Source organism: Actinosynnema sp. NPDC053489 (assembly GCF_044544865.1).
Taxonomy (GTDB): Bacteria; Actinomycetota; Actinomycetes; order Mycobacteriales; family Pseudonocardiaceae; genus Actinosynnema.
Map to the genome: position 1 here is coordinate 170,251 of NZ_JBITXT010000013.1, position 57,671 is coordinate 227,921.

At 67.1% G+C, this 57,671-nt stretch carries 51 protein-coding genes and 5 pseudogenes (2 of these 56 only partly in view); 37 read left to right on the forward strand and 19 right to left on the reverse strand.

What is annotated here, in order from left to right:
• Both ACIGNX_RS27400 and ACIGNX_RS27405 read right to left on the reverse strand, forming a co-directional pair.
• Nucleotides 1-1,561: the start of a CHAT domain-containing protein gene (locus ACIGNX_RS27400; protein ID WP_396543580.1), read on the reverse strand. The gene continues 3,206 nt to the left of window position 1, outside the view; 1,561 of the gene's 4,767 nt are visible here — the first part of the coding sequence; its start codon is at nt 1,559-1,561; its stop codon lies off the left edge, out of view.
• A complete protein-coding gene (locus ACIGNX_RS27405; protein WP_396543581.1) occupies nt 1,558-2,052 on the reverse strand; it encodes a hypothetical protein in 495 nt (164 codons plus the stop codon). The genes ACIGNX_RS27400 and ACIGNX_RS27405 overlap by 4 nt, the downstream gene beginning before the upstream one ends.
• Nucleotides 2,053-2,518: 466 nt before the next feature.
• On the opposite strand from ACIGNX_RS27405, the gene ACIGNX_RS27410 reads away from it, so the two are divergent.
• The 3 genes from ACIGNX_RS27410 to ACIGNX_RS27420 all read left to right on the forward strand — a co-directional run bounded on the left by ACIGNX_RS27410 (nt 2,519) and on the right by ACIGNX_RS27420 (nt 5,048).
• Nucleotides 2,519-2,794, forward strand: coding sequence for a hypothetical protein (locus ACIGNX_RS27410; RefSeq protein WP_396543582.1), 276 nt, complete (start codon nt 2,519-2,521; stop codon nt 2,792-2,794).
• A 164-nt stretch (nt 2,795-2,958) separates the two neighbouring features.
• Nucleotides 2,959-4,029 carry an integrase core domain-containing protein gene (locus ACIGNX_RS27415; RefSeq protein WP_396543583.1) on the forward strand — a complete coding sequence of 357 codons (1,071 nt, stop codon included), beginning with the start codon at nt 2,959-2,961 and terminating at the stop codon, nt 4,027-4,029.
• 44 nt (nt 4,030-4,073) lie between these two features.
• Complete coding sequence (locus ACIGNX_RS27420; RefSeq protein ID WP_396543584.1) at nt 4,074-5,048, forward strand: IS630 family transposase; 975 nt, start codon at nt 4,074-4,076, stop codon at nt 5,046-5,048.
• Nucleotides 5,049-5,974: 926 nt separating this feature from the next.
• Here the strand turns inward: ACIGNX_RS27420 and ACIGNX_RS27425 are convergent.
• A complete protein-coding gene (locus ACIGNX_RS27425; protein ID WP_396543585.1) occupies nt 5,975-8,257 on the reverse strand; it encodes a hypothetical protein in 2,283 nt (760 codons plus the stop codon).
• Between the two features lie 799 nt (nt 8,258-9,056).
• Here ACIGNX_RS27425 and ACIGNX_RS27430 point away from each other — a divergent pair.
• Complete coding sequence (locus ACIGNX_RS27430) at nt 9,057-9,710, forward strand: integrase core domain-containing protein (protein WP_396543586.1); 654 nt, start codon at nt 9,057-9,059, stop codon at nt 9,708-9,710.
• Nucleotides 9,711-9,724: 14 nt separating this feature from the next.
• A complete protein-coding gene (locus ACIGNX_RS27435; protein WP_396543660.1) occupies nt 9,725-9,988 on the forward strand; it encodes a transposase in 264 nt (87 codons plus the stop codon).
• A gap of 310 nt (nt 9,989-10,298) precedes the next feature.
• Here ACIGNX_RS27435 and ACIGNX_RS27440 read toward each other — a convergent pair whose 3' ends face one another.
• Both ACIGNX_RS27440 and ACIGNX_RS27445 read right to left on the reverse strand, forming a co-directional pair.
• Nucleotides 10,299-11,846, reverse strand: coding sequence for a hypothetical protein (locus tag ACIGNX_RS27440; RefSeq protein ID WP_396543587.1), 1,548 nt, complete (start codon nt 11,844-11,846; stop codon nt 10,299-10,301).
• Nucleotides 11,847-12,692: 846 nt separating this feature from the next.
• Complete coding sequence (locus tag ACIGNX_RS27445; RefSeq protein ID WP_396543589.1) at nt 12,693-14,237, reverse strand: serine/threonine-protein kinase; 1,545 nt, start codon at nt 14,235-14,237, stop codon at nt 12,693-12,695.
• 318 nt (nt 14,238-14,555) lie between these two features.
• On the opposite strand from ACIGNX_RS27445, the gene ACIGNX_RS27450 reads away from it, so the two are divergent.
• From ACIGNX_RS27450 to ACIGNX_RS27465, 4 genes and pseudogenes are all read left to right on the forward strand, one after another.
• Nucleotides 14,556-15,686: a hypothetical protein gene (locus ACIGNX_RS27450; protein WP_396543591.1), complete on the forward strand. Its 1,131-nt coding sequence runs from the start codon at nt 14,556-14,558 to the stop codon at nt 15,684-15,686.
• Between the two features lie 100 nt (nt 15,687-15,786).
• Nucleotides 15,787-16,539, forward strand: a complete 753-nt coding sequence (locus ACIGNX_RS27455; protein WP_396543593.1) for a hypothetical protein — start codon at nt 15,787-15,789, stop codon at nt 16,537-16,539.
• Between the two features lie 1,052 nt (nt 16,540-17,591).
• A pseudogene (locus ACIGNX_RS27460) lies at nt 17,592-17,792 on the forward strand (transposase); the annotation flags it as partial.
• 22 nt (nt 17,793-17,814) lie between these two features.
• Entirely contained in the window at nt 17,815-18,003 is a 189-nt protein-coding gene (locus tag ACIGNX_RS27465; protein ID WP_396543664.1) for a hypothetical protein, read from the forward strand.
• 224 nt (nt 18,004-18,227) lie between these two features.
• On the opposite strand, the gene ACIGNX_RS27470 is transcribed toward ACIGNX_RS27465, so the two are convergent.
• The 5 genes from ACIGNX_RS27470 to ACIGNX_RS27490 all read right to left on the reverse strand — a co-directional run bounded on the left by ACIGNX_RS27470 (nt 18,228) and on the right by ACIGNX_RS27490 (nt 24,488).
• The gene (locus ACIGNX_RS27470) at nt 18,228-18,935 is read right to left on the reverse strand and encodes a hypothetical protein (RefSeq protein WP_396543595.1); all 708 of its coding nucleotides are present in this window, start codon (nt 18,933-18,935) and stop codon (nt 18,228-18,230) included.
• A gap of 454 nt (nt 18,936-19,389) precedes the next feature.
• Complete coding sequence (locus ACIGNX_RS27475) at nt 19,390-21,177, reverse strand: sensor histidine kinase (protein WP_396543596.1); 1,788 nt, start codon at nt 21,175-21,177, stop codon at nt 19,390-19,392.
• A 56-nt stretch (nt 21,178-21,233) separates the two neighbouring features.
• On the reverse strand, nt 21,234-21,926 hold the full coding sequence (locus ACIGNX_RS27480) for a response regulator (RefSeq protein WP_396543598.1): 693 nt from the start codon (nt 21,924-21,926) through the stop codon (nt 21,234-21,236).
• Between the two features lie 974 nt (nt 21,927-22,900).
• Complete coding sequence (locus ACIGNX_RS27485; protein WP_396543600.1) at nt 22,901-23,038, reverse strand: hypothetical protein; 138 nt, start codon at nt 23,036-23,038, stop codon at nt 22,901-22,903.
• Between the two features lie 436 nt (nt 23,039-23,474).
• Nucleotides 23,475-24,488 (reverse strand): pentapeptide repeat-containing protein, encoded by a 1,014-nt coding sequence (locus ACIGNX_RS27490; RefSeq protein ID WP_396543601.1) that lies wholly within the window; start codon nt 24,486-24,488, stop codon nt 23,475-23,477.
• A 186-nt stretch (nt 24,489-24,674) separates the two neighbouring features.
• Between ACIGNX_RS27490 and ACIGNX_RS27495 the strand changes: the two genes are divergently transcribed.
• Entirely contained in the window at nt 24,675-25,040 is a 366-nt protein-coding gene (locus tag ACIGNX_RS27495; protein ID WP_396543603.1) for a hypothetical protein, read from the forward strand.
• 260 nt (nt 25,041-25,300) lie between these two features.
• Nucleotides 25,301-26,371, forward strand: a complete 1,071-nt coding sequence (locus tag ACIGNX_RS27500; RefSeq protein ID WP_396543605.1) for an integrase core domain-containing protein — start codon at nt 25,301-25,303, stop codon at nt 26,369-26,371.
• A 175-nt stretch (nt 26,372-26,546) separates the two neighbouring features.
• Here the strand turns inward: ACIGNX_RS27500 and ACIGNX_RS27505 are convergent, their stop codons facing one another.
• Both ACIGNX_RS27505 and ACIGNX_RS27510 read right to left on the reverse strand, forming a co-directional pair.
• A complete protein-coding gene (locus ACIGNX_RS27505; RefSeq protein ID WP_396543606.1) occupies nt 26,547-27,011 on the reverse strand; it encodes a hypothetical protein in 465 nt (154 codons plus the stop codon).
• Between the two features lie 29 nt (nt 27,012-27,040).
• Nucleotides 27,041-27,499, reverse strand: coding sequence for a hypothetical protein (locus tag ACIGNX_RS27510; protein ID WP_396543608.1), 459 nt, complete (start codon nt 27,497-27,499; stop codon nt 27,041-27,043).
• A 910-nt stretch (nt 27,500-28,409) separates the two neighbouring features.
• Between ACIGNX_RS27510 and ACIGNX_RS27515 the strand changes: the two are divergent.
• From ACIGNX_RS27515 to ACIGNX_RS27525, 3 genes and pseudogenes are all read left to right on the forward strand, one after another.
• Nucleotides 28,410-28,976 (forward strand): annotated as a pseudogene (locus tag ACIGNX_RS27515) (trehalase-like domain-containing protein); the annotation flags it as partial.
• Nucleotides 28,977-29,157: 181 nt separating this feature from the next.
• Nucleotides 29,158-29,367, forward strand: a complete 210-nt coding sequence (locus tag ACIGNX_RS27520; protein WP_396543665.1) for a hypothetical protein — start codon at nt 29,158-29,160, stop codon at nt 29,365-29,367.
• Between the two features lie 875 nt (nt 29,368-30,242).
• A complete protein-coding gene (locus ACIGNX_RS27525) occupies nt 30,243-32,711 on the forward strand; it encodes an ATP-binding protein (protein WP_396543610.1) in 2,469 nt (822 codons plus the stop codon).
• A 22-nt stretch (nt 32,712-32,733) separates the two neighbouring features.
• Here the strand turns inward: ACIGNX_RS27525 and ACIGNX_RS27530 are convergent.
• Nucleotides 32,734-32,985 (reverse strand): annotated as a pseudogene (locus tag ACIGNX_RS27530) (IS630 family transposase); the annotation flags it as partial.
• Nucleotides 32,986-33,135: 150 nt separating this feature from the next.
• Between ACIGNX_RS27530 and ACIGNX_RS27535 the strand changes: the two are divergent.
• The 3 genes from ACIGNX_RS27535 to ACIGNX_RS27545 all read left to right on the forward strand — a co-directional run bounded on the left by ACIGNX_RS27535 (nt 33,136) and on the right by ACIGNX_RS27545 (nt 37,010).
• The gene (locus ACIGNX_RS27535) at nt 33,136-35,097 is read left to right on the forward strand and encodes a tetratricopeptide repeat protein (RefSeq protein ID WP_396543612.1); all 1,962 of its coding nucleotides are present in this window, start codon (nt 33,136-33,138) and stop codon (nt 35,095-35,097) included.
• A 566-nt stretch (nt 35,098-35,663) separates the two neighbouring features.
• A complete protein-coding gene (locus ACIGNX_RS27540; RefSeq protein WP_396543614.1) occupies nt 35,664-35,885 on the forward strand; it encodes a hypothetical protein in 222 nt (73 codons plus the stop codon).
• Nucleotides 35,886-36,527: 642 nt separating this feature from the next.
• Nucleotides 36,528-37,010 carry an integrase core domain-containing protein gene (locus ACIGNX_RS27545; protein ID WP_396543616.1) on the forward strand — a complete coding sequence of 161 codons (483 nt, stop codon included), beginning with the start codon at nt 36,528-36,530 and terminating at the stop codon, nt 37,008-37,010.
• Nucleotides 37,011-37,050: 40 nt separating this feature from the next.
• On the opposite strand, the pseudogene ACIGNX_RS27550 reads toward ACIGNX_RS27545, so the two are convergent.
• Nucleotides 37,051-37,584, reverse strand: a pseudogene (locus tag ACIGNX_RS27550) (helix-turn-helix domain-containing protein); the annotation flags it as partial.
• 141 nt (nt 37,585-37,725) lie between these two features.
• On the opposite strand from ACIGNX_RS27550, the gene ACIGNX_RS27555 reads away from it, so the two are divergent.
• On the forward strand, nt 37,726-37,950 hold the full coding sequence (locus ACIGNX_RS27555) for a hypothetical protein (protein ID WP_396543618.1): 225 nt from the start codon (nt 37,726-37,728) through the stop codon (nt 37,948-37,950).
• Nucleotides 37,951-38,070: 120 nt separating this feature from the next.
• Nucleotides 38,071-38,352, forward strand: coding sequence for a hypothetical protein (locus ACIGNX_RS27560; RefSeq protein ID WP_396543620.1), 282 nt, complete (start codon nt 38,071-38,073; stop codon nt 38,350-38,352).
• Nucleotides 38,353-38,418: 66 nt separating this feature from the next.
• Here the strand turns inward: ACIGNX_RS27560 and ACIGNX_RS27565 are convergent, their stop codons facing one another.
• The gene (locus ACIGNX_RS27565; RefSeq protein ID WP_396543621.1) at nt 38,419-38,568 is read right to left on the reverse strand and encodes a hypothetical protein; all 150 of its coding nucleotides are present in this window, start codon (nt 38,566-38,568) and stop codon (nt 38,419-38,421) included.
• 34 nt (nt 38,569-38,602) lie between these two features.
• Here ACIGNX_RS27565 and ACIGNX_RS27570 point away from each other — a divergent pair, with 34 nt between their 5' ends.
• From ACIGNX_RS27570 to ACIGNX_RS27585, 4 genes are all read left to right on the forward strand, one after another.
• Nucleotides 38,603-39,070 (forward strand): hypothetical protein, encoded by a 468-nt coding sequence (locus ACIGNX_RS27570; protein ID WP_396543623.1) that lies wholly within the window; start codon nt 38,603-38,605, stop codon nt 39,068-39,070.
• Nucleotides 39,071-39,312: 242 nt separating this feature from the next.
• Complete coding sequence (locus ACIGNX_RS27575) at nt 39,313-40,383, forward strand: integrase core domain-containing protein (RefSeq protein ID WP_396543625.1); 1,071 nt, start codon at nt 39,313-39,315, stop codon at nt 40,381-40,383.
• 104 nt (nt 40,384-40,487) lie between these two features.
• Entirely contained in the window at nt 40,488-41,570 is a 1,083-nt protein-coding gene (locus ACIGNX_RS27580) for an endonuclease/exonuclease/phosphatase family protein (protein ID WP_396543626.1), read from the forward strand.
• Nucleotides 41,571-41,649: 79 nt separating this feature from the next.
• Nucleotides 41,650-42,591, forward strand: coding sequence for a hypothetical protein (locus tag ACIGNX_RS27585; protein ID WP_396543628.1), 942 nt, complete (start codon nt 41,650-41,652; stop codon nt 42,589-42,591).
• Nucleotides 42,592-43,525: 934 nt separating this feature from the next.
• Here the strand turns inward: ACIGNX_RS27585 and ACIGNX_RS27590 are convergent.
• The 4 genes from ACIGNX_RS27590 to ACIGNX_RS27605 form a co-directional block, all read right to left on the reverse strand.
• Entirely contained in the window at nt 43,526-43,810 is a 285-nt protein-coding gene (locus ACIGNX_RS27590; RefSeq protein WP_396543629.1) for a hypothetical protein, read from the reverse strand.
• 304 nt (nt 43,811-44,114) lie between these two features.
• Nucleotides 44,115-45,218: an MrcB family domain-containing protein gene (locus ACIGNX_RS27595; protein ID WP_396543631.1), complete on the reverse strand. Its 1,104-nt coding sequence runs from the start codon at nt 45,216-45,218 to the stop codon at nt 44,115-44,117.
• Nucleotides 45,219-45,370: 152 nt separating this feature from the next.
• The gene (locus ACIGNX_RS27600) at nt 45,371-46,030 is read right to left on the reverse strand and encodes a YdcF family protein (RefSeq protein WP_396543633.1); all 660 of its coding nucleotides are present in this window, start codon (nt 46,028-46,030) and stop codon (nt 45,371-45,373) included.
• Nucleotides 46,031-46,053: 23 nt separating this feature from the next.
• Nucleotides 46,054-46,818, reverse strand: coding sequence for a GntR family transcriptional regulator (locus tag ACIGNX_RS27605; protein ID WP_396543634.1), 765 nt, complete (start codon nt 46,816-46,818; stop codon nt 46,054-46,056).
• Nucleotides 46,819-47,005: 187 nt separating this feature from the next.
• Between ACIGNX_RS27605 and ACIGNX_RS27610 the strand changes: the two genes are divergently transcribed.
• The 14 genes and pseudogenes from ACIGNX_RS27610 to xerC all read left to right on the forward strand — a co-directional run.
• Nucleotides 47,006-47,251, forward strand: coding sequence for a hypothetical protein (locus ACIGNX_RS27610; protein WP_396543635.1), 246 nt, complete (start codon nt 47,006-47,008; stop codon nt 47,249-47,251).
• Entirely contained in the window at nt 47,251-47,700 is a 450-nt protein-coding gene (locus tag ACIGNX_RS27615) for an RRQRL motif-containing zinc-binding protein (RefSeq protein ID WP_396543636.1), read from the forward strand. The genes ACIGNX_RS27610 and ACIGNX_RS27615 overlap by 1 nt, the downstream gene beginning before the upstream one ends.
• Complete coding sequence (locus tag ACIGNX_RS27620; RefSeq protein ID WP_396543638.1) at nt 47,700-48,812, forward strand: hypothetical protein; 1,113 nt, start codon at nt 47,700-47,702, stop codon at nt 48,810-48,812. The genes ACIGNX_RS27615 and ACIGNX_RS27620 overlap by 1 nt, the downstream gene beginning before the upstream one ends.
• A complete protein-coding gene (locus tag ACIGNX_RS27625; protein WP_396543639.1) occupies nt 48,802-49,068 on the forward strand; it encodes a hypothetical protein in 267 nt (88 codons plus the stop codon). Before ACIGNX_RS27620 ends, ACIGNX_RS27625 begins: the two co-directional genes overlap by 11 nt.
• Entirely contained in the window at nt 49,065-49,376 is a 312-nt protein-coding gene (locus ACIGNX_RS27630) for a hypothetical protein (protein WP_396543641.1), read from the forward strand. Before ACIGNX_RS27625 ends, ACIGNX_RS27630 begins: the two co-directional genes overlap by 4 nt.
• Nucleotides 49,373-50,224, forward strand: a complete 852-nt coding sequence (locus ACIGNX_RS27635) for an ABC transporter permease (protein WP_396543643.1) — start codon at nt 49,373-49,375, stop codon at nt 50,222-50,224. The genes ACIGNX_RS27630 and ACIGNX_RS27635 overlap by 4 nt, the downstream gene beginning before the upstream one ends.
• Entirely contained in the window at nt 50,221-52,458 is a 2,238-nt protein-coding gene (locus ACIGNX_RS27640; protein ID WP_396543644.1) for a cell division protein FtsK, read from the forward strand. The genes ACIGNX_RS27635 and ACIGNX_RS27640 overlap by 4 nt, the downstream gene beginning before the upstream one ends.
• A gap of 151 nt (nt 52,459-52,609) precedes the next feature.
• Nucleotides 52,610-52,903 (forward strand): hypothetical protein, encoded by a 294-nt coding sequence (locus ACIGNX_RS27645; RefSeq protein ID WP_396543646.1) that lies wholly within the window; start codon nt 52,610-52,612, stop codon nt 52,901-52,903.
• A 1-nt stretch (nt 52,904) separates the two neighbouring features.
• Nucleotides 52,905-53,813, forward strand: coding sequence for a hypothetical protein (locus ACIGNX_RS27650; RefSeq protein WP_396543647.1), 909 nt, complete (start codon nt 52,905-52,907; stop codon nt 53,811-53,813).
• A gap of 154 nt (nt 53,814-53,967) precedes the next feature.
• Complete coding sequence (locus tag ACIGNX_RS27655; protein ID WP_396543649.1) at nt 53,968-54,969, forward strand: bifunctional DNA primase/polymerase; 1,002 nt, start codon at nt 53,968-53,970, stop codon at nt 54,967-54,969.
• Nucleotides 54,966-55,361, forward strand: a pseudogene (locus ACIGNX_RS27660) (DNA cytosine methyltransferase); the annotation flags it as partial. The gene ACIGNX_RS27655 and the pseudogene ACIGNX_RS27660, both read left to right, overlap by 4 nt.
• Before the next feature lie 390 nt (nt 55,362-55,751).
• The gene (locus ACIGNX_RS27665; protein ID WP_396543662.1) at nt 55,752-56,912 is read left to right on the forward strand and encodes a DUF3631 domain-containing protein; all 1,161 of its coding nucleotides are present in this window, start codon (nt 55,752-55,754) and stop codon (nt 56,910-56,912) included.
• Entirely contained in the window at nt 56,909-57,136 is a 228-nt protein-coding gene (locus tag ACIGNX_RS27670; RefSeq protein WP_396543651.1) for a helix-turn-helix domain-containing protein, read from the forward strand. The genes ACIGNX_RS27665 and ACIGNX_RS27670 overlap by 4 nt, the downstream gene beginning before the upstream one ends.
• Nucleotides 57,120-57,671 carry the start of a tyrosine recombinase XerC gene (xerC, locus tag ACIGNX_RS27675; protein ID WP_396543653.1) on the forward strand. It continues 606 nt past the right edge of the window, so only the first 552 of its 1,158 coding nucleotides appear in the window; it begins with the start codon at nt 57,120-57,122; its stop codon lies off the right edge, out of view. The genes ACIGNX_RS27670 and xerC overlap by 17 nt, the downstream gene beginning before the upstream one ends.

The window sequence follows — 57,671 nt, forward strand, 5'->3', positions numbered from 1 at the left end:
TCGCTTCGTCGGTCATCCTCGCGGCCGCGTACAGCCCCGCCAGCTCGGCTTCCGCCTCGGCCACCTCGCCGTCGCGGCCGGGCAGCCGAGACCAGACCTGCGCCGCGCGCCGCAGCCACGACTCGCCCCCGCCCAGATCCCCAGCCTCCTGGAGCACCTGCCCGAGTTCTCGCATCGCCGTCCCGACGAGGTGGTCGGTCTCGCCGTGCTCAGCGCGCCGGATATCCAGCGCGCGTTCGCACCACGGCACGGCATCAGCCGGACGCCCCTGCTGGAACACCGCCTCGGCGACGCCCGTGCACAGCTCGGCCAGCCGATCACCTTCGACACCGGGCACCGCGACCGCCTCACGCAGCACGTCCTCGGCCTCGGCGTACCGCCCCGCGTCGAACAGCCGCCTGCCTCGGGCCCGGTAGACGCGCACCGCGTCCTCCGCGTCGACCGCAACGGCGGGGTCGCGAACCACGGCGAGCGCGTCGTCCAGCGCCCGATCCCCTTCCGGACCCGGGCGCAGCGCGTCCAAGCTCACCAGCAACCGCGTCAACGTGGCGGGATCGGCGCGGGACAGCAGTTCACGCGCGGTCGCGACTAGGTCGCCCGCGTCCGGTGCATCCACCCGCAGGGCCAGCACCGCCCAACTGGCCACCTGCCGCGCGTGCTGGAGCGACCCGGTACCGAACTCGTCCTCCGCCAAGCGCGCGACCTGCGGCGCCAGCGCGTGGGCGGCCTCGTGCTCGCCGCTCTCGTGCAGCGCGACCATCAGGTCGGACACGTCGCCGAACGAACCGGACGGCGCTTCCCCTGGCGCGTCGTCGACCAACAGCCGAAGGTCCTCCACCCGCCGCCAGGCCTGCGCTGGCAGCAACTGACCCGGCGTGCCCGCGACCGCCTCGACCAGCTCGACGAACCTTTCGGTGAGCACGAACGGGTGCACATCGGCGAGCGTGGCGACCTCGTCGGCGGACCCGGCGTCGAACACCGCGTGCACCGCCTGTTCCAGGTCATCCCGGCTCGCCCGCGCCAGCAGGGTCCGCCGCACGTCGTTGCGCGCCCGCGCCGCGTCCGGGCTGCCGCCCGCGGCGTGCGCCAAGTGGTGATGCGCCTCGACGAGCCGGCCGGTCTCCGCCAAGACCAGGCCCAGGTTGTAGCGGGCGAAGCTTTCCTCCGGCGCCAACCGCACCGCCTCTACCAGGTCGCGCAGGGCGCCGTCGACGTCGCCGCGCCGGGCGTGCAGCGCGCCGCGATCCGAGAACAGATACCAGACCTCGGGGTGGCCCGCGATCAACCGGTCCAGGTCCTCGACGGCTTCCTCGTCCCGTCCCAGACCCGCGAGCGCCAACGCGCGCTGGTAGCGGGGCGGGAACAGGTCCGGGGCGACCGCCAGCACCCTGTCGAAGGCCGCCACTGCCCCGGCGGGGTCGGCCACCGCACGCAGGGCGGTCCCGAGACCGGTGCGGGCGTCCACGTCGTCGGGATGAGCCTCCAGGTGGGCCCGGTACTCTGCCACGGCCTCCCGCCACCGGCCTAAGCCGCTCAGTTCGTCGGCCCGCCGCGCGGTCACACGTGCGCCATGGTCAGCACGGCCGCAGTCCCCAGCACGACCAGCGCGACCACCTGTACGACCAGGCCGGTCGCCACCCAGCGCGCTTTGAAAGCGTTGCTGTGCCTGAGGGTTTCCACGGTGCGGACCATCAGGTCGGCGACGTTGTTGCGGGCGTTCACCTCGTCGTCGGTCCAGTGGTCGGCCACCATCCGCTCCAGGGTCCTGGGCGCGGCCACCGCGTAGTGCCGGTTCCACCCCGCCACCACTCCGCACGCCGCCGCAGCGGCGAACAGCAGCAGCGCGGCGCCGGTCGTGGCCGTGACGACGACGGGGAAGCGCGGCGTGGAGGCTGTCTTCACCAGCGCGGCGACCCCCGTGAGCAATGTGACCAACACGCCGGACGTCGTGATCAACGCCTGCCCACGGGCGTCGAACGCCGCCCGCCGCTCCCGCTCGGCCTTGACCTCCGCCTCGATGAATCCGGCATAGGTCTTGCCCTGATCACTCACCCGCGCCGACCGAACGGCCAGGAGCCCTCCTCAAGGGCATCCTCTCCGCGCACGTTCTCTACCTCCAACCACTCCTTGTCCACTGGCGGCGGCTGAGGCGGCTCGGCCGGCGTGGCAGTGGAACCGCTTGCCGGATCGGTGACGGGATCAGTAGCGGGATCGGTGGCCATACCCCGATTATCACCACTCCCGCGGGCAGCCGTACCCGATTCACACCTTCCGCAGGGCCCGGCGCCGCACCCGAGCGTTCGGCCTCGCCGCAAGCCGCCAGCAGCGACGGTAACGTCGCGTGCGTGGCGATCGACGTGGCCAAGGTCAGCGATGCGTGTGTGCGCCAGCGCGGGAGGCCGACCTAGGGCGTCCGGGACTTCCGGTCCCCTGCATGCCAACCATCGCGAAACGACCATCGCCAACGGCGTCAGCCCGGACGCCCCGGCGCTCCGCCCTGTCGCGGACCCCGCAAACGATGACCGGCCGCTACGGCTTCGCCGACTACTTCCAGATCGTCGACGCGCACCGGGCAAACACGCGACGTGCGGACTCTGTCCGGCAGCGAGACGTTTCTGGCCAGCCCTTCATTGGGCTCGCGTTGGTCGAGATCACCGCGCGCGGTGGAGGCAGCGTTGAGGCGCTGTTCCTGGACGAAGGATTCGGCACCCTCCTCGACCTGGCCGAACGCCACCACAACCGTGTCGAACAGGCATACACCCTGTGCCGCTCGGAAAGTCATCGCCGCTGGTAGAGCGGTGCAAACGCCGCTTGAGAGCAGGTCCGGTTGATCGCGTTTCTGCTGTATGAGGTGACCCGGAAGCTGCTCTCCGTCCCTGTGGGGTGCCAGAACCCTGCACTGAGGCGCTGAGCTGCGACGATCGCGCATCACGTGCCGTAGGAGCATGATCGTGAGGCGTGGCGCTTCGACTGCTGTACCTGATCCTCGTCCGGGTCGTCGGCTGGTTGGTCGTGCTCGGCCGGTCATCGGCGGCCAAGGACGCTGAGCTGCTGGTGCTGCGGCACGAAGTCGCCGTACTGCGCCGTACCAACCCCCGCCCGCGGCTGGAGTGGGCCGACCGCGCGGTGCTCGCCGTCCTGGTTCGCCGACTCCCTCCGCTGCTGCACGAGCACCGGTTGGTGACGCCGGCCACCGTCCTTCGATGGCACCGGCGCCTGGTCGCGAAGAAGTGGACCTACCCAAACCGGATCGGGCGACCGCCGCTCGACGACACCATCGTGGCGTTGATCGAGCGGATGGCCCGGGAGAACGCGGGCTGGGGCTACCGCCGGATTCAGGGCGAGCTGCTCAAGCTCGGGCACCCGCGTAGCCGCGTCAACAGTTCACCGCGTCCTGAAGCGCCTGCGGGTACCGCCCGCACCCCAACGCGACAGCGACACATCATGGCGACGTTTCTCCGCGCCCAGGCAGCTGGCATGTTGGCCCGCGACTTCTTCCACGTCGACTGCGCCGTCACCCTCGAGCGGGTCTACGTGTTCTTCGTGATGGAGGTCGCCACCCGCTACGTCCACATCCTCGGCACCACCACCAACCCCGACGGGACATGGACCACGCAACAAGCCCGAAACCTGCTTATGGACCTGGACGACCGGGCAGACGACTTCCGGTTCCTGATCCGCGACCGGGCCGGCCAGTTCACCACCTCATTCGACGCCGTCCTCTCCGACGCCGGCATCCAGGTCGTGAAGATCCCACCACGGTGTCCACGAGCCAACTGCTACGCCGAACGGTTCGTCGCCACCGTCAGACGCGAAGTCACCGACCGACTGCTCATCATCAACGAACACCACCTCCGGACAGTGCTGGACCGTTACGCGGTCCACTACAACCACCGACGACCCCACAGAGCACTGCAACTCGCGCCACCTCGACCAGACCGACCGATCGCACAGCCGGGCTGTACCTCGATACGCCGCCAGCCGGTTCTCGGCGGCCTGATCAACGAGTACGAACCTACAGCCGCTTAATCGCAGGTCAGACCACGTGGCCGACTTTTGGCACCCGACAGGTGGTGGCCGCGTTGGAGACCGGGAAGGTCGAGGGCTATCGGCAGGCCGCGGAGGTGTTCGGAGTCTCCGAACGCTCGGTGGGCACCTGGTGGCGTGCCTATCGACGGGACGGCCGCGACGGTCTGGCGACCCGCAGGGGACGCCCCGGTCCCGCCGAACTGGTCGGTGCGGAGGATCGGGGCACCCTGTTCGCGGCGATGGCGGACTACACACCCGAGGAGCTGCTGATCGGCGGCCCGCTGTGGACCCGCCAGGCCGTAGTCCAGCTGATCCGGCTGGTCGTCGGGGTCGACATGACCGAACAAGGCGTCGGTTTGTGGCTGCGCCGCCACGGGTTCACCCCGCAACGCCCGGCCCGCCGTGCCTACGAACAGCAGCCCGCCGCGGTGCGCGCGTGGCTCGACGAGCAGTATCCGGCGATCGAGGCCAAGGCGAAGGCCGAGGGTGCGGCGGTCGCGTGGGTCGACCAATGCGGGCTGCGGTCGGATGCCGCACCGCCGGGCCGGTCCTGGGCACCGAAGGGACACACGCCGATCGTGCGGGTGACCGGCAAACGGCTGCGGGTCAACGTCATGTCCGCCGTCGCCTCACGCGGCGCGCTGTGGTTCACCGTGTTCACCCAGCGGTTCACCGCACCGGTGTTCACCACCTTCCTCGACCGCACCGCCCGCCAAGCGGGCCGGAAGGTCCACGTCATCGCCGACCGGCACCCGGTCCACCGGAGCAAGGCCGTCCGCTCCTGGTTGGAGACCAACGCCGACCGCGTCGAACTGCACCTCATGCCCGGCTACAGCCCCGAGCTCAACCCCGACGAGTTGCTCAACGCGGACCTGAAACGCAACGTCAACGCCTCCCGAACCCACAACGTCGACCGACTCGCCCACGAAACCCGACGCTTCCTACGACGCCGCCAACGCCAACCACGCATCGTCCGCGGCTACTTCCAGGCACCGCACGTCCGCTACGCCGCCATGTAGGCAACCGAACACTTTCGATTCAATAACAACTTTAGCGTAGACGACGACGCACGCACCTCTGAGCACGGTTGGCCACGAATAGGCCGACAATTCTACGACATCTGGGCACTGCTCGGCGACAAACAGACCCTTACCTTCCTCTCCGACCAAGAGGCTGCCGCCGACGTGCTCGCCGACTGCTATGCAATATCGGAGATGTTCCAAGGCGATCGACCGCCACCCAAGAACGGCTTTAGCAACTGCGTAGCCTTCGATCCTAGCGGTCCACTAGCCCTACGGTTGCGCGAACACCACAACATTGCGATGCAGAGCTTGTATTACGGCACGGCACCTGGACCTACCTTCGACGACGTGCTTGAGCGTGTGCACGCCAATGCTCACCTCCTGGACGTACCATATGTCCCAAAATCAGTATCATCAAGCTGAACACGTGGACCAAACGCGTCGCGGCCAGAACGCCGCACTTGATCGACCGCGATTCTGTGGCGGTTCAACCCGCAGGTCAGAGTCGCGAGGCCGACATTCGCACCCACAGGGATCTGCTTGGCTCTGATGGCCTTTCTCCACCGAATCTCAGCCTAGTTGTATGAGGTCAGGATAGTGGTGACGCCGGTGTGGAGCCGAGTTTCTGTAGAAAATCCGAAGAGACGACCACTTATCCACACGGGAAGTTACACGGACTCCTCCCCCAGGTGGGTCCGATCAATGCCTGACCTGCGGAGACAGCCACCGGAGGCTTCGAATTAGCTCCGTTGAGCGCAGTCCGGGTCATGCCAACCCCGTTGCGGCACAACGAACTCTCCTTCATGCGCTCCCTCCTGCTGGGTCACTTGACCTCGAATCAAGTGGCCAGCACCCGCAGACAGCAGCACGGGGTCTGCGGCTGTGGTACCCGGAGGCCGACACCGACCGGTCGCCGAGCCAGGTCATAGCCCTGCGGCGAGCAACTGCTCGCCGTTCGGGATCTCGCCGTCGTGAGCGAGGGCGATGAGCCGCTGTGCGCAGTGCTCGTCGCCCTTCCGCGTCCGGTCGAGCAGTTCGTCGTGCTGGCCGTGTTTGGCGAGCAGCCCGGCCAGTTCCCGGCAGGCGTGGCCGAGGCCTGCGTCTGCCAACGCGCGCAACTTGTCAAGGTTGCCCGCCAGCGCCAGCCGCTTCGGAATCCACTCCTGCGCCCAGTGCTTGCCCATCGCCAGCTCCACCGCCTCCTCCCAGCAGCCCTCGTCGGCCAGGAGGTCGGCCAGTAGAACCTCTTGTAGGTTGTCGGCCAGCGGACCAGTCAGCCGGACGTGTTGCGGGTCGTGGTGCCTGAACAATGTGCCGCGCAGGAGCCGGATGGCTTGTGTGCGCTTGCCTTTCGACACCAGCTCGCGCGCCAGTGAGTGGGCCATGGTCGCAGTGGCCAGCTTGATCGCCAGCTCGTCCTCGTCCCGGTCGATGAGGGCGGCCAGCAGCCGTTCGGTCGGTGGGTAGCTGGCCTTGACGAGGCCCGCGACCGCAGCCGCGGCGTCGGCTCGGTCGTCGGTGGACAGAGTATGAGCCGCCAGATTGGCGACGGCTTCCGGCACTCCGGTCGCCGCGAGCTGGCGAAGCCGGGCGACGTTGCCTGCCGCGGCAAACCGCTCCGCCAGCCAGGCTCCGGCCCAGCCGGCTGGCTTTGTGCGCACGATCTCCAGCGCCTCGTCCCACCGTCCTTCGTCGGCCAGCACGGTGGCCAGTCGTCGAGGCTGGCCGTGCGGCATTTGCGACAACACTCCACCCCTGTCGTCGGCCGAACTAACCACGATCAGTTCGTCTGCTGACGGGAGGCTTTCTGGGGATGGCCGGTAGCGCTTCAGTAATTCGAGGAACGTCTGGCGATGGGGGAGCCAGGATCGCTGCAGCATCTCGGTCAAGTCGTGGGCGTGTATGGGTCTCGGTTCGCGGTCCAGTAGTTCGCGGACCTCCTCGACCCGGCCGTGAGCGATCAGCACGTCCAACATTCGCAGCGCGGTCGTGGTGGAGCCGGTGGCGGCGGCCTCGCGGTAGAGCGGATCGGCGTGGCGGTAGCGCAGCCGGTGGTAGGCGCTGCGGGCGAGACGGAAGCGGTCCTCGGAGTCCCAGGCGTAGGCCAGTAGGGCGTCCCAGAGGGAGTCCGGGGTAAGGGCGCGGCGGCGGGTGGAGCGACCGTGCTGATCCAGGTAGTCGTGCAGGTGGTAGCCGTCGGGCGGCCCCACGCCAGGGCGGAGGCGTTGCGGGATCAGCGCGGCGACGCCGAGTCGGGTGGCCGTGGCGGTCTCCAGGCCGCTCTCGAACCACGTTCCGGACGCGTCCACCCGGTCGTCGTCGGACAGGTAGCCGGGTGCGGCGGCGGTCAGGAGCGCGGTGGTGAGCAGGGCGTGGTGGCCCAGACGGCGCGCGTCCAGTGCCGCGGTGAGGATGGCGGTCGCGTAGCGGTCCTCGAGGGTGTCGGGGTGCTCGTAGCGCTCGACCACGGCCGGGCCGCCCGCGACGGCCTGGACGACCTCGCCGTTGTGCGCGGTGGCGAGAGCCTTCGCCAGCCGCGGGTCGGTCGGGGCGGCGGCCATCTGCGCGGCGGTGAACCGCTTGGCGACCCGGATCCGCGTGACGCGGTGGTACAGCAGGTCGCGGGCCTGTGGCTGGTTCGGGCCGGTCAGGGCGGACCAGTACTGCGGCCACAGGGTGCCCACGACCATGAACGGGCCGGGCAGTTCGAGCAGGGCGCGCAGCGCGGCGGCAGCGCGTTCGCCGTGGGTGTCGAGCAGGTGGTTCTGGGTCTCGTTGAGCCACAGGACGGTACCGGGCTCGACGCCGTTCGCCAGCACGTGCAGCAGATCCTCGGCCGTGCGCGGGTAGAGCAGCGGCCACGTGGCCAGTTCGGCGGTGACCGCCTCGTACAGCGCACGGGTCTTACCGGTGGACGACTCACCGGTCAGCACCACCATCGCGGTGCGCTTCGCAGCGAGCAGGTCGACCAGCGCCCTGTCGTGCTCACGCGCCACGTACGCCGGAAGATCCGGCAGCCGGTTTTCACCGGCCGTGACGGCCCGGTGCACGTCCAGGTCGAACGGATGCCACTCGCTGATCGGCCGGGCGGGCGAGAGGGCGTTGTGCCGTATGTGCGCATACATGTGTACGCCGCCCGCGATCGACCCGGCCTGGACGACCGCGGCCGACTCGCCGGACATCTCGTTGCGCACAGAGTCGGACACGGGTCCGACGCTACGGAACCTCGTCGGACTTCACCACGGCCCGGCTCCACTGTCCGTCCCGCGGAGGTGACAGTGGGTGCCGAACCCCCGATCAGGTATCTCCAGTGGGACGGCAAGCCACCGAGACACGCGGTGTACACCGGCAGGCGGGGTGCGGCCCGCCGGATCGGGTCTTCCATGACGGTGCCGTGCTGTAGAATTGTCCGATGGCGCGAGCGGATAAGCCGCTGAACCCTGTGCCTGCCGATAACTTCGTCCAAGCAGGTAGAGGGCCTACGAAGCCCAAGTCCTCCAAACGCTCACGAGGCACGGCTACCGTCCGCCGCGGCATCGACCAGCACGGCATGATGACCGGCTGTGCTGCTCCGACTGGCCTACCTCGGCGTAACCAACGCGTTCGCCTTGCTGCGCCTGCTGCCCATGAGCGACCGGGACAAAGACACGGAAATTCTGGCGCTGCGCCACCAGATCATGGTCCTGGAACGCCAACTCGGAGAAGCCCGCCCACGGTTCTCCCCCGCCGACCGAGCGTTCCTCGCGGCACTGCTGCACCGACTCCCGGTCGATGCGCTTCGTCGGCTCCGGCTACTGGTACGCCCGGAGACGATTCTGCGGTGGCACCGGAACCTTCTCGCCCGCCGCCACGCAGCCAGCTCCCGTCCCAAGCGGCCCGGCCGACCGCGGACCATCCGCTCGATACGGCTCCTGGTGCTGCGCCTGGCACGGGAGAACGCCACCTGGGGCTACCGCCGCATCCACGGCGATCCTCGTCCTCGGCATCAAGGTCGCCGCCTCCACTGTGTGGCAGATCCTCCAGGACGCCGGAATCGACCCCGCTCCCGAGCGCACCTCGACGAGCTGGCCGGCCTTTCTCCGCTCACAAGCCAGCGCTCTACTGGCCTGCGACTTCTTCGAGACCTCCACGTTGAGCGGCACCCGCCTGTACGTGCTCGCGGTCATCGAACACGCCAGCCGCCGGATCCGCGTCCTCGGGGCCACCGCACACCTGACCACATCCTGGGTCACCCAAGCCGCCAGAAACCTCATCATGGACCTCGGAGACCAAGACCGACACGCGCGGTTCCTGATCCGCGACCGGGACGGCAAGTTCCCGGCACTGTTCGACGCCGTCCTCGCCGACGCGGGTATCCAGGTCGTTCTCAGTGGAGTGCGGATCCCGCGCATGAACGCGATCATGGAGCGCTGGATTCACAGCTGCCGCCATGAACTCCTCGACCGAACGCTGATCTGGAACCAGCAGCACCTGCTCCACGCGTTGCACGAGTACGAGCGGTTCTACAACACCCACCGGCCCCACCAAGGCATCGACAACGCTCGACCACTACAACCACTGCCACAGCCAGTCACCGATCAGGCGACCCTCACCCGCCTCGACATCCGCCGACGGCAACGACTGGGCGGAATCCTCAACGAGTACCACCACGCCGCCTGACCTGCACGGACGACATTTTCGGCAAGCACACGGTCCGTGCCTGGCTGCGGGATAACGCCGACCGAGTCGAGCTGCACCTGATGCCCGGCTACAGCCCCGAGCTGAACCCGGACGAGTTGCTCAACGCCGATTTCAAGCGCAACGTCAACGCCTCCCGCGCCCACAGCGTCGACCGACTCGCCTACGAGACCCGACGGTTCCTGCGCCGCCGCCAACGCCAGCCGGGCATCGTCCGCGGTTACTTCCAGGCTCGCCACGTCCGCTACGCCGTCATTTAGGCAACCGAACCCTTTCGGCTCAATACTTCGCCTGCGGGATCAACAGGAAAACCTGGATTCCCATCGACACCAACTACGACGGCGTGGCCGATGGTCACCTACCAAGCCCCTGCGTGACCGACTGACAAGCACCAGCTCTGGACCCTGTACCAGTCGAGGCCGAGCCCAGACGAGCGCCAGCTCACCACCACTCCGGCCTGCCGCCAGCGCTGGCGGCAGGCCCGGTAGTGCTGCCTCAAGCCGGTAGACCCCAGATCCGCAAGAGCCAGGATGCGGCACAGCACCAAGCCGAACGTCATCGAACAGCGGGCTACCGCCCTTCGCTGTAGAGCCGCCGCCGCAACTCGCGCGGACGGGCCAGCACATCGAGAAGGTAGAGGTAGCCCAGCAAATCCAAATCATCAGGCAGGTGGCCGGTGTGATGAGCCAGCAGCGCATTGGTCCGGTCGACGCGCGCTGACTTGTTCGTACCATGGCCATGCGTCGCATTGCGCAGAAGCGTCAGGTACTCCGCCGCAGCCTTCTCCGGCGCAAGCCGATCTATGCGGCCGCCGCTTCCTGCTAGTTCAACGTCCGCAGTACCCAGCTGCCGGCGGAGATAGAAGCCGTCTTGCACGCCTTCGAGGGCCTTCACGGCTCGCTCAGCAGCAGGAAGCAAGATCTCGGCAGCTTCTGTTGGGATGGTTTCCTTCAAGTGCTCCAATGTCTTGCGCGCGGAGCTGAGGTTGAAGAGCTTGCCCAGGTCTCCTCCCTTCAGCCGTGTCAGCGTGTCAAGCACCGTGAACAACAAGACCCGCCGCGCGTTGAGGTCGCGGTGCGATACCTGGAGCGAGGCGACGCAGCGAAACAGTTGCTCAGCGGTCAGCACAGCCTGCATCTGCCTAGGTGCGCTGTGGATACCTGCGGCGTCGGAGAAAACGGCCGGGTCGCTGACGACGCTGAACATCTCATCGAGCTGCGCCACCCACCAGTTGAGTGCGTCAGTAGCCGCATGCGGACCGGGCTTGGGAGTTCGCACCGTCATCAACGGCGCCTTGACAGGAAGGAGCTGCAGCAGCTCAGCCGCATCACCTTGGGTCCCCGACGCGGGCTGTCCCAAGCTGTAGGCGATCACTCCTATTTCGCGGTGCGTGGCGAGGCTCCAGATGGCCAGCGTCAGCGCGCCCCACAACGGACCGAGGTACGCATCAAGGACGTAGGTACCGTCATACAACTGCTCGGAGGCGCCAAAGAGCCTGTCGCCGCGCTGGCCCGGCTGATTGAGATGCTTAATGTCACCCGCACGAAGCCTTTCATCGTGCTCCATGCGCAGAAGGATGCTCACCATCTTCACGCGATGCAAAAGCGCCAGTGACCTCCGCACGAAATGTACACCGGCATGCTCGAATGGGCGAACCGAGTTGTCCTCCGCAAGTCGGATATCGGTCAAGCCCTCGAAGGCGATGCGGACCGCCTCGGGCAACTGTGCGCGTGGCATCACCTGAGTTTGGAGCGTCCAGAAGGCAAACAGGTCGACGGGGGCGTGAGTCAGTTCGGCCCGCTCGCCGCGCTTCTTAAGTTCAGCCTGAATGAGGCCTGCGTCATGGAGATAGTCCATGTCTGGTCCGCTGGCGGAGCCCGTCAACTGGTCGAACCGCGGCTGGCCATGGCCGGGACCGGCGAGGTGTTCGAGCTCTATTAGTCGAGGACGCTGGTTGCGGTACCGCTCTTGGGTTGTCAGCCGCCAGGTGCTGGTAGCGCGATCAACGGGCCGCGCCTCGAACCCTGCCTCTTCAAGAAACCGCGCTGGCGCCTTGCCCCGGAACCACGCTGGCACATGCAGCAAGGCGGAGGTAGGCACATCATCTGGGCTATCCACGACGGGATCGTACGGCCGCCAGGAGATGCCTACGTCATGGTTTTCGCGGCCGTACCTTCGTGCCTATCCACCACACCGCAGCGCAGCACCATGCAAGAGGTGTACTGCACTCTCACCTATCCGTCCCGGCAGCGAGTGTCTGTTGTCGGATCGCGAGATGACATGGCCGACATCTGAAGCAGCGAACAGCGGCGCACGCCGCATAGCCTGGGTGGCTCCCGTAAGTAGCCGTTTCCGAGCTACTGGGGTTGGGCGAGTCGGCGGCTGGTGATGCGGATCACGGACCAGCGGACCATGGCCTCGTGATAGTGGGGTAGGCGTTCGTAGTCGCGGACGCAGCGGCGGTGTCCGGTGATCCTGTGGGGTTCCACAACTCTGCACCTGAGCGCTGAGCTGCGGTGATCGTACATCACGTGCCGTAAGAGCATGATCGCGAGGTGTGGCGCTACGACTGCTGTACCTGATCTTCGTCCGGCTCGTCGGTTGGCTGGTCCTGCTCGGCCGGTCATCGACAGCCAAAGACGTGGAGCTGCTGGTGCTGCGGCATGAAGTCGCCGTACTACGCCGCATAGACCCCCGCCCATGGCTGGAGTGGGCCGATCAAGCCGAAATCGCAGCAGCCGCACCAGTTCGACCCCGTCCAGGTGGAACCGCATCACGTCGAGCAGGACCAGGTTTACATCCATGACCGCGTCGAGGCACGCCCGACCGGACCCGGTCACCGCCACGTCGAGCCCGGCGAACCGCGGTGTGCTCTCCGACAGTTCGCGGATCCGCATGTCGTCGTCCCCTATCAGGACCCGCGCACGCCCCACTTGCGTCGCGAGCCTGTGAGAGCCCCCGTGCTCAGCAGGTGAGCAGCTGAGACGGCGGGGTCGTGTGGTCGAGCCGTTTCACGTAGGCGTCCCCGCCAACGGCGGCGCGCTGTGCGCACGCGTCGTCCTGGGTGGCGAAGCTGCCGTAATACACCGCGTAGATGTCGGCCCCGTCGAGTTGCCTGCGCAGCGAGCCGCACCCGGTCGTCGGCGAGTGCAGGTACCGGGCGCCGGGGTGGTTGGCCATAAGTCGCTGCACGTCGGTACGGTATCGCGCCGGTTCGACGGCCGCCCCGACGAACGTGACGTAGGTGCCGTCACAGGTGGGCACGCTCATCGGCTCGGCCAGCCCGAGGTCCGCACCGGAAGGCGCCGCGACGGCCGGTGGCACGCTGACCGGCGGTGGTGAGGTTGTCGCCGGTGCTGCTGTTGTCGCCGACGAGGGCGTCAACGACGAGGGCGTCGGCGTCGACGACGTGGTGATCCCGGCGCCGCTCGCCGGGATGGATTGCTTCGTTCGCGTCCCGTCAGCGCTGGTCGCGGTCCCCGGCGTCGACCGTCCGGCGAGGTTGACCGTCGCGCTCACCGCGGCCGTCGCCAGCACGACTGCCACGGCCGCGACCAGCCACGGCGTCCGTCGAGGCCGTGCAACCGCGTGCACCAACGTCGGCGGGGGCGCGACCGGCGGCAGCGGGGCGGGCAGCGCATGTCCGGTGAGCGCCGCCCGCGCGGCGGCGGCCAGTGCGCCCGCGCTCGCGAAGCGGTCGGCCGGGTTCTTCGCCATCCCCCTCGCAATGACCGCGTCCAGGGCGGGCGGCAGCCCGGGTCGCACCGCGGCAAGCGAGGGTGGCGGCTGGTTCAGGTGCGCGCCGATCAGCGATGCGGCGGTGGTGCCGGGGAACGGTTTGCTGCCGGTCAGGCACTCGTGTAGCAGGCACGCCAGCGAGTAGACGTCCACCCGGTAATCGGTGGGGCCATCGCCGAACCGCTCCGGCGCCATGTAGTCCAGCGTGCCGATCGCGGCACCGGTCCCGGTCAGCCCCGTCGACGCGTCCAGCGCCCGCGCGATCCCGAAGTCCACCAGATACGCGAACCCGGCATCGGCGACGAGGACGTTGGACGGCTTCACATCCCGGTGCACCAGGTTCTGCGCGTGGGCGGCGCCGAGCGCCTGCCCGACCTGTTCGACGATCCCCACAGCCTCCCCGGGGTCGAGCGGGCCGCCGCCGCGCAACCGCGCGGCCAGATCCTGTCCGTCGACAAGCCGCATGTCGAGGTACAGCCGCCCGTCCAGCTCACCGTAGGCGTGAATCGGGATGATGTGCGGCTCCTGCAACCGCGCCACCGCGTGCGCCTCCCGCCGAAACCGCTCCCGGTACTCCTCGTCCTCCGCGAACCGCGCGGCGAGCAACTTCAGCGCGACCATCCGGTCGTGCCGGGTGTCATAGGCACGCACCACCTCACCCATCCCACCCCGCGCGATGAGCGACTCCACCCGATAAGGCCCATACTCCCAAACCACCGAACAACCCCTCCGGCCCTCATACCGCGCCCGACCACCCGCACGTCGGGCCACCCCACCCGTTCGTTACACAGGGACCGGCGCCAGGAACCCACCCACACCCGTGCTGTGCCGGTGCCCGCCTCGTCGTGGCGGAGTTGCCCGGCCGGATCGGATGACGCCCGCCGACGACCGGGTGTCCATGAGCCCTTTCCCACCTCACCCAGCCACAAGACGAAAGCGAGAAAGGCTCTAGTCAGCTCGGTGATGCGAACGGTGGAGCAGCGGATCCTGCGCAGCAGCCGCCAGGCATTGAGGGTGAAGACGACCCGTTCGCCCAGGGCGCGGGTGCGGACGTGGGAGCGGTTGAGCGCCTGCTGACCGGGTGAGAAGGTGTGCCACTTACCGCGACAGGGCACGCGGACCGGGCCGCGGTCGCTGGATGCCTTTCTATCTGGGCGTCCTGCCCAGCGGCGTATAGAGGGCATCAGACCGATGGCTAATGATCCACCGATCCGGAACGACTCAGATCGTGTGGTGAACACGTGCTCGTGGTGGTCCAAGGCGGTGTGGACGTCGGTGGCCGCCGAACTGCGGGATCATCTGGATGGTGGGCTCGGCGGGCTGCTCACCGAGGACGTGGTGCGGTTCGCCACCGCGCGGGCCCTGGTGGCCGCCGGTGTGGACGCGGCGATGTTGCGGGTCGAGGCGCCGCACCCGGCGTTGAAGGGTTCACGGGTCGATCTGGTGGTCGGGCGGCCTTCACCGGTGGCGTTGATCGAGTTGAAGTTCCCGCGGGAGCCGAACGAGGTGAACGCGGCGTGGACCATGGCCTTGGGCGAGGTTCTCAAGGACTTCTACCGGCTGGCCGCTTATCCCGGTGAGGTCGACCGGGTCTTCGTCTACGTCGAGAGCACCCGCCTGCGCGGGTACATGGCCGGTGTCGCGCGGCGCCACGGCGTCGACCTGGACGCCGACACGGTGGCACTCACCCCTGCCGCCGTCGCCGGACTGCCCGCCACGGCCCTGAGGATCATCGGCGCGGACCTGGCCCGCCACTCCGTCACGGCGACCCGTCTCGCGCTCATCCCCGTCGACGACACCCTGCGCCTGACCGTCTACCACGTCGACCCGCTCGCCACCGCGCAGACCGCGGACCTGCCCGAAGGCGATCCCGGGGTGAAGCGGCCTGTACCTGCGGTGGAGGTGACGCGGCAAGCGGCCGAGACGGTCACCGGAACCGACACGCCGCCCATCCGATCGACCGCCCGCGCCGTACGGGAGGGTGCGCGCAGGGAGATCCTCGATGCGGTCCAAGCCGTGTTGACCCGGTCCGGCGCGTCGACCTTCACGCTGGCCGAGGTGCTCGCCGAGATGGCCCGCCGGGGCACCGGTTACGCCGAGGGCACCATCCGCACCATGGTCACCTCGCACCTGTGCCGCAACGCCCCCGACCACGCCGCCACCACCTATGACGACCTGGAACGAGTTGATCGCGGCCGCTACCGACTGCTATCGGACTGAGCGGCACCCGCGGTCGGGAACGATTCGTACCCACCACGCGACACAGAAGCGCCCGAGTGCCCGACAGTGTGTCCACGATCCCGCATCCCCTGGAGGACTGATGCAGCCGCAGGCCCACGACAACACCTCGGTACTGGGTCGCCTGCTCGACGAGATCTCCTGGGAGGGCGCCAACGTCCGCAGCTACCGCGACGGGGGCCGCGGACGCGAGAACGTTTTGACCGCCGAGGTCCTCACCGCCCTGGACTTCCTCCCCCGCCGCGCCTTCCTCGGCGCCGTGCTGGACAACGCCCACGGCGCCGACCACGCCCGCCACACCCTGTCCCGACAGATCGAGGACGCCCAGGTGGTCTTCCTGCCCGACGAGATCGTCCTCAACCCCGACGGACGCTCCCGCGGCGACCGACTGATCGTCCAACCCGACGCCGCCATCACCACCCCCACCGCCCACGCCCTGATCGAGGCCAAGAAAATCGGACGCAGCTCCTTCCAACCCCAGCAGCTGGCCCGCGAATACCTCGCCGTCACCCGACAGGCCGGTGACCGGACACCGCTGCTGCTGCTCATCCTCGGCACCCCACCACCCGTGGCCGTCACCGGACACGGCCGCCTGCCCATCCACGACGCGATCGCACACCACCTGCCCACCGTCCACACCCTCGCACATCACCCCAGCCCCGTGGACGAACTGACCGCCCGCATCCCCGACGTCTGTGCCTGGACCACCTGGCACGACCTCGCCCACACCGTGCTCACTCAACACGCCCACACCACGAACACCGACCCCTCGACCACCGCGGCCATCACCCGACTGGTCACCTCCATCACCCACGCCGTCGCCCGCCACTCCTGACACAATCGCTCGACCGGCAGGAATGCCCTTCGGTCGGCACGACATCGCTCTACGACCTCACGGAAGTACGCCAGCCCACGACCTCGGGCAACACTGCAGCCGGTGAGTACGGAATGCGCCGACGCACCTGCCGCCACGCAGCGTGGTTCCTCGAAAGGGCGGGGACAGCCTTCGCAACCGGGACTACCGGTACCGCCAGCTGCACGACACCGCGCTGTAAACCTTTGACTGCGTGCAAAAACACCTCGAACGGCAACATCCAAGCAAAGCTGTAGAGTCATATAGGACACCGTAAGTCGCCTTCAGCAGAGCCTGAAGAGTCGACCACTTGACCAACCGATATGTTGCGGACTCCCCCCAGAATTGCCCAAATCATGACCCGACCTGCGGAAACACTAAAACTGCAGGTGGCGACGGTGCAGTTGAATGCACTTCATCACGGTTCGCTCCGGTTTATTCTCCTTGAATCCTCCCAATCGCCTCTCATCTTCCTTCCGCGGCAGGCTTATGCCGACGGCATCAGCCGTCGAACACATGTACGCAAATCAAGTGACCAGAGTTGTCACCGGTACCGAGAGTGCTACGACCACGATATCTTCCCCACCAATACGGTTTGATCAACAGGCTCAGCACTGCGGCGGCCAACGCGCAGGTCAGACCAAGGATGCCGACTTTTGACACCCCGCAGGTCGTGAGGGGTACCGGGCGGTGGTGGCCGAACGGGCGGCGGCGGGGTCGCGGGCCCGGCCGAAGGTCCTGGCGGTCGACCGGGACCCCGCAGTGCGTGCCTGGGTGCTCGGATTGTTGTGAATCGGCTGGTCACCGGCCTCGATCGCGGGCCGGTTGGCACGTGATCACGACCGGCGGCAGGCTGATCGGGTGAGTCACGAGGCCATCTACCAGTGGGTCTACGCCCAGCCCGTCGCCACGTTGCGCCAGGAACTGGTCGCACTGCGCACCGGGCGCACCCGAAGGAGCGGGCCGCGTCCGGCACGGCGCATCCGCGAGCCCCGCTACCTCGACCAACCTCCGCCGAGGCCGAGGGCCGGGCGGTGCCCGGTCACTGGGAGGGCGACATCGTCGTGGGCAAGGGCGGCAGGACTGCCGTGGCCACTCTGGTCGAGCGGACCAGCCGGTTCCTCGTCCCGAATCCGCTGACCGGGCGCGACTCCCTGACCGTGACCCAGGCGATTATCTCCGCGGTCGGCCCGCTCCCGGCCTCGATCACACGGTCGCCGACCTGGGACTGCGGCTCCGTGATGGCCCTGCACAAGGATGTCACCGCCACCGGGCTGCCGGTGTTCTTCGCACCCGCATTCCCCGTGGGAATGCGGCGGCAACGAGAACCTCAACCGGATCGTCCGCAAGTACCTGCCCAAGGGCATCGAGATCACCAGCGACCCGCACTACCTGGCCGCCATCGCCGTCAAGATCAACGACCAACCCCGTAAAATCTACGACTAGCGCAAACCCAGCGAGGCATTCACCGAACTACTCGAACTGGATGCTTCCACCGCCTGAACTCGTCTTACCCACGGCGAAGGGACCATCTGAGCTGGCTCAACTGCCCATCGGGTGTCGGGCGCTACAAACGATGGTTGCGAGTGTCTCAGCGGCGAACCCCACACCGTAACCGGAAACCGACCACCAGCCACGCGGCTCCACATCAGCGTCCTGGCCTCATACAATTAGTCCCCCCATTCCTCCCAGACGTAAAGCTTCCTAGGCTTTTCCTTCCAAGATTGCCGAAACCGGCCAGGTGAGGTGACGGCAAGGAAGAAGAGGATCAGGTATCCAACGAGAACTGCCAGCACGACCCAATAGGACCACACCACCTCAGTCGTGTACTGCGGGTCGCCTTCGTTATACCCAATCAGCGCGCCCAGACCTGCAAAAATAAGTAACGCAGCACTAAGAAAACCCGGGATCGATACTGCGAACAGCGGCCATGGTGACCATTTCTGCACCGCCACCACGTGCGCCAGTATCACAACCAGGACCGAAATAATGAAATACACCTCCGTGAACGGATCCCAGTGAGCAGTGGCAGGAACATTTCCCCAGTTTACGTAGTCCGGCAGCGGCACACCCTCACGCAACCCAAGCAAGACTCCCATCTCGACAGCTACTAGATGACCAACGATCAAGTATAAAGATTGTGAGACGACTACAATGACCGCATTCAACGCCACTCTAGTTTTTCGCGGCATATCGACGGTTCTGAACCGACCGTAGGCCTGCCCCGCCCCAGCGGCGACACTGCGCAGAACTTTCCACCAACTCGAAAGAAATACAAGAATAACAAACAGTAGAACGACTAGGCTTTCTTTGCCGAATAATTGCTCCAGCAAGTTCTGTACAACGTCGTCGGGGGCAGGAAGATCCGGGGCTTCCATGACAATACTTCTTTCATGAAGATATTCAGCAAATGGCGAGTCAAGTAGCGGAATCCACCGCTTCCAGAAGTCCGTCGAATACCTTGCCAGCCCTCTCCGGTAATTGATCCACTAAGGCCTGCCGTTGATGCAGGCGACAATAGCGACGAGCGGCAGCCGACAGAAGTGATATCGACTCGTTTGCGCGAGACTCGCGCACAATTCGATTAAGACTCTCGTTGCCGCCACGAGCGCGGACGAGTGGGCAAAGAAACCGAAAAGTCGGAAATGGTCGCCTACTTTTATAGAGCCATATCGTAGTTATTACCACCAGGTCAAGTGACCACTTCCTTACCTTCAGCAGCACCATCGCTACAGCAGTCCGCTCATAGGGTTGAACCTAACCAAGTCCCCAGAGTGGTCGACCGCAGCCATCGAAGAAGAGGATTACCAGCCCGCTATGAGCACTTGCAAGTCAAGGAGAAGGCGTAAGCACAGGCTTGTCCCGATAGGCCCGAATATATGCCGCGATTGCCACCAGCAACAGTAATGCGTAAGCGGCCGCTGAGCCGTACAACGTCGACCCTGTTTTCACATGAGCCACTAGCATGTAGGTGGTATAGAGGCCCACTAACACCCACGGCACAAGGTAGACGACGCCCAATAGAATCCGGTACGGCCATGGCGCAACACTTGGGTTAACAATATACTCCCCCGCCCGTGAACCAATCCGATCTCGGGCGTCCGGAGCGATGCCCGTCTGCTCGAACAGCACGTTCTCGACAGCCATCGCGGACGCCCCTCGTCTGCCCTGCAAAGCCACTAATAACGTGCTGTAGAGCATGCCGATCCACAACGGGATGGGTACCAGCGCCGCTCCCAGTTGCGGCAACTGGGGCACCTTGTCCAGGAATGCCACCGACGCCGCCGCATATGCCAAGACCGCACCAAGGAGTGCAATATTGATGTTGAGCAGGGTGACGTTCTCCGACCGCTCCGCCTGGTACATCGATCCCAACGCGGCGACCTCGGTCGCGTTGCCGTGGCTGTCACCTGGTTCCGCCATGATTTCACCTTCTCGTGTCGTTGCAGGTGGTGTTACCGGGATCGCTGCCCGATTACCTCCGCTCGGCAGGCGGATTTCCACGGTCGTGCCGCTGCCGGGGTGGCTGTCGATTGAGACAGTGCCGCCCTTCTCAGCCAATCCGGCCGACATGGAGTAGGACAGGCCCGTGCCGAGCGGAGTGATGTCCTGGTCGAAGCCGGAGCCGTGGTCGGTCACGGTCACGACTAGTTCTCCGTCCTCTTCTCCGGTGGCGACGACCCACGCCTGGGTCGTGCCAGCGTGTTTCGCGACGTTGTTGAGCGCTTCGGTGACCGCGTGGGTGACAGCGTTGACCGCGTCGGCCTCCAGCCCGGCGGGCAGCCCGTCCGAGCTGTAGTGGACGTCCAGGTCGTGTGCGCCCTGCAAGAAGACCGCCTCGGCCAGCGCCGAGTCGAGCTCGGGTGCCGCGTCGGAGGTGATGGAGGCGACGACCGAGCGGAGGTAGCGGGCGTCACGCTCGCACTTGGCCCGAACCCGCGGTGACAGGTCTTCCTGACGGGACAGGATGGTCAGCGTGGTCAGCACATTCGTGTGCAGCAGGTCGTATTGGCGGATGCGTTCCCGCGCGCGTGCTTCAGCTTCCCGAGCCCGTAAGGCATCCTCCGCTTCGGCATCGGCCCGGCGGGCGGTGTCGACTAGCTTGGCGGCCACGAGACCCGCCGCGACGGTGAACACCACTAGCTGGCCGGTGACCCCGAGCAGCGTGCCAGCTTCCTCGAAGCCCCGATCGCGCAGTCCGGTCACCAGGTAGGCCCCGCCCAGGGCCGCCACGGCGCCCGTACCCCACCGGTAGCCGCCGTAGACCTGCGCCAGCACGGCCACGCCGGTGGCGGGTGCGGGTGTCCAGTTCTGCCAGGTCGCCACCGCCTCGGCCGGCAGGACGAAGCCGACCAATAGCTCAGCCGTCGTCATCACGGCAACGGCGGCGGCGATCGGGAATGCGCCGACCTCGGGACGTCCGCGCAACCACCATAGAAACCCTGTGGCCCAGAACAGGTAGACCACATAGCTCGCCACGGCAGAGAAGGGGGCATGCGAGGATTCCGATTCCGACCAGAACAGGAGCAGCCCCCACGGCAGGACCTGAGCCGTCCAGAGCAGGGTCAACGCGCGTAACAACCAGGCTCTGACCTGGCTCTCGACTCCTCGGGTGTGCATGGTGACAAGCCTGCACGCCTCGTGGTCAGTTCCGCGACGATGATTTCATCGTCATCTCACAGATCGTCGCCGTCCTCCCGAAGTCGCTCCTGGAGGTCGGCCACGGTGCTGAAGTGCCTGCCCGCCGCGCGGTACTTGTCCTTGGCCCGGTTCAGGTAGCCGTAGGCGGTGCTTTCCGTGACACCCAACCGCTCCGCGATGACCTTCATGGGCACAGCTCGACCACGAAGCTTGACCACCTCGGCTTCTTGGACGGACAGTTTAGGACGATCAGGAGTACGGTCGCGGCTGATCGCGAACGCCAACTCCTGGTCGAGCGTGTACCGGCCAGCAACGATGTCGCGGATCGCACGGACCAGAGAATCCACGTCGCCGTCCTTGACGTGGTAGCCGACCGCGCCCGCCCTGACCGCGTCCACCTTGTAGCGCTGCCGGGCGTGCACCGACAGCAGCAACACCCTGTCCCCGCGGCGCACGAGGCGGTCGATGTTGTCGACGAACCGCGTCCCGTTCCCGAGTTGGAGATCCAACAGCACGACGTCATCGGACGGACTGAGGGCCAGGTACCCCGCCACCCCGGTGGCGACGTTCCCTACTTCGATGTCCGGCGCCCGACCAGACAGCCAAGCACCAGCGCTGCCCAGGACCATCGGATCATTGTCGATCAACCCGACCCGGATCACCCCGGACTCCGGCGAGGCGGTCGGACCGATACCCGCGGTCCCGGATGATAAGGGCGTCGTATCCATGCCTACTTCTACCGCAAGCACACCGACTGCTGCCGGAGGCCGAGCACGACACGATCATGCACCACCCACTCGCCGTCCGCCCTCGCCCCGACAACACATCGCTGCCGTCAACCTGCCCGAGGTTATCCCCCTCGGACCCAAGCGGCGCGCCCACGCTGGCGCGCACTGGTCGGACTGGGCCGCAACACTCAAGTTGCCCACCGCCGAGCCCGGCCTGGTGCCACGCTCGGCCCTGCCCCTCAGGGCCTGGTCCGCCACGACACCGGCGTGATCATGGCCGTTGCCATCGCCTCCTGCCCGAGGAACTGGGGCGCGTCCGCAACCGGGACTACCGGTCTGCTGGCTGCGCGACGGCACGCTGTGACCCCGGCCGACCTCCCGAGAAGCACCTCGAATGGCAACATCCAAGCAGAGCGATAGAGTCAGACAGCACACCGCAAGTCGCCTTCAGTCGAGCCTGAAGAGACGACCACTTGACCAACCGATATGTTGTCGACTCAACCCCCAGAATTGCCCAAATCATGCCCTGACCTGCGAAAACTTTAAATCAGCAGGTGGCGACGATGCAGTTGAATGCACTTCATCGCGGTTCACTTCGGTTCATTCTCCTTGAATCCTCCCGATCGCCTCCCATCTTCCTCCCACCGCAGGCTCATGTCGACCGCAACAGCCGTCGAACACATGTGCGCAAATCAAGTGACCAGCGCGTCCATAGACAGCGGCACTGCTGTAGCCGCAACAGTTTGTGCCACCGACGCAACTTGACCGTCAGGGCGTAGCCATGACTCTTGAAGCCGCAGGTCAAAGCCGCCACGTCACCTTCGCGCTCTGGTAGACCCGCTGGTGCGATGACTTAACAGCTGGAGATCCCACGGACGGCGAACTGACAGCTTGTTGCGGATCTCGATCGGCCCGCCCGAAAACCACGTTCGGTAGGCGGGGCCGGCCCAGCGACCCACCCCGCCCCTCATCGTTCACTCCTCCGAGACCGCCTTGGCCTCCCGCCTGGACCGCGCCAGCCGGGCTGCAACGATCCTGCCCACGGCGTTGATCACCGCAGCAACAACGCCCGCACCGGCGGAGATGATCACGACTAACAGTTCCAAAGGCATACCGGACTCCCGTCCCTGCTCAGATGACCCCTCAAACTTCAAGCGAAGTCGGGAACCACGCGGAGACGGTGGCGATTCGCCAGTGGAGACAGCACTCGGCAGGGAGACACCTCAACCCGCGCCAATCACAGACCGCTGCTCCCCACCGCGACCACCGGGGGGAAGCCCGCTACCCCACCAACAGGCCACCGACGGACAAGGTTCCCGACCAGCCATCCGAGACGTCGGGAACACGACCACGACCCTGTCCTCACCCGCATCCTCGGCGGTCTGATGGACGAGTACGGACACGTCACTTGACCAGCAGCGATGACTTGTCGAGCGGCACACGATCTTGCTTCCGCGCACGCGCGGAGTGTTCCCTCCTACGCCACCGGATCTTCCTCGGGTTACATCACCGAAAGTACGCCAGAGCCGCTCGTCTTACAGTCCCCGCTCAGGCTCGCTTCTGGAGCTTGGTCCAACCGTCGTCTCCGTTGGGCGGGTTCTGGTGCCACGCCGGTGGCCATGTGGTCGTCTTGTTGGTACGAGTGGTGGCGTCATCGAGGTCGATGCCCTCGGGTGCCTCGACGTCGGCGAAGGACACGTTGCCGTGGAAGGTGGCGGAGCGGAAGTTGGCCCGGTACCGGAAACTGGCGCGGTCAAGGATTACGTCGCCGTGGAAGGTGGCTCCACGTAGCCAGGTAGGGCCGGTGAAGACCGCGTCGGCGAACGAGGCGTTACCCATGATCGTCACGCTGGCCATGCGGGTGTTGGGGTGGATGCGGCAGCCTTCGAAATTGGGGTTGATGAGGGTGGCGTTGCCGAGGTAGATGTCCAGGTCGTCGCCCCAGTAGTCCGGTACGGGCTGACCTTCGACCGCCGGTGGGCGGTGGATGTGCGCGCGGAGGAGGCTCTGGACGGCGTAGCGGACCTCGATCTCCTGTCGACGTTCCCGTCGGTCCTGTTCCCCGATCGGTTCGGCGCCCGCTTCCAGTTGTCGCGGTGTGGGGCGTTCGTCGGGGTCGAGGTAGGGCATGCGCAGATAGGAGCAGAACACGCTGACCACCGGGCGGCGCTGGTCGGGGTGGTCCTGGGCGAGCCGTTCCAGGGCATAGAGGGCGGCCATCCGAACCGCGGCCTGGTCGGACCCGAGCATCTCGGATGCCTTGGTGTACAGGTCGGTCACCCGGCGCTGCTCGTTGTCGTGGCGGGTGTCGGCGGCGACCTGTTCCGTGGAGCGCTGCCGGCGCCACGCCAGGTAGAGCGCAACGGCCCCACCACACGCTGCGGCGACGCTCAATCCGATCTTGACCGCATCCAGTCTCGCGACGCTCAGATCGCGACCGGTCAATCCAGAGGTCCCGACGAACCACAACACCGCGGTCAGCAGCGCCGCGACACCGACGATGACGACAGCGCTCCACACCAACGCTCGACGGGGTAAGACATCCGAGGTTCGGTCGACCATCTCTCATTGATAGCGCAGCACCCACACCACGCACGCCAGCACCGCACCGTGGATCAACGATCCGGTGCGGTTGCTACCAGGCACCTCAAGACGCGCCGAACCCTCCGAATCGGCGGATGAGCCCGAGAGAGCGGTCCAGGATGAGCAGGTGAACTCGAGGATCTGAGCACCGACAGGCCCAACGAGGTGGCCTGCTACCTCGCCGCAGGTGAGGCCGCCCGCCGTACCCTCCACCCAATCGCGCTGCGAGAGGACGGACGACGATGGCTGCTGATCGTCAACGGGCAGCATGCGCGGGTCTTCGCCCGTCGCACCGCCGCAGCCCGGCCGATGCGCCGCGGTACCGGGCAGGACACAGCCGACGCCCACTCCCTGATCTTCGTCGACCTCTCCGAACCCACACCGCGCTTCTGCATCACCCCACCCGACGTGAGCGCCGGTCAGGTCGAGCAGTGGCCCGACCGGTGGGACCGCTTCGACACCTGCACAAATCAAGTGACTGGAGTTGTCACCGGCACCGAGAGTGCTGCGACCACGACATCTCCCCACTGACGCGGGTTCAACAAGTCCAGCACTGCGGCGCCAACTCGTAGATCAGACCACGTAGCCGACTTTTGGTATCTCAGACGTCGTCAGAGATGTCCAGGTGACCGTGCGCGGGGTCGAACACAGCGATCTGCCGCTGGTCGTAGGGGACGCCGGGTGGCAGGGACGCGAAGTGCCAGTGGACGTGTGGGGTTCCAGAACTCTGCACTGAGGCTCTGAGCTGCGGTGATCGTGCAGAAGTAGCTGTAGGAGCATGATCGTGGGGCGTGGCGCTACGACTGCTGTACCTGGTCTTCATCCGACTCGGTGACTGGCTGGTCCTGCTCGGCCGGTCATCGGCGGCCAAGGACGTGGAGCTGCTGGTGCTACGGCACGAAGTCGCCGTACTGCGCCGCACCAACCCCCGCCCGCGGCTGGAGTGGGCCGATCGCGCGGTGCTCGCCGCGTTGGTGCGCCGACTCCCCCGACTGCTGCGCGAGCACCGATTGGTGACGCCAGGCACTCTTCTTCGATGGCACCGGCGCCTGGTCGCGAAGAAGTGGACCTATCCCCACCGCACGGGCCGCCCGCCTGTCGACGACATCATCGCGGCATTGATCGAGCGTATGGGCCGAGAGAACGCCGGCTGGGGCTACCGCCGGATCCAGGGCGAGCTGCTCAAGTTCGGCCACCGGGTAGCCGCGTCAACGGTTCGCCGCGTGCTCAAGCGCCTGCGCATCCCGCCCGTGCCCCGGCGGGACACCGACACCTCCTGGCGACGGTTCCTGCGCGCGCAAGCCGCGAGCCTGATGGCCTGCGACTTCTTTCACGTCGACTGCGCCGTCACCCTCAAACGCGTGTACGTCTTCTTCGTGATGGAGGTCGCCACCCGCTACGTGCACATCCTCGGCACCACCACGAACCCGGACGGCCCCTGGACCACCCAACAAGCCCGCAACCTACTCATGGACCTCGGCGACCGGACAGACGACTTCCGGTTCCTGATCCGCGACCGGGCCGGCCAGTTCACCGCCTCGTTCGACGCGGTCCTCTCCGGCATAGGTGTCCACGTCGTGAAGATTCCGCCACGGTGTCCACGAGCCAACGCCCACGCCGAACGGTTCGTCGGAACAGTCAGGCGAGAAGTCACCGACCGCCTGCTCATCCTCAACGAACACCACCTGAGGACGGTGCTGAACCGCTACGCGACCCACTACAACCACCGACGACCCCACAGAGCACTGCAACTCGCACCACCACGACCAGACCCGCCGATCGCAGAGCACGGCTACACCTCGATACGCCGCCGACCAGTCCTCGGCGGCCTGATCAACGAGTACGAACCCACAGCCGCCTAACCACAGGTCAGACCCCGTGGCCGACTATTGGCACCCCACAAGTCATGCAGCGTGCATGACTAGCCAGCACCGCGTGGCGCGCTTTGGGCCATTACGCGAACCGATGAGTGATGCGCAGCTCGGCAGTCCCGATACCTGGTTGCCAGCACAGCAAAACGCACGAGCCCAGCGTTGCCTACCGGCGGCGTCGTCCGGCACGTAGCAACGACTGCGCACGAGCGCCGAGCTCGTCGATATCGGCACCCCACAACGGCGGCTGTCCATCACCATCACAGCACGCTGGTTTGAGCCGAGGTTGCTCCGGCACCACAACGCGAAACATCCTGTACACCTCGTCATAGACGTTCGCGCTGGATCGGTTGTCGTGCTCGGCAACCGTCACGACTACCGCACTGCTCGGACTCTCAAAAGCCACGAGGACGCGCCAGCGATTCCGCAGGTGCGATACACACAAACGCTCAACCATCTCGCCGGAAAGCCGGTACTGCAGCGCACGGCACCCCTCGGCCTTCACCCGCGCGAGCCACGCAAGCCACGCGTCACGATCTTTCCCGCGCAGCGCGTTGATCTGTCTGCTGGCAAGAGGAAGGGCCTCAACGCGGCATGGCATCGGCACATCCTGCCAGTACCGTGCCAGCACCGGCCAGCAACACCACCTCTTAGGCGGAACTACAGCTCGACGCGCTCCGCACCCTCACGCAGTTGCTTCAAGCCTTCCTGCACGTCGCTGCTTGCTAGCAGATCCCGGTCCTCCATCGCCCACCGCAGGTGCCGGAAGAACTCGACGTTGTCCTTGCCAGCCTTGCGCAAGTCCTGCACCAAATGCAGCACTTCGTGCAGGTGCACCGCATCGACGTGCAGAACCCGGCTCCACTGAACCTTGACCTCGTGCAGCATCCCCAGCCGAGCCCACTTACGCACAGTCGGTGTGGAGATGTTGAGCAGCTCGGCCGCAACACTCGCCCGAACAGGGGGGAGCGTGCCCAGGAACGACTTCGCTACCGCACGTAGCCTTGTCTGGTCCTCCTCAGCAGGAAGACCGGAGGCAACATCCTCGATCTCCTCGACAGCGTCGAACGTCGTGGCGACCTGCTCGCGCTGACGCTCCACGACGGCAGTGATGCCCATCGCGCACCTCCTCGATCCACCTGTACCTTTTCGATTCTACGTGCCCAAATCGGAAGGGTACAGTGTGATGGTGGCCAAAGCGACGGATTCACCAGGTTGGCGCAGGTACACGCCTCGTGCAGCCTGCTGTGGCTCCGTCGCGTAGCCGACATGCAGGCTGACGTTGGCCAGCTGTGCCTCGACAGTGATGTTTCGGCACTCGGTCGGGTGCGTCGGCCAGCGCGATCATGATCCAGTAGGTCCGCGGCGACTGCGCTGCGCTACAGACTGAGCGGCGATCAGTGCACATCGAGGACGCGCCGAGCACTCCTCAAGCTCGATGGCCGCTCTCCATTGGCATGCAGACTGCACGAGCGATCCCTGCCATCATGACCAGGCGTTGAACTACCGCAGGGACGCTGACGCGCGATGCGCAGCGCGGCGGTCTCAACACCGCCCTGTGGGGTGTCAGAACTCTGCACTGGCATGCTGAGCTGCGACGATCGCGCACGCTGGACCTCCAGGGCACGATCGTGAGGTGTGGCGTTACGACTGCTCTACCTGATCTTCGTCCGAGTCGGTGACTGGCTGGTTCTGCTCAGCCAGTCCTCCGCGGCCAAGGACGTGGAGCTGCTGGTACTGCGGCACCACGTCACCATACTGCGTCGGACCAACCCCGCCCACGCCTGGAGTGGGCTGACCTGCCGAACTCGCCGCATTGGTGCACCGACTCCCCCGACGGCCGCGCGAGCACCGGTTGGTGGCACCGGACACCATCCTGCGATGGCACCGACGCCTGGTCGTCGACGATGTGGACCTTGTGTCTGCCGATAACTCCATCCATGCAGGTTGAAGCCGTACATAGCGTGAGGGACCGAGGTGCTCGTGAGTGCGACTGCAGGCCCACAGCGTCCTCGGCTGACGCGGCATGATGACCAACTGTGCTGCTCCGACTGGCCTACCCCGGTGTGACCAACACGTTCGCGTTGCTGCGCCTGCTGCCCATGAGCGACCGGGACAAGGACACAGAGATCCTGGCGCTGCGCCACCAGATCGTAGTCCTGGAACGCCAACCCAGAGACGCCCGCCCACGGTTCTCCCCCCGCCGACCCGGCCTTCCTCGCGGCACTGCCGCACCGACTCCCGATGCAAGCGCTTCGTCGGCTCCGACTACTGGTACGCCCGGAAACGGTGCTCCGATGGCACCGAGACTTCCTCGCCCACCGCCACGCAGCCAAATCCCGCCCCAAACGGCCCGGCCGACCACGGACCATCCGCTCGATCCGCCTCCTGGGGCTACGCCTGGCACGAGAGAATCCGACCCGGGGCTACCGCCGCACCCTCTGCCACCCGAAAAGTCATCGTCACAGGTCACTGGCGTGAGCTGGGTTACGGGGTGACCACGAGAGAGCTGGTGCGGTTGCTGCGTGAGTGCGAGGGCCTGCGCATCGTGGGCGCCTCGGAGCCGATAGTGCTGCGTTCGCCGGGCGTGGACTGGCAGATCACCTCCGACGGCCAGCAGGAGACCGCCACCGCGGTGGTCCACCCGCGCGAGGACGCGGCGATCCCGCCGGGGTCCGCGCTGCGGCACCGACGACCTGTCCGAGGCCACCCTGGGCGAGCCGGAGCGGCGCGTCCGCGCCGGTGCGTTCTACTCGGATTGGCCAGCTACGCTCAAGTTGCCTGCGGTCGAGCTGGTGCTGCTCTCCGCACTCCCCCTCAAGGACTTGGCGCACCACGACACCGACGTGATCATGGTCGTCGCCACCACCTCGCTACCCGAGGAACTGGGCGGCATCCGCAACTGGGACTACCGGTACCGCTGGCTGCGCGACGCCGCGCTGCACCCTCGACTGTCTGCAAGAAGCACCTCGAACGGCAACATCTGAGCAAAGCGATAGAGTCATACAGCATACCGCGAGTCGCCTTCAGCCCAGCTTGAAGAGGCGACCACTTGACCAACCGATATGTTGCGGACTCCTCCCCCAGAATTGCCCAAATCATGACCTGACCTGCGAAAACACTAAATCAGCAGGTGACGACGGTGCAGTTGAATGCACTTCATTGAGGTTCACTCCGGTTCATTCTCCTTGAATCCTCCCAATCACCTCCCATCTTCCTCCCAGCGCGGGCTTGTGTCGACCGGAGCAGTCGTCGAACACATGTGCGTTCGTCAAGTGACCAGACTCCACCGGGATTGAGCACTTCGGCGATACGACCATGCCCGTCGCGCCGCCCGCAGATGGAGTGACCACACCGTCCCGGCCCCGCGGCACCGGGGTACACGCTGCGCAACCCGCCTGCCGCACTCACCCGTGGACTTGACGACCGCTTCCCGCACCTGGCGGGCACCAGCCTGACGAGATGGCCGCCCGAACCACCCCACCGGAGCACCGGGATGCGTTCCGGCAGCCACCCCACCAGAACGCGGCCTACCGAGTGGCCTGGGCTGGCGACGTCCTGTCCGACCGCGACGACGCAGCGACGGATCAACTGTCCCCGCACCCGCCGTCCGACCGGCGCAACAGCGCCGCCGCCTACGACGACGGTCTGGCGACATTCTCAACAAATACCGCCATGCCGCCTAACCTTCGCGGAGGACATATTCGGCAAGCACAACGTCACGGAGCACATCGCCGACGTTTGGGTAACCGCGGTGGGCAGTGGCCGGTACGGGTGGTCGACGTGAGCGGCCCCGCCGACCTCCTGTCGGCGATGAGCCTGCTCGCGCGACGCCCACGAGCGGGGAGCACAAGAGCGGGTTGTGGCCGAGGTCTACCGGTTCCTGCGGGACGTCCCACCCACCGACGCCTACCCGAGCACAATCCTGGAACGGGCCATCGGCCTTGCCTGCCTGGGCGACTGGGCCCCGCTGCTCGACGCGCTGCGCGACGGCGACGACTGCGGCGCTGCGGCAGCCCACAACGCAGTGACCCTCATACAATTAGCTCAGGTGGGTGAATCCGTTGGCGTTACCTCAATGGTCGACGGCGCGAATGCCACGCTGGTGTCTCCGCTCGCGGAGACGATAGGAGGTGTGTCGGTGGTGGTATCCGAACCGGAATATTCCACCCCCGAAAGTATCGCCGTGGGCAAGTACGAGGACGTGCCGCGGGTGCGCAACGCGGTGTCCGGGCCTGTTGGTGGTGTGGCGCAGGCTGGCGTCGTGCACGGTGACGTGAACCTCAGTCTTCTGTCATCACCGCCCGTGTCGGTGGTACCACGTCAGCTGCCCGCCGCGCGGGAGTTGTTCACCGGCCGCGTCACGGAGTTGGACGAGTTGGACCGCATCCTGGCCGCTGCCGACTCGAGTGTCGGTATGTCGGCGACGGCAGTGATCTCGGCGATCGGCGGGGCCGGAGGGGTCGGCAAGACCTGGCTGGCTCTCGCATGGGCGCACCGGCACGTTGAGCGGTTCCCCGACGGACAACTGTTCATCGACTTGCGTGGCTTCAGCCCTATGGACGAGCCGGTGGCACCAGCGGAAGCGCTGCGCGGATTCCTCACCTCTCTGGGAGCAGACCGCAAAGACCTGCCCACCGACTTGGGTGCCCTGGCAGGGCTGTACCGCAGCTTGGTCACCGACAAGCGGATGCTGGTCGTGTTGGACAACGCGGCCACCACTGAGCAGGTTGTGCCACTGCTGCCCGGTACGGGCTCGTGCACCGTGTTGGTGACCAGCCGTCATCGGCTCACCGGGCTGGTCGTCAACCATGGAGCGCGCCCCGTGTCCTTGGGCGTCCTGAGCGATGTCGAGGCCCACGCCCTGCTGACCGCCTCGCTGGGCGTCGAGCGCATCGTGGGTGAAGAACACGCGGTGGCCACTCTCATCCGGTTGTGCGGCGGATTTCCCCTGGCGTTGGGGGTGATCGCCGCCCGTGCCCGCATTCGGCCACATCAACCCCTGGACGAGCTTGCGGCTGAGCTGCGTGAATTCGGTCTGGATGCGTTGGATGACGACGATCCCGCCGCGAGCCTGCCCGCGGTGCTGTCCTGGTCGCTGCGCCATCTGACCTCCGAACAGAGTGTGGTGTTCGGGTTGCTGGGTATCGCACCCGGATCGGACCTCAGCCTGCCGGCCGCGGTGAGCCTTACGGGCCTTTCCCCCGCGCGTACCCGCAAGGTTCTGCACGCTCTGGAAAACGCCTCATTGATCAACCGCAACGCTGGAGGCCGTTGTACAATGCACGACCTCATCCGGAGTTACGCAGCGACCACTGCCCACCACGATCTGGCCGAATCAGTGAGGACGGCGTCACTGCGCCGATTGCTCGACTACTACCTGCACTGCGCGGACCTGGCCGACGGGCAGCTGCCCGTGGCGCGGGGCAACAGCGTGCGGGTGGCGCCCGAGCACCAGCCCGCCGAGGTGCCGAAGCTGACCGGCTCGGCCGAGGCGGTGGCCTGGCTGGAGGCCGAGCAGGTCAACGTCATCGCCGCCGCCGAGCTGGCCGCCGAGGGCGCGGACCGGGCATGGCTGGTGCACGCGTGGCAGCTGCCCTACACGCTGTCGCGGTTCTTCTGGCTGCGGGCCGACCGGTCGACGTGGCTGCGCACCACCGAGACCGCGCTGAAGGCCGCCACCGAGCTGGGCGACCCCGAGGCGAAGTTCGTGATGCTGTTCAACTCCGGGATCGCGCTGGCGCAGTTCGGGCGGGTGGACGAGTCGCTGGCCCGGCACCGAGAGGCGCTGGAGGTGGCGCGCGCGTCGGGTGACGCGAACGCGCAGGCGCGGGCGCTGACCACGGTCGCGGACATGCTCCAGGGCCTAGGCCGGGTGGACGAGTCGGAGGCGTCCTACCGGGAGGCGCTGGAGGTCAGCCGGCTGGCGGGGTCGCGGTGGGCCGAGGCGAACGCGCACCACAACCTCGGGCTGCTGCACCTGGCCACGCGGCGCTACGGCGAGGCGGAGACGTGGCTGAGCACAGCCGTGGACATGTACCGCGAGGTGGGCGAGCAGTGCGGCGAGTCGACCTGCCACGCGGACCTGGCCATGCTCCAACTGGAGCTCGGGGAGCACGAGGGGGCGGTGACGTCGGCGCGCACGGCGCTGTCGGTCGCCTCGGCGGCGGCCAGCCCGTACCACCTGGCGGTCGCGCACGACCGGCTGGCGATCGTGCTCAAGCGGCAGGGGCTATCGGACGCGGTGGCGCACTGGCAGCGGGCGCTGGCGCTGTTCACCGGTCTCAACGCGCCGGAGGCGGACCAGGTGCGAGCCCGGCTAGTGCGTTGACCGCTTAGGTTCGCCGGGTTGGTCAGGCCGCTTGAGGTCGTGGTCGGCCCCAGCGTTGGTGGCGTTCGCTGCGGATGCGTGCTCGTTCGCGGCGTTGGGCGTCGAGGACGTCGGGGTGGCGGGCGTTGGCGTTGCGCCAGCGCAGGTGTTGCTGGAGCCGTCTGGCCCGAACGGTGTGGTTGGGGTGGTTCGAGTTGGCGATGACGAAGGTGCGCAGCGGTCCGAACTGTGGCTCGATCGGGTTGGCCCAGGAGGCGTAGGTCGGCGTCAGGCAACGAGCTCAGTTCAAGTCATGCCAACCCCGTTGCGGCACAACGGACTCTCCTTCTTCCGCTCCCTCCTGCTCCACCACTTGATGCTCTCGCAGGTGCCGAACGCCTGTTTTCGGCCTTCGGGGATGGGGTTGTGCGGTACAACGGACCTCGTGCACAACGAGCTGACCGGGGACGTGCACGGGTTCGTGCTGCAGGCTGCGGATGTCCACCTGCAGGTGCCTGCGGTGACTGCGTTGGCGGGGTTGCCGCCGGTGGACGCGGGGTTCACCGGCCGGACGGCCGACCTGGCGCTGGTCGCCGAGGCGTTGCGCTCCGCGCAGCCGGTCGTGGTGTCCACCGTCATGGGCCTGGCGGGCGTCGGCAAGACCACGCTTGCGATCAGGGCGGCGCACGACGCCGTCAAGGCGGGCCTGTTCCCGGGTGGTGTGCTGTTCATCGACCTGCAGGGCTACTCGACCGGAACGCGGGTCGAGCCGCGGGCAGCCCTGGCGGTCTTCCTGCACGCGCTGGGCGTGCCGGCCGGGCAGGTGCCGGCGGAGCAGGCGGCCCGGGAGGCGCTCTACCGCACCCGGCTGGCCGAGCGCACCGCGCCGGTGCTGGTAATGCTGGACAACGCGTCCTCGGCGGACCAGGTCAGGCCGCTGCTGCCGCCCGGTGCGGCCCATCGGGTGTTGGTGACGAGCAGGCACACCCTGGGCGGGTTGCAGGGTGCGCGGAGGATTCCGCTCGACGTGCTCCCTGAGGCCGAGGCGGTGGCGATGCTGGACAACGTCCTGAGAGCCTCCGACCCTGCCGACGGGCGGATCAGTGCCGATGGCGAAGCGGCACGGGAGATCACCGCGTTGTGCGGGCGGCTGCCGTTGGCGTTGGGCATCGTTGCCGCGCTGCTGTCCGACGACCCGGAGCTGCCGCTCGCCGGGATGGCCGTGTCACTGCGCGAGGCGAAGACGAGGCTCGGCGAGCTGACGTATCAGGGTGATCTCGCCGTGCGCGCGGCGTTTGACCTGTCCTACGCCCGGCTGGGGACCGCCGAAGCGCGTCTGTTCCGGTTGTTGCCGCTCAACTCGGGCAGGCAGGTGAGCACGGAGGCGGCCGCCGCGCTGGCCGACCTGCCGCCGCACGAGGCCGGGAAGCTGCTCGGCGGCCTGCGTCGCGCTCATGTGATCGAATCGGGCGAGCCGCACGGTTGGTTCCGCTTCCACGACCTGCTGCGGCTCTATGCCGAGGAACGCGCCAGGACGGACGAACCGGAGAGCGGCGTCCACGCCGCGACTCTCCGCTTGATCGACTTCTACACCGAAGCGACCGAACTGGCGCAGCGGCGGCGCCCGTCGCTGGAGACCCGCGGCGAGGCCTACGCGTGGCTGGCGGTTGAGCGGACCAACCTGGTCGGCGCCATTTCGCTCGCCCACCGGCAGGGCCACCACGACCGGGTGCTGCGGCTGGCGTTCGCGATGGGCACCTTCCTGTTCTACCGCCGCCGCCACGCCGAAGACGGGCTCGCCTCCTACGAACTGGCCCTCGACTCCGCCGTGCGCCTGAACGACCGGCTCGCCCAGACCAAGGCGTTGCGAGGTCTCGGCCGCATTCACCGGGAGATGAGAGACCACACCGCCGCGCGGGAGCGGTTCGACGCCGCCCTGACCCTCAGCCTGGCCCTGGGCGACCACCGGGGCCAGGCACGCGCGTTGCACAACCTGGGATCGCTGGCCCGACGAGAGCACGACTTCCACACCGCGTCACAGCACTACGATCGCGCGCTGACGGCCTACCGGGCAGCCGGCGACCGCATCGGCGAAGCCCAGATCCGCTTCAGCATGGGCGTTCTGGCTCGCAGCCGGGAAGACTTCGAGCAGGCAGCCGCCTACTACCGGGCAACCATCGAGATCTGCCGGCAGATCGACCTGCACGCTCTGGAAGGGCGTTCCCACAAACGACTCGCGCTGATGGCGGAAGACCTCGGCGATCCCCACACCGCATACGACCACCTGCAACGCGCCTACGCCGCCTACAAGACAGGCAAAGAGCACCGCCGAGCCGAAAACATTCTTCATCTCCTAGACAAAGTCCGCCCTCCTGATAAGCAAACCATTGCCGACAAGGAACCCTGACCGGAACTCGGCCCATGCCTGCGGAGCGGTCTACCCCTTACAGCGACATGCCGATCCGCCGCCTCGCGATCTCGCGCGCATGGGAGGTAATTTCTCACCCGCCAGGACGGACAGCCGGCGATCGACCTCAACCTGTGCATGCGGAGGTGACCCGTCGCCGCGGCCAGCGAATTTGAATGCTCAACAGGCAGCTAGCAACTTCACGTACAGCAGCATAGCTACGGCCTCGGCGGCCACATTGACGACTCAACTCGATTTGCGCGACGAAGCTAAGACAGTCTAAGCGCAGGCCAGAATTACCGTGTTGTCTTTCGCCCCATAGATTCAATTGAACCGCCTGATGTGCACCAAGTGGCCGGTACTCGCCGGAAGTCAGGACTGCATGGTGTCGGCGTCGCGGTTCACCCGGACATATTGAGGTTGTCTCAGCGAAATGCACCGTGGGTGAGCGACGTGTAGAAACCGAGTAGGTGCTGACCTGCGGAAAGGCGTAAGCCTCTGGTAGGAACAGGTCTGCGAAGATCTTGTCCCGGACACCAGAGGCTCACGTGATTCCCTATTCTGCCATGCTCGACGTCCCTCGCCCTGTCGTGGAGTTTCTCGCCCGGCTGTTGGCCGCTGCTCATCGCCGCTCGGTCGGCACGCCGTCGGACAGCCGCGTGTTGGGGCCGTTCCGTCAGGCCGTGCTGGTCGTGCGCTGGTTCCACGACCGCGGCCGGGTCCACAGCCTTGCCTTCGACGCCGCGATATCACAGGCCACCGTGTGGGGTGCCAGAACTCTGCACTGAGGCGCTGAGCTGCGGTAATCGCGCAGAAGTAGCTGTAGGAGCATGATCGTGGAGCGTGGCCCTACGACTGCTCTATCTGATCTGCGTCCGGCTCGTCGGCTGGCTGATTCTGCTCGGTCGATCATCGGCGGCCAAGGACATGGAGTTGCTGGTGCTGCAGCACGAGGTCGCCGTGCTGCGTCGGGTCAGTCCGCCCGGAGTTGGACTGGGCCGATCGCGCGGTGCTCGCCGCGTTGGTGCGACGCCTACCCGGCTGGTTACGGCAGCACCGGTTGGTGACGTCGGGTACCGTCCTGTGGTGGCACCGGCGTCTGGTCGCGAAGAAGTGGACCTACCCGAACCGCACCGGCCGCCCTCCGATCGACGCCGCCATCGTGGCGATGATCGAACGGATGGCCCAGGAGAACACCGGGTGGGGCTACCGCCGGATCCAGGGTGAGCTGCTCAAGCTCGGACACCGGGTAGCCGCTGCAACGGTTCGCCGTGTGCTCAAGCGCCTGCGCGTACCGCCCGCACCCCAGCGCGACACCGACACCTCCTGGCGACGGTTTCTGCACGCGCATACCGCGAGCATGTTGGCCTGCGACTTCTTCCACGTCGACTGCGCCGTCACCCTCAAGCGCGTCCACGTGTTCTTCGTTAGTGGAGGTCGCCACGCGTTACGTGCACATCCTCGGCACCACCACGAACCCGGACGGCCCCTGGACCACCCAACAAGCCCGCAACCTACTCATGGACCTCGGCAACCGGGCCGACGACTTCCGGTTCCTGATCCGCGACCGGGCCGGCCAGTTCACCGCCTCGTTCGACGCGGTCTTCTCCGGTGCAGGCATCCAGGTCGTGAAGACCCCACCACGGTGCCCGCAAGCCAACGCTTACGCCGAACGGTTCGGCGGCACCGTCAGACGCGAAACCACCGACCGACTGCTCATCTTCAACGAACACCACCTGCGAGCGGTACTCGACCGCTACGTCTCCCACTACAACCACCGTCGACCACACCAGGCCCTACAACTCGTACCACCGCGACCAGACCGGCCGATCGCAGAGCCGGGCTACACCTCGATACGTCGCCGACCAGTCCTTGGCGGCCTGATCAACGAGTACGAACCCGCAGCCGCCTAACCGCAGGTCAGAGCATATGGCCGACTTCTGGCAGCCCAAAGGCGTTCTTGGCGCGTTCGACCTGTTTGGCCTGCTCACTGCCCCGGCCGTGGATCCGCCAGCCGCCGCCGTCGGGGATCACGCCGACCTTCTTCACATCCAGGTGCACCATGTGACCGGGCCACCGGGCGACAATCCGGCGGGGTGCGCGGTTGTTGGCACCGGTCGGGTCGAGGAACCGGCGGTGGTTGAGACCGAGGTGGGCCAGGTGCCGGCCGACGGTGCGCACCGACACGGCCGTGCCCTCGGCGGCGAGTTCCAGCGCGATGCGGCGGGCCGACCACTTGCGCTCCCGGCGCAGCCGCTCGATCCGGACAACTACCTCGGCCGGCGTGGCGGTGGGCTGCCGGCGCGGGGCGCTGGGACGGTCGGCCAGTCCGGCCTCGCCGAAACGGCGATAGCGGTTGACCCACTTGGAAGCGCACTGCCGGGAGATACCCATCTCGACCGCGACGTGGGCGATCGGACGGGTCTTGCAGCGCTGGACCAGGCGGTGGCGGCCTTCAACGGGCAGCGGAGCGTTACGGTGGAGCACGGACGGGTCTTTCTGCTCGGCGGATGTGTTGGTCGCACTTCCATCCTGCCGCCGAAAGACCCGTCCCCCGTCTCAGGCCCTACCAGCCGTCACCAACGTCATGACCCGCAACAACTAGGGCTGAGAGATACGATCCGAGGCGTGACAGACGAGCGGTGGCGACATGCTGATCGCCACCATGCGGACGAGCGCCTCGCCGCCCCGCAAAGGCGTCGGGTTTTCGTCGTCTACGTCTTCGTGCTGGTGCTGGTTGCGGGGGTGCTGGCCCTGTGGAGCGAAGGCGCTTCAGTCGCGAAGCGCGAGCTGCGTCGCCTCCAGCTCCGCGATGACCCTCTGATCGACAGCCTCTGCGTTCTGCGCGCGTAGGCCGACCCGTCCTCGTCAACCGTTGTTGACGGAGGGCGGGGTTGAGCCGTGCGCCGCCGACGAGGGCGCTGTGACGGCATGGTCAACCCTGGTCTCCGAGCCCATCGGGAGGACCAGGCGATGAGCGCCTATCTGAACCTGTTGATCGACTTCACCCTCCGGCTCACCGATCCTGCGGTCTCGACCGACAAGTCGAGCGCGCCGGAGGTGTTGGCCCACCCGGTGATCATGAAGGTGTTCACTGCCTTCATCGCGTGCCTGCTGGGCTTGGCGGTGGCTGTGGTAGCTGGGGTCCTGACGAAGCCCTCCCAGGGGCTGCGCGTGGCCATAGTGGCCGCTGCCGGCGCGTTCGCGGGGACTGTAGTGCTCTGCCTTATGTTGTTCGGCTACGTGCTGTCGTAGCGTGGCAGCGCTGCTTGGTGGTCGGACCGGAGCGGTGGGCCGGACGGGCCCGGCCCACCACTCCGGCTAGGTGTTGCTGTCGGTGATGCTCGGCATGCCGAGGTTGATCGCGCCGGCGGGTTGACGGTCGCGTGCCCGGTCGAGGCCGACCAGCTTGCGGGCGGCTTCGTTGAGGCTGACCTGAAGGCCTTGGACTTCGCCGAGCCAGCCGTTCATCCGGGCCTCCTCGATTCGGTCGCGCAGGTTGGCGATGATCTCGAAGGGCCTGGTTGCCGATCTCGGTGCCAGCGGACAGGTCGCCGTCGGCGAGCAGGTAGGTGGCCAGCCAGGCGAGGTTGAACGCGCGTTGGCGGCCGTGGTCGGCGGGTGTATCGGCCAGGGTCCGGTTGAGGCGGGTGATCGCCTCCTCGCGGTGCCGGGCGTCGCCGAGGCCGAGCTGGCTGTGGACGCGGGCGACGGCGGTATTGAGAGCGACCTGGTCGAAGAACCGGGTGAACTCCGGGTGCTGGTCGTCGTGGACGGCGTGGGCGAACTCGTCCTCGGCGCGGCGCAGGGCGGTGAGGGCCTGGCGGCGGTCGGCGAGGTGGGCGTAGGCGACGGCTTCGTTGGCCAGCAGGAACGCGACCGCGAGGGAGGAGCGGGAGTCCTGGGCGGTGATCTGGCCGAGCTGGAAGAACTTCAGCGTTGTACCTGCCGAGAACTCCATCCACGCAGGTAGAGGGCGTGCGAAGCCCAAGAGCTCGAAGCGCTCACAGCACGGCTGTCATCCGCCACGGCATCGACCAGCACGGCATGATGACCGGCTGTGCTGCTCCGACTGGCCTACCTCGGCGTGACCAACGCCTTCGCGCTGCTGCGCCTGCTGCCCATGAGCGACCGTGTGGGGTGCCAGAACTCTGCACTGAGGTGCCGACCTGCGGCGATCGCGCACCATGGGCTGTAGGAGCATGATCGCGAGGCGTGGCGCTACGACTGCTATACCTGGTCTTCATCCGGGTCGTCGGCTGGTTGGTTCTCCTTGGCCGGTCATCAGCGGCCAAGGACGTGGAGCTGCTGGTGCTACGGCACGAAGTCGCCGTACTGCGCCGCACCAACCCCCGCCCGCGGCTGGAGTGGGCCGATCGCGCGGTGCTCGCCGCGTTGGTGCGCCGACTCCCCCGACTGCTGCGCGAGCACCGATTGGTGACGCCAGGCACTCTTCTTCGATGGCACCGGCGCCTGGTCGCGAAGAAGTGGACCTATCCCCACCGCACGGGCCGCCCGCCTGTCGACGACATCATCGTGACGTTGATCGAGCGTATGGGCCGAGAGAACGCCGGCTGGGGCTACCGCCGGATCCAGGGCGAGCTGCTCAAGCTCGGCCACCGGGTAGCCGCGTCAACGGTTCGCCGCGTGCTCAAGCGCCTGCGCATCCCGCCCGTGCCCCGGCGGGACACCGACACCTCCTGGCGACGGTTCCTGCGCGCGCAAGCCGCGAGCCTGATGGCCTGCGATTTCTTCCACGTCGACTGTGCGCTGACGCTCAAGCGGGTCTACGTGTTCTTCGTGATCGAGGTCGCCACCCGCTACGTCCACATCCTCGGTACCACCACCCACCCCGACAGGGCATGGACCACCCAACAAGCCCGCAACCTGATCATGGACCTGGGTGACCGAGCAGACGACTTCCGATTCCTCATCCGAGACCGGGCCAGCCAGTTCACCACCTCGTTCGACGCGATCCTCTTCGATGCGGGCATCCAGGTTGTGAAGACCCCACCCCGGTGTCCACGAGCCAACGCCCACGCCGAACGGTTCGTCGGAACAGTCAGGAGAGAAGTCACCGACCGCCTGCTCATCCTCAACGAACACCACCTGAGGACGGTGCTGAACCGCTACGCGACCCACTACAACCACCGACGACCCCACAGAGCACTGCAACTCGCACCACCACGACCAGACCCGCCGATCGCAGAGCAGGGCTACACCTCGATACGCCGCCGACCAGTCCTCGGCGGCCTGATCAACGACTACGAACCTGCAGCAGCGTAACCACAGGCCAGGTCATACAGCCGACTTCTGGCACCCCACACGCCCGCGAGCACGATCCCAACCCCGAACGCCTCATCCTCACCAGCGCGATCACGCCCGGCGCGGTGCCCGACGACATCGACGTCGGCGACCGGCTCTCCACCGCCCGCGGTGTCCTGGACTACCGCTACGGCGCCTACGAGATCCCCGCCACCGCACCGATGACCCGCACCCCCGCCGGACTCGAACGCCAGACCGCCACCCCCGCGGGCGAGGGGGAGCTGTCGGTGGCCACGTTCAACGTGGAGAACCTCTCCGCCGTCTCCCCCGCCGGCAAGGTCGCCGAACTGGCCCGCACCATCCACACCAACCTCGCCTCCCCGGGCATCGTCATCGTCGAGGAGATCCAGGACGACGACGGACCCGCCGACACCGGCACCGCCACCGCCGCCCACACCTGGCAGACCCTGATCGACGCCATCGTCGCCGCGGGCGGTCCCCGCTACGACCACCGGCAGATCGACCCGCTCGACGGCGCCGACGGCGGCGCTCCCGGCGGCAACATCCGCGTCGGGTTCTTGTTCCGCACCGACATCGGCCTGTCCTTCGTCGACCGGCCCGGCGGCGACGCCACCACCCCGGTTCACGTCACCCCCGACGGCAGCCTGAGCATCAGCCCCGGACGCATCGACCCCGACCACCCCGCATTCATCCACACCCGCAAGTCACTGGCCGGCGAGTTCGACTTCCGCGGCACCCGGCTGATCGTCGTGGCCAACCACCTCAGCTCACAGCGTGGCGACGACCCCATCTTCGGCCGCCACCAACCGGCCCGCACGCCCAGCCGTGTCCAACGCGGCGAGCAGACCGCAGTTCTGGCCGGCTTCGCCCGCGACCTGCTCGCCCGCGACCCGGACGCCCGGCTGCTGCTGGCCGGCGACTTCAACGACACCGAGTACTCGCCACCGGTGCGCACCCTGACCGACCTCGGGCTGCTGGACCTGCCCACCACCCTGCCCGAACACGAGCGCTACACCTACATCTACCAGGGCAACGGCCAGGTCATCGACCACATCCTGCTCAGCCCGCGCTTGACCCACACCGGCCACAACTACGACATCGTCCACGTCAACTCCGAGTTCCACGACCAGGTCAGCGACCACGACCCCCAGATCGTCCGACTCCACCTTCACCCACACACCCGGTAGGAGCTGTCGCCGTCGACGGGAAACCCGGTCCCCACCGCCCCAGACGACCACCCCGTCACCGAGAAGGGCGGAACCCCGCATGGCCGACGAACTCGTCATCCCCACCACCGGCACCCGCGTCCCACCACTGCCCCGCGCCAGGATGAACCCCGACGTCGAAGCTGCCTACGACCTCAGCATCACCACCTGGGGCATCCCCAGCAACCTCTTCCGCACCATGGCCCACCACCCCACCCTGGCCATCACCGAAGTCCCCTACGCCAACTCGATCATCTTCGACACCGGCGAGCTCACCGACATCCCCAACCCCGACACCACCCGAGGCGGCACCGTCCGCTACCCCACCTCGGGCTTCCTCGACCGCGTCACCAAAGAACTCGTCATCAACACCGTCAGCCTGCTCAACCGCAGCCGCTACTCCATGACCCACCACACCGTCATCGGCTACAACACCCTCTCCGAACACCTCCCACACCCCGACCCCGACACCCGCGCCCAACAGGCCGAAGCCATGCTCCTACACCTGGTCGACGACCACGGCAACCCCACCTTCGACCACCCCGAAGCCCCGCCCTACACCGACCTGCACCTGGCCTGCCTCCGACTCGCCGCCGCCACCCAGGCCCACCCCCACGCCATCACCGACGACCATATCCGCCACACCCACCAGGTCCTGCTCGACCACGCACCCGCCGCCATCACCGCACACGGCCTCGACCAGTACCCCGACACCGACACACCCGCCTACCACAACGCCTACGCCACCGGCATGCTCGTCGAACTCACCTGGCTCACCGTCCACTTCAGCGGCCTGCTCAACGTCTGGTTCACCGTCCTACACACCTACGACGAAGCCGACGTCACCGAAGACGAGATCGACTTCATCACCGTCTACAACACCACCGTCCCCGCCAGCATCCGCCGTCGCAACAACAGCCTTCTCGGCGCATCCGGCTGGGGAGACACTCCGAACACAGATCCGGAGTCCGCACCGCCTCGGACGGTCGTGACCGCTGGGTAGCCGATGACGACCCATCCGTAGACATGAGTCGGCTGTTCACCATCGGACCCGTCCCGGCCACCGGTGCTGTCACAGGGGACGCGTGTGGTCGACCGACAGCGTTCACACAGGTCCTGGCCGGGGACTGTAAGACGAGCTCGTTTGACAGACCCGGACACGACCGCCGACGGGACGAACCGCCGCGTGACCCGCAACGACGACTGCTCAAGTGGCACGGATCGCGGCACAGCGGGCGACTGTCACGATCCGCCACACAGCCGGATGTCCCGTCGGAATGCCGCCCGTGACGGCCACCGCGCGCAGAACACCCCCGCAGCCCCGCCGGGCACCACCCGTGCTCACCGATAGCGGCGTGCGCGCTCCGCAAGATCACAGACCGGGATCACCCGGACAACACCACCATGCACGTCGACCACGACCAGGAAGAACACCCGAACGGAGGACACGATTCGCTTTAGCCAACGCGACCCCATTTCGTCCCGCGCAACCCGATCCTCCCAAAATCCTCCCAAACAGCGTGTTACCGGCCAGTAGAGACCATTGTGGACAGTCAAATCAAGATCGACGCGAGCACACGAAAAAGCCCGCCGACCTGGGCTTTCATCCAGATCGAGCGGGCTTCTTCAGACCGTCGGGACGACAGGATTTGAACCTGCGACCCCTTGACCCCCAGGCACTTCTCAGGGCCGATAGTCCAGCCTGGACAGTCAGTGGGACCTGCATCGATTGTCCCGCAACGTCCACAGGCGTCCGGCCCCGTGTTGCTAGGTTGTCACTCAGTTAGTCACTCGGACGCCCGCACGTAGCGTCCATTATGGACAACTCCTGAGCGGCACGTAGCGGGTCCACGGGCACTTCAACAAAGGCTGTCGCGCGCGAGCGCGGCTACGGCCAACTCCGGGCGCAGTGAGCGCCGCTCTCCGGCCTGTCAGCCCTACTCGGGCCGCTTGCCTCGCAACAGCTCCAAGATGGCGTCCAGCTTCGACCCGTGCTCCACTTGGGCGTTCGCGATCTCGGCAAGCCGGTTACCCTGCCGCTTCTGCGTGGCCTCGATCGTGGCCAGCATCTCGTAGATCGACTGAACGTCGTTGTCGAGCTGCCGCACCTTGCGCTCAAGCTCCGCCGGAGTCGTCATAGCGGGCAAGCCTAGCCGTCCGCGGGCGGACAAGGGCAGGCTGTAGCCGAAGGGTGGACCAATACCCTGCGACAGCACCGCCACCCCTTCCCCTCCTCCCCAGAAGCGTAACTGCCGTAACTGCCGTAACCATGCAGGTCAGACGGTTACGGATAGCCGCCCGCGTCCGTAACTGGTTACGGATGACCAGGGCGGTTACGGTGACCACGAGCCATCCGTAACCGCCTGACCAGCGAGGTTACGGCAGTTACGGCAGTTACGGACATCCGGAAGGGGTGGACCCGGTCACCAGACCAACCCCCCTCGGTTACAGCCGTCTTCCTGCCCCGACCAGGCAACGGCTTCATACTGTGGTGATGACCGGTGATCGTTGCGGCGGTCGGAGCGGTTACTCGCCAACGACGTACCGATAGGTCACAGGCGTGAGCTTTGACGGCAAGACCTGCCACGGGTGCACCACATGGAGCTCACCACCGGACGCCGATGGCGGGGTAGCGGTGCGGTCGAGCGTGATCTGACTGACGACCACCAGCATGTTGTTGGGGTACTCACGCTCATGAAGATCTACTTCGTTCTTGGTCAAGATAATCTCTGAAGTACTGCTCCACATGGAGGTAGTGCCCTTGACCTCCACGAAAAGATGCTGCTCTCCGCGTAATGCATCGAGATCGTAGGACTGGGTTGCCCCGACATCGGTGACCGTGAACCCTTCTGTGGTGAGGTAACGCATGGCGACCGTGACCGCTTGGCGTTCGATCGCTGTACGTTCTACCGAGGTAAGGCGAAGTCCCTGCCCTTTTCGGGTTTTACCGGCCGACCGTTCAGCCGTAACGAGCGCATCAACCACCTCTGGAGACAGGTCGCCAGGGAGATCGATTGCTTGCTCGGCCAGTTGATAAAGATGACCGAGAACGGACGCGAGAAACTGCAGATCTCCCGCGAGGACCTTTTCATTCGGCAATCTATCTAGCGCATACTCGAACGCCATCACATTTCCTGCTTCGTAAGCAGGTCCAAGCGGAGATTTGCGAGCCTCGAGACTGATTTGCTCCACCAAGTCGACTCGGCTTTGCAAGAGAGGTGATAGAGCTTTATAGGCCCACCGGGCACGCTGGCGAAGCTCCGCTACAGGCCGAGCATGGAGGTCTCCCTTCTCCCAACGAGTAGTGCCCTGGTTCAATGACAAGTAGACACGGTCCCCTTGAGCACCGAAAAGGTAAACAATATACCAACCCACGGTCGCAGAACGCGATCGACTGGCCGAGTACACGCGAGCCCAAGGAATCTCATTCTTCAGCCCTGTACCATCGCGCGCTTCTACCCGCCAGTCGTCAATCTCTTCTGGCGCGTTTTCAACGATCGACGGTAACCGTTCTCGTAGCCATCCCACCACCTCACGCCGAACCAAAAGACCCCGTTCCTGCATAGCAGGAGTGTTATCCGAACTCCAGTCAGGCTGAAGTGAAAGAATTTTTCGCAGAAGTTCGCGCATAGATACACCAGCACCCTTCAACTACTGCCGGAATTCCGACCTGGACTTGGCCGTTGCCGAGCGGCATAGGCGGAGCGGCGCGAGCGACCCGGCAGGGCAGCCTTGAACAAGAAACTCTGTACACGATTGCGCCAATCCCGCTTTACAACTGGTCAGCGAACGAGGCGGCTTGTATAGCCCGCTGCGACCAGGCGGCCATATGCGGCGTCGACTTCGACGGGCACCTCCTGAGGGATGGCGTATCCAGCCTCGGCGAACACCGTCATTCGTTGGGTGTCACCAACCATCATGCTGATCACGAAATCAGCGTCCCCAATCCCGGCAACGTACTCGTCCAACGGTGGGCGGTGGGATGTGCACACGATGTCAAGTTCCGGCCACAGCTTCTTGCACGTCGCGTACGAACGGCGTTCCTGATACGGACGAGCGATCAATACCGCCGATGCCACCTGAACGCCTTTATCCTCCAAGACCTTCCGACTGAGCGTGAAGTTCTCGGCCGTGTTCGTGGCCTCGGTCTCGATGAGGATCGCTTCATCCGGCACCCCGTGTTCCAGTGCGTATTCACGGTAGTGGACGGCCTCCCCCCGCGGGAAGCGCTTTACAGTGGTAGGGGCGTTCGCGCCAGTGAAGAGAAGCCCCGGCACGGTGCCTGCCTCGTACAACTCGACCGCCCGGACGGCTACGCCGATGTCGTGGCTACCAAGACCGATTGCGATGTCCGCCGGGCGCACCCGGTGCTTCATATCGTGGTAGTCCCACAACGTTAGGACATCGGCGCGGTGCTCGTCCGGGATTACAGTGGAAGGCACTGGTACCTAACCTTTCTCGGCGGTCAGTCGGGAAGCGGGAAGCTGTAGGACCACTCGAAGCGGCTTGCCGCGTGGACACCACGTGCGAACTCGATTGGCACGCCGTCCTTGGTGAACGTCCTCCGCTTGAGGATCATCACCGGCTCGCCCGCCGGTAGATGCAGGGTGTCGATCTCCTCGGGTGTCGGCATCCGCGCATGGACGCTCTCCGTCATATGGTCCGGCTCCAGCCCTTGCAAGGTGAGCACGGCGAACCCCCCGCCCGGAGTGGCCGGACCTGGCTTCGGGTCGACTAGGGGCGTGCCTTCGACATGTTCGGGGTTGTAGTAGCTCGTGAGGGTGTGCGTGGGAGTGTCGCCGTCTTTCACCAGCCGCTCCCGTTCGTAAACCGGGACACCAGGCGCGAGGCCGAGTGCAGCGGCGATCTCCGCGTCAGCCTTGACCTTCGTGACCTTGTTCGTCTGATCCCCGGGCTTCCACGCGCGCCCGGACGCCTCCCGGTCTGCGGCGAACGCGACAAGGCCATACTTCCACTTGCTCTTGGCGTAGCGCTCAACGCCCAGACGCTTCATGGCAGGGCGCGATCGAACCACTGTGCCGCGCCGCCGAACCGAGTCGACCAACCCCTCCGCCTCAAGCACTGCGACAGCCTTGCGCACGGTGTTGATGTTGATGCCGTACTGCGTCGCGAGCTCGTCCTGCTTCGGCAGCGTGGTGCCCTCCGGGTAGTCGCCGCGTTGGATCGCCTCCCGTAGCACAGCCGCAAGCTCTCGGTACCCAGTCGTCACGCTCAGCTCCCTCGATCGGGTCAGATAACCCTATCTCTACCGTCTCTGACCTGCGAGGATACCACATAGAGCTATCTCTATTGACTCTCGGCACCACTCGTGCGCTAATAGAGATAGTTCTAACTGGGCGGCAGGCGGATCGGCAGACATGCCGAGTGCGCCTCGCCAGGCAGATGGGAGCGAGACGGTGGAAACCATCGACGGATCGACGTCGTTCAGCCCGGATGGGCTGACTGAAGATCTGATCGACGCGCTGATCACGGCAGTGGCGGACGAGCTGGCGGACCTGCCGCCCGCCTCTTCGGCGTTGCTGGACGGTTCGGCGCTCAAGCGGCGGGACCGGCGGGAGGAGCGGCGCACGCTGGGCGGCACGGTGCGCGTGCTGCGCACGTCCGTCCCGCAGTCCGGCCCGATGGGCAACGAGGCCGCGTGATGGCGGGCAAGACGTTCCCGTGGGTCAAAGTGGCGTCGGTGCCGTGGGCCGAGGGTCCGCAGTTCACGCGGGGCACGCACGACGGGTTGCCGTTGCTGTCCTACGGCTGCGCTCCGCGGGACAGGCTCGCCACCTACCGGCAGTTACGGGCGATGGGGTTGCGGCCGAACGGTCAGGACCCAGTGGCGGTGCTGTACGTGCGGCACAGCGGGTCGGGCAAGACGGTGTTCGCGTCGCTGTACCTGATCGAGCGGGCCGCGCCGGTCCGGCCGATGACCCCGGCGAAGTTCACCGCGTTGGCCAAGGCCAACCTCGCGCGCCGGATCTGCCGCAGCTGCGGCAAGGACCCGTTGTACGTGCTGCCGACCAGCACCCGCTTGTGCTGGCCGTGCTTCGAGGCCGAGACCGCCGAGGGCGGTACGGCCGAGGACTACGCGGAGGCCGCGTGATGAGCCTCCGATTCCACTCCCGCATCACCTCGGACCGGCGGCGGACTCCCGCCAAGAAGACACCGCCGGTCCTGGTCTCCAGCGCCCACGAGAGCAGGCAGGAGAGCATCAGCATGTCGGACGGGGAACCCCGGCACCACACCGACCACTCCGGCGGCGGAGCGATGAACGCCGCGACCACGGCGGACTTCACCGCCGCGAACTTCCCGACTCCGCACCTGGCGTTGCGTGGCACGGCCGACGAGACGGCGGTGCGCGCGTTCGCCGACGAGCAGGCCCGCGCGGCGCGGCAGGTGTACGCCCACGTCGCCCTCGGCCTGGTCGGGCTGACCGTCGGCGGGCGGGTGGCCGCGCTGAACGCCGCCTACGACGCGGTGGTGCGGTGGCGGCGGTCGGTGGCCGCGGTCGCCGACGACGCCCGCTACGACGCGTCGGGCCGTCCGGCAGTGGAGCGGTACTCGGTCACCCTGGAGCAGGGTGGGCCGAACTACGACCGGTTGGGCGTGGTCGGCCGGTTCCGGCGCGGCTCGCGCTGGGACGAGTCCACCCGCACGTTCGTCGGTGGTGAGGAGACCCCGGCCAGTCGGATCGTGGCCGTCTACGGTGACGCCGCGCTGCGCCGGTTCGCCGTCGAAGCGCCCCGCCTGGACCTCGTGCGCAACCGGGTGGCGCTGCCGGTCAGCGGTGGCGTCGTGTGGGGCAACGAGCTGGTCCGCGGTGAGGCCGCCGACTTGGTCGGTGCGCTGCTGGCCGCGCGGGTCACGGCCCGGCGCGGTGTCGCCGAGGTCGAGACCGGTGGTGCCCCGCTGTACACGATCACCGCCGACACCCAGTCCCGACGGACGCTGTTCGCCGAGGCCATGACCGTGCTGGCCACCGCCGAGCGCGGCGACTGGACGGCGTGGTGGAACGCCGCCTACCTGCTCTACCAGGCCCCGCAGTTCAAGAAGGGCAGCGACGCCTGCAACCGCGTGTTCCTGGTCGCGGTCGGCGCGGCCCTGCTGGGTGCACCGCCCGTGCTGCCGCACGACCTGGACCTGCGCTGCATGGTCCTGGGACAGACCACGGTCACCGCCACGCCGCTGCTGTGCGGGGTGTCCGATGCCCGCTGAGCTGATCACGGTCTACCCGTTGCCGTTCGCGCTGCTGGCGCTGGTCGCCCTGGTGGTGGCGGTGCTGTTGTGGCGGCTGGTCGTGTCGGCCGCGCTGACCGCGTGCGGTCTCTACACGCTGGCCGCGCACGGTGAGCACACCGCCGCCGTGCTGGCCGCGCTGGGCGTCCTGACCTGCGCCGCGCTCGTGCTGTTCCCGCCCGCTCGGGGCGTGCGTCGCCCGGTGCGGATGAGCCGGGTGGAGGTGGCCCGATGACCGCCGATCTGATGTCCAACCGGGCCGCGCTCGTGGCCACGGTCGAGGCCGTCAGCGCCCGCCGTCCCGGTGCCGACGTTGCGCCGTTGGCGCTGGCGGAGTTCTACGCGGCGGCGGCCGATGCCCTCTGGCTGCTGGTGTGGGACCTGCCCCGGGACTTCAACACCGCCGTGGCCGCCCGACTCGCGGAGTACTACGGCACAGCCGCACGTCTGCTGTGCCAACTGACCGCGGAACTGCCCCGCGACTACGACCCTGCCGTGGCCACTCTGCTAACCGAGTTCGTCCGGAACGGGGGCACCCGATGACCAGCGCGTACCCGACCCCGTTGGACACGCTGACCGACCAGGTCCGCGACCTGGCGACGGACCTGGGCCAGTGGCCCTCGCGCAACCAGGTGATGAAGCACTGCAAGGTCGGTGCGCCCAAGGCCACCGCGGCGTTGGACGCGCTCAAGGCCACCGGGTTCACACCGGAGCAGGCCACCGCGTCGACCGACCCCGCCACGGTCCGGCGGCTGCACGCGGTACCGGTCGAGTCCGACCAGCCCACCCGGCCCACGACGGAGCCCGCGCCCGCCGAGTCGGCCCCGATCGCGGACAGCGCGGTGCCCGAGGAGGATGCCGAGGTCACGCCGGTCGTGGACCCGATCCCCGCTCCGGCGGAGGTCGAGTCCGTTCCCACCGTCACGACGCCTGCGGGGCGTGGTGCGCGGGTGCGGTCGTGGCCGCTGCTGTTGTTGGCCGCGGGTGCGTTCGTGGCCATCTGGGGTGGCTGGGTCGGCTTGGGGGAGAAGGCCGGGTTCGGTGAGATCCGGCTGTTGCCCGGTATCGCGGACTCGTTCGTCATCAACTCCGCCATCACACTCCCGATCGGTGTGGAGGCGTACGCCGCGTACGCGCTGCGGGTGTGGCTGTCTGGCGCGACCAAGTCCGCCCGTGCCCGGTCGTTCGCCCGCTGGTCGGCGATCGGGTCGCTCGTGCTCGGTGCGCTCGGTCAGGTGGCCTACCACCTGATGCAGGCGTCCGGGATCGACGTGGCCCCGTGGTGGATCACCACGTTCGTCTCCGTGCTGCCCGTGGTCGTGCTCGGCTGCGGCGCGGCCCTCACCCACCTGCTCCACGACCAGGACGACGACGCGGAGGTGACCCGATGAGCATCACCACCACAACGGTCGGGACGCCCGACCCCGCCGACCGGCCCGACGAGACGCCTGCCAACGTCTACCGGCTGCCCACCGCCGACGCGTCCACCGCCGCAGCTGCGGCGGCACCGGGGGCAGCGGTCGAACCGGCGTCGGACGTGTTGGATGCGGAGTTGGTCGAGGACGACGACACGGCCGCCGACGCGCGGCCGGTGTTGGTCGACCAGCCCGGGAGCACCAGTGACGGTGACTGGGTGGCGCGGTTGCGGGAGACCGAGCGGCTGCCGATCGTCCCCGGTTACCTGCGGACGGTGTCGGAGGCCAAGCAGACGGCGGTGTGGGTGGGGCGGCACTACGCGCACGCCACCGGCTACCACGCGGTGCGGGTGCCGCTGTACCTGCTCAAGCTCGCCGCTCGGTCCCCGCACGGTGCGGTGCTGCTGCTGGCCGCGACCGGCCGGTGGGTCTCGGACCAGGAAGGGCGTCCGCTGCGGCGGGACATGGCGCTGCGGGGCGAGGCCGAGAAGTACCTCAAGCTCGTCGCGGAGCGCAACGCGCGGGTCCGGCTGCGCACGATCATGTTGCTGGTCGGGTCCACCCTGGGGGTGGTGCTGTTGATGGTGCTGCCCTCGGTGACGCCGGGGTGGGTCACCTGGGTCTGCGGCATGGTTGCGCTGGGCATTCTCGGCAAGCTCGGCACCCCGGCAGACAAGCCGCTGGCGGGGCGTGCGGTGATCGGGGCGCAGGCGGCGAAGCTCACCTCGGACGTGGTGGTGCGGGCGTTGTCGAGCCTGGGCATCGGCGGGATCACCAGTGCGGTCAGCAAGCACGGTGAGCGCGCCATCGGGTTCACCGCCCCGATCACCCGTGACGGACCCGGTTGGCGTGCGGACGTGGAGCTGCCGCCGGGTGTGACCGCGGCGGAGGTCATCGAGAAGCGGGACAAGCTCGCGTCCGGGCTCGGGCGTCCGCTCGGGTGCGTGTGGCCCGAGCACAACACCACCGGCCACCCCGGTCAGCTCGTGCTGTGGGTGGGTGACCGGGACATGTCCAAGGCCAGGCAGCCCGCGTGGCCGTTGGCCAAGGGTGCCGCGATCGACCTGTTCAAGCCCCAGCCGTTCGGCACCGACGTGCGCGGCCGGTGGGTCGAGATCGTGCTGATGTTCGTCGCCGGGATCGTCGGGGCGATCCCGCGTATGGGCAAGACGTTCACGCTGCGGGAACTGCTGCTCATCGCCGCGCTCGACCTGCGGTCGGAGCTGCACACCTACGACCTGAAGGGCACCGGTGACCTGTCGCCGCTGGCCCCGGTGTCGCACCGCTACCGGGCCGGTGACGACCCGGAAGACCTGGAGTACGCCCTGGCCGACCTGCGCGCGCTGCGGGAAGAGATGCGCCGCCGCACCAAGGTGATCCGGGAACTGCCCAAGGACCTGTGCCCCGAGAACAAGGTCACCTCGGAGTTGGCGTCCAAGCGGTCGCTGCGGCTGCACCCGATCGTGATCGGGGTGGACGAGTGCCAGGTGTGGTTCGAACACCCCGACCACGGCGCGGAGATCGAGGAGATTTGCACCGACCTGGTCAAGCGCGGACCGGCCACCGGCATCGTGCTCATCCTGGCCACCCAGCGGCCCGACTCGAAGTCCATCCCCACCCAGATCAGCGACAACGCCGTGCTGCGGTTCTGCCTCAAAGTCACCGGGCAGATGGCCAACGACATGGTGCTGGGCACCTCGTCCTACCGCAACGGTGAACGCGCCACCCAGTTCTCCTTCTCCGACAAGGGAATCGGGCTGCTCAAGGGCGTCACCGACGACACCACCACCGTCAAGGGCGTCTACATCGACGGCCCCGGAGCGGAGACCATCGCGGGCAGGGCGCGTGCCCTGCGCACCGCCGCCGGGCTGCTGACCGGCTACGCGGCGGGGCTGGACACCGAGGTCGAGCCGGGGGACGTGACGTCCACCCTGCTGGCCGACGTGGTCACCGCCATGGGCACGGCGGACAAGATGTGGTCAGAGTCCATTGTAGACAAGCTTGCCGACCTTCGGCCCGCCGTCTACGGGGCGTGGGCCGACCAGGACGGCAAGGGCAAGGCGACCGCGCTTGCCGCCGCGCTCAAGCCCTACGGCGTCGGCACCGGCCAGGTGTGGGGCACCGACGCCGTCACCGGCAAGGGTGCCAACCGGCGCGGCGTCGAACGCTCCGACGTCACCGCCGCCATCACGGAGCGCGACCGGAAGTAGTCGCCCGCGCGACCGGCGGACGGCGCTAGGTCTAGCACCGGACCCCGCTAGACCTAGCGCCCCCGCTAGCACCCCCAAACATCGCTGATCAGCGCCCTAGCACCTAGCGGCGTTGGTTCCACGCACCCGAAAACCGGCCCGGAGGCCACCCGTGGACCCCCTCGCAACGATCATCACCAGCCCGATCCTGCTCACCATCGCCGTCACGCTCTGCTACGCCCTGTCGTGCGCGGTCTGGCCGTTCAAGCGCTGCCGTGCCTGCAACGGCGCGGGTCACCACAAGTCCCGCCTGATCAGGGCCTACCGCCCGTGCCGCCGCTGCGACGGAAGCGGCATGCGCCTGCGTGCGGGCCGCAAGGTCTGGAACGCGTTCACCCGCACCCGTCGCAACCTGCGCGCCCAACGGCGCGGCAACGACAACTCCCAGCGCAACCAGGGGACGTGACATGTGTCGAGCCGGAGGGCGTCGCTGCAAGGGCAGCCAGGCCAGCAGCCGCGCCACCCAGACCGCCCGCAAGCAGCTCTCTCGGGCACGGCAGGCGCTCCGCCAGGCGGAGGCCGCCGGTGACGGCGACGCCATCGCCAAGGCCGAACAACGACTCGCGCAAGCCAACGCCAACGTGCAAGCGGCCAAGGAGAACATCGTGCACGGCAACGACAACCGCAACGCCGCAGATCACAGCGGGGACGTGACCGAACCCGCCCCCGTGTCCGTCCCGGTGACCGGAGAACTCTCCGACAAGCCGTTGCTGGACAACACCTGGGGCGACCTGGGCAACAACAGCCCGGTGCACTACCACGACGACGGCCCGGTCGGGACCGCGGTCAAGTACATGGGACCCGACGCCCGGATGAACGTGGACGGCGAACCGTTGGCCAACGTCGTGGGCCGTATCGCCACCGACGTCGTGCGCCGCAACACCACGGCCCAGCAGGCCGTCGACAACCTCAAGCAGCTGCGCGACCGGCTCCCCGAGGGCAGCCGCGCCAAGACGTGCCTGTCCCAGGCGGTCCGCAACATGGACGGCCCGGACACGCCCGTCCCCCAGGTCCCGGACGGCACGCCCGAGGCCCTGCACGACCTGGTGCGCAAGCTGCACGCCGTCCCCATGGTCCGCCGCGAACCGGACAAGGAGCTACAGCCCCTGCTGGAGCTCTGTGGTCGTGTCGCGGCAGGGGACAAGCTCGCCCGCGCGCTGATGGGCGAGGAGGTCAAGCGGCTGCGCAACAAGCGTCACGAGAGCCTCGGGGACAGCGGCAAGTTCGAGATCGACGACGCGGTCAGCAAGGCCGTCACCGCGCTCAAGGAGCAGGCACAGCGGGAGCGCGAACAGCGCCGCACGCAGGGGACGTGACCCACACACCGGACACCGGCAGCCACGTCGGCACCGCCGACACGGCACGGACCGATTCCGCATCACCGCAGCTCGCACCGGGGACGTGACCAACCCCGTCCCCGGTGCGAGCACCCCTCCGCCACCTCACTAACAGCGTCCACAGGAGACAGTCATGGACTCCCGCGACGAACTCATGCGCCACGCCCTGGCCGCCGCCGAACTCGGCTTCCACGTCTTCCCGCTGCGTCCCGGCGAGAAGATCGCCGCACTGCACAGCGAGAAGCGCTGCCCCCGCACCGGAGCGTGCCGCGACGGACACGCCAAGCCCGAACAGCGCGCCACCACCGACCCCGCCGTCATCGAGCGCTGCTGGTCGGCCGGACCGTTCAACATCGGCATCGCCACCGGCCCGAGCGGTCTGGTCGTGATCGACCTGGACACCCGCAAGTCACCCGACGACGTGCCCAAGGACGGCTGGAACCGGAGGGGCATCGTGGACGGCCACGACGTGTTCACCGCCGTCTGCCAGGAAGCAGGACAGCCGGTGCCGTGGGAGACGCGCACCGTGCGCACCGCCCGCGGCGGAACACACCTGTACTTCCGGGCACCGTCCGGTGTGGAGCTGCGCAGCACCGAGGGCGACAAGGGCAACGGACTCGGGTGGAAGGTCGACACCCGCGCCTGGGGCGGCCACGTCGTCGGACCGGGATCGGTCACCCCGAACGGCGGCTACACCGTCACCGACGACACCCCACCCGCCGAACTGCCCGCCTGGTTAGTCCAGCGCCTCACCCCCAAGCCGCCACCGGCCCGTACAGCGCCGATCGTGAGCCGTTCTGAGCGGCTACCCGCCTACGTCACTGCAGCGGTCCGGGGTGAGCGGGACAGGGTCGCAGCAGCCCAATCAGGCGCACACACGCGGACGCTGTTCGTCGCCTCCGTCGCACTCGGGCAACTCGTGGGTGCCGGACTGCTCCCCTCGGCTACAGCAGAGGCCGAACTGTTCAACGCCGCACTGCACATGATCACCGACCGGTGCCAGTGCACCGACCGGGAAGTACTCCGCACCATCGACAACGGCCTCCGCGCGGGCATGTCACGTCCCCGAAAGACCCCGACCGACAACACCGCGACGACCACGGCGGCACTGTTCACCGAGCGGGGCGCGGCATGAACGTCCTGTCGCTGTTCGCCGGTATCGGCGGTCTCGAACTAGGGCTCGAACGCTCCGGGATGACCGTGGTCGGCCAGGTCGAGATCAACTCGTTCGCCCGCTCCGTACTCGCCCGCCACTGGCCGGAGGTTGACCGCCATGACGACGTCCGCACCGCCCCAACCTGGTGGACAGCGCGGTCACGTCCCCCTGTCGACGTCGTCTGCGGCGGATTCCCCTGCCAGCCCTTCAGCACCGCCGGCGAACACCGCGGCGTTGCCGATGAACGCTGGGGATGGCCCTGGATGGCCGAGGTCATTCGCGTGGTTCGACCCCGCTACGTCCTCGTGGAGAACGTCGCAGCTCTCCTTACCGACGCGGTCGCCTTCGGATGGCTCCTCGGTGACCTGGCCGACCTCGGGTTCGATGCGGAATGGGGAGTGCTTCCCGCGTGCGCCGTGGGTGCCCCACACACACACGCAACCGCCTGTTCCTCGTGGCCTACCCCGCTGGCGCGGTGGGGCAAGAGCGGCTGGGGTCTGGGAGCCAAGGGCGGCCGGTACCGAGCGGAGACCGAAGCCCGAATCCGTGGCCTGATCCGATCAACGGGTTCCTGGCGGCCACACCCCAACGCGGTCGAGTGGCTGATGGGGTTCCCCAAGGACTGGACGGCCCCCGCGTCACCGCACTCGGCAACGCCGTCGTCCCCCAGGTCGCCGAACACCTCGGCCGCTACCTCCTCGACCTCGACCAGCACAGCCACACCGCATGAACACCGTGAACCAGCACCAGGAGGCACGCGCATGACCGCCGCACTCCGAGTCGTCCCGACCGCCCCACCCCTGCCCGGTCACGTGATCCTCGACCAGGCCCGCGACTTCGTGGCGCGGTTCTCCGCGTTCCCCTCCCAGCACTGCGCCCCGATGCTCGCGCTCTGGTACGCGCACACCTGGGCAGCGGAGCACTTCTACGTCACGCCCCGGCTCATCCTCTCCTCCGCCGAACCGGGATCGGGCAAGACCCGCGTGCTCGAAGTCGCCAAGCACCTCACCCAGGCACCGGAGATGACCGCGTCAGGGTCCGCCGCGGCGTTGGTGCGCATGGTCGCGGCCGGTCCGATCACAATCCTGTTGGACGAGGTGGACACCATCTTCGCCGCCGGCGGAGGCGGCAACGAAGACGTGCGCGGAATGCTCAACCTCGGCTACAAGCGCACCGCCACCATCCCCAAGGTCAAAGGCGACTCCGGCTCCGGTTTCGTGGTCGAACGCCTCCCCATCTTCGCGCCCGCCGCGCTGGCCGGACTGGTCGGCTCGATGCCCGACACCATCACCACCCGCGCCATCACGGTCAACCTGCGCAAGCGTCGCCACGACGAACACGTGGACGGCTACTTGGAACGCCGCGCCGAACGCGACGCCGCACCGATCCGGAACGCCCTGGCCACCTGGATCACCGGCATCGGCGAACAGCTCGGCGACGCTGAACCGGCCATGCCGCACGGTGTGCACGACCGGTCCGCCGAAATCTGGGAACCGCTACTGGCCATCGCCGACGCCGCCGGAGGCCACTGGCCCGACACCGCACGCGCCGCGTGCGTGCACTTCGTGCTCAGCGCCAACAAGCCCACACCGTCACTCGGCATCCAACTGCTGGCCGACCTCCGCACGCTGTTCACCGCGGCCGGAACGGACCGGATGCACACCACCGACATCGTGGAACGCCTCCGTGCCCTTGACGACTCGCCGTGGGCCGACCTGCACGGCAAACCGCTCGACTCGCGCCGACTTGCCCGCGAGCTGAGCCGCTACCAGGTCGCGCCGCTCACGTTCAAGCACAACACCACCAACGCCAAGGGCTACGTCACCTACGCCACCGACAAGCAGGTGGAGCAGGTCGGCTTGGCGGACGCCTGGGCGCGCTACCTGCCGGTTGAGAACGCGGACGACAAGGGGGACCGGTGAACGACACGGCCGTGGTCATCGAACTGACCAAGTACCTCTACAGAGTGCCCGAAGCCATGAAGCTGTTGTCCTTGAGCCGCAGCACCTTCTACGAGCAGATGCGGGCTGGACGGATCAAGTTCGTCAAGCAGGGCAGTGCCACGCTCATCCCGGCGTCCGCGATCCGGGCCTACGTCGCACTGTTGGAGCAGGAAGCGGGGGTGCACTATGGCGAAACGGCGTAGCCGCGGGGACGGCGGACTGCACTGGGACGAGAAGCGGCAACGGTGGATCGCCACCGCCACCATCGGCTACAACACCAAGGGCAAGAGGATCACCCGTAAGGCCAGCGGCAAGACCAAGACCGAAGCCAAGGACAAGCTCAAGGAAATCCTCCGCGACCTTGACGACGGCTTGGCCATCACGCCGCGCGGCTACACCGTCAAGGACGCCGTCACCACCTGGTTGGACTACGGGTTGCGCGGACGCGACCCCGAGACGGTGAAGAACTACCGCTACCAGGCCGAAGGGCACATCATCCCGAACCTGGGAGCGCGGAAGCTGCGGGAGCTGACCGCCGACGACGTGGACGAGTTCCTTGCCGAACTGTCGTTGACGCTGTCCACGCGGACGCTGCGGCTGGTGTACTCGATCCTCAACCGGTCGGTGCGCATGGCGCAGGCACGCGACAAAGTCAAGCGCAATGTGGTGCCACTGTGCGAGGTACCGACCGGGCAGGCCGGACGTCCGTCGAAAGCGCTCACGCTCGATCAGGTGGCC

Bases quoted from the DNA above. Each gene is read 5' to 3' on its own strand.
- ACIGNX_RS27485 (WP_396543600.1), bottom strand. From the start codon at position 23,038: ATGCCTTTGGAACTGTTAGTCGTGATCATCTCCGCCGGTGCGGGCGTT.
- ACIGNX_RS27640 (WP_396543644.1), top strand. From the start codon at position 50,221: ATGAGCATCACCACCACAACGGTCGGGACGCCCGACCCCGCCGACCGG.
- ACIGNX_RS27465 (WP_396543664.1), top strand. From the start codon at position 17,815: ATGTCACCGCCACCGGGCTGCCGGTGTTCTTCGCACCCGCATTCCCCG.
- ACIGNX_RS27650 (WP_396543647.1), top strand. From the start codon at position 52,905: ATGTGTCGAGCCGGAGGGCGTCGCTGCAAGGGCAGCCAGGCCAGCAGC.
- ACIGNX_RS27620 (WP_396543638.1), top strand. From the start codon at position 47,700: ATGAGCCTCCGATTCCACTCCCGCATCACCTCGGACCGGCGGCGGACT.
- ACIGNX_RS27635 (WP_396543643.1), top strand. From the start codon at position 49,373: ATGACCAGCGCGTACCCGACCCCGTTGGACACGCTGACCGACCAGGTC.
- ACIGNX_RS27570 (WP_396543623.1), top strand. From the start codon at position 38,603: ATGATCTCGAAGGGCCTGGTTGCCGATCTCGGTGCCAGCGGACAGGTC.
- ACIGNX_RS27475 (WP_396543596.1), bottom strand. From the start codon at position 21,177: ATGCACACCCGAGGAGTCGAGAGCCAGGTCAGAGCCTGGTTGTTACGC.
- ACIGNX_RS27540 (WP_396543614.1), top strand. From the start codon at position 35,664: ATGCTCGACGTCCCTCGCCCTGTCGTGGAGTTTCTCGCCCGGCTGTTG.
- ACIGNX_RS27625 (WP_396543639.1), top strand. From the start codon at position 48,802: ATGCCCGCTGAGCTGATCACGGTCTACCCGTTGCCGTTCGCGCTGCTG.
- ACIGNX_RS27480 (WP_396543598.1), bottom strand. From the start codon at position 21,926: ATGGATACGACGCCCTTATCATCCGGGACCGCGGGTATCGGTCCGACC.
- ACIGNX_RS27510 (WP_396543608.1), bottom strand. From the start codon at position 27,499: ATGGGCATCACTGCCGTCGTGGAGCGTCAGCGCGAGCAGGTCGCCACG.
- ACIGNX_RS27470 (WP_396543595.1), bottom strand. From the start codon at position 18,935: ATGGAAGCCCCGGATCTTCCTGCCCCCGACGACGTTGTACAGAACTTG.
- ACIGNX_RS27655 (WP_396543649.1), top strand. From the start codon at position 53,968: ATGGACTCCCGCGACGAACTCATGCGCCACGCCCTGGCCGCCGCCGAA.
- ACIGNX_RS27565 (WP_396543621.1), bottom strand. From the start codon at position 38,568: ATGAACGGCTGGCTCGGCGAAGTCCAAGGCCTTCAGGTCAGCCTCAAC.
- ACIGNX_RS27595 (WP_396543631.1), bottom strand. From the start codon at position 45,218: ATGCGCGAACTTCTGCGAAAAATTCTTTCACTTCAGCCTGACTGGAGT.
- ACIGNX_RS27560 (WP_396543620.1), top strand. From the start codon at position 38,071: ATGAGCGCCTATCTGAACCTGTTGATCGACTTCACCCTCCGGCTCACC.
- ACIGNX_RS27410 (WP_396543582.1), top strand. From the start codon at position 2,519: ATGACCGGCCGCTACGGCTTCGCCGACTACTTCCAGATCGTCGACGCG.
- ACIGNX_RS27665 (WP_396543662.1), top strand. From the start codon at position 55,752: ATGACCGCCGCACTCCGAGTCGTCCCGACCGCCCCACCCCTGCCCGGT.
- ACIGNX_RS27630 (WP_396543641.1), top strand. From the start codon at position 49,065: ATGACCGCCGATCTGATGTCCAACCGGGCCGCGCTCGTGGCCACGGTC.
- ACIGNX_RS27585 (WP_396543628.1), top strand. From the start codon at position 41,650: ATGGCCGACGAACTCGTCATCCCCACCACCGGCACCCGCGTCCCACCA.
- ACIGNX_RS27490 (WP_396543601.1), bottom strand. From the start codon at position 24,488: ATGGTCGACCGAACCTCGGATGTCTTACCCCGTCGAGCGTTGGTGTGG.
- ACIGNX_RS27455 (WP_396543593.1), top strand. From the start codon at position 15,787: ATGCAGCCGCAGGCCCACGACAACACCTCGGTACTGGGTCGCCTGCTC.
- ACIGNX_RS27615 (WP_396543636.1), top strand. From the start codon at position 47,251: ATGGCGGGCAAGACGTTCCCGTGGGTCAAAGTGGCGTCGGTGCCGTGG.